50 protein-coding genes, 1 tRNA gene and 3 pseudogenes are annotated in these 57,671 nt (G+C 69.5%); 26 read left to right on the forward strand and 28 right to left on the reverse strand.

The annotated features are described in order from the left end of the window. Positions 1 to 144: 144 nt before the first annotated feature. From CLV40_RS35040 to CLV40_RS40970, 6 genes and pseudogenes are all read right to left on the reverse strand, one after another. Positions 145 to 1,854, reverse strand: a complete 1,710-nt coding sequence (locus tag CLV40_RS35040) for a HEAT repeat domain-containing protein (protein WP_245931777.1) — start codon at positions 1,852 to 1,854, stop codon at positions 145 to 147. Between the two features lie 130 nt (positions 1,855 to 1,984). Continuing rightward, complete coding sequence (locus tag CLV40_RS35045; RefSeq protein WP_146108392.1) at positions 1,985 to 3,325, reverse strand: immunity protein Imm33 domain-containing protein; 1,341 nt, start codon at positions 3,323 to 3,325, stop codon at positions 1,985 to 1,987. Between the two features lie 34 nt (positions 3,326 to 3,359). Beyond that, positions 3,360 to 3,731: a nuclear transport factor 2 family protein gene (locus CLV40_RS35050; RefSeq protein ID WP_104483338.1), complete on the reverse strand. Its 372-nt coding sequence runs from the start codon at positions 3,729 to 3,731 to the stop codon at positions 3,360 to 3,362. Between the two features lie 11 nt (positions 3,732 to 3,742). Continuing rightward, positions 3,743 to 4,045, reverse strand: coding sequence for an MFS transporter (locus CLV40_RS40080; protein ID WP_245931778.1), 303 nt, complete (start codon positions 4,043 to 4,045; stop codon positions 3,743 to 3,745). 272 nt (positions 4,046 to 4,317) lie between these two features. Next, on the reverse strand, positions 4,318 to 4,488 hold the full coding sequence (locus CLV40_RS40085; protein ID WP_245931779.1) for a hypothetical protein: 171 nt from the start codon (positions 4,486 to 4,488) through the stop codon (positions 4,318 to 4,320). A gap of 70 nt (positions 4,489 to 4,558) precedes the next feature. Then, a pseudogene (locus tag CLV40_RS40970) lies at positions 4,559 to 4,900 on the reverse strand (MFS transporter); the annotation flags it as partial. A gap of 83 nt (positions 4,901 to 4,983) precedes the next feature. Here CLV40_RS40970 and CLV40_RS35060 point away from each other — a divergent pair. Then, entirely contained in the window at positions 4,984 to 5,559 is a 576-nt protein-coding gene (locus CLV40_RS35060) for a TetR/AcrR family transcriptional regulator (protein WP_104483339.1), read from the forward strand. Positions 5,560 to 5,583: 24 nt separating this feature from the next. Continuing rightward, complete coding sequence (locus CLV40_RS35065; RefSeq protein WP_104483340.1) at positions 5,584 to 6,129, forward strand: YciI family protein; 546 nt, start codon at positions 5,584 to 5,586, stop codon at positions 6,127 to 6,129. 1,041 nt (positions 6,130 to 7,170) lie between these two features. Here the strand turns inward: CLV40_RS35065 and CLV40_RS40975 are convergent. The 3 genes and pseudogenes from CLV40_RS40975 to CLV40_RS38620 form a co-directional block, all read right to left on the reverse strand. Continuing rightward, positions 7,171 to 7,452, reverse strand: a pseudogene (locus tag CLV40_RS40975) (CHAP domain-containing protein); the annotation flags it as partial. 760 nt (positions 7,453 to 8,212) lie between these two features. After that, on the reverse strand, positions 8,213 to 8,587 hold the full coding sequence (locus tag CLV40_RS35080) for a hypothetical protein (protein WP_146108394.1): 375 nt from the start codon (positions 8,585 to 8,587) through the stop codon (positions 8,213 to 8,215). Further along, entirely contained in the window at positions 8,568 to 8,723 is a 156-nt protein-coding gene (locus CLV40_RS38620) for a hypothetical protein (protein ID WP_181043939.1), read from the reverse strand. The genes CLV40_RS35080 and CLV40_RS38620 overlap by 20 nt, the downstream gene beginning before the upstream one ends. Positions 8,724 to 9,023: 300 nt before the next feature. Here CLV40_RS38620 and CLV40_RS35085 point away from each other — a divergent pair, with 300 nt between their 5' ends. Beyond that, the gene (locus tag CLV40_RS35085; RefSeq protein WP_104483343.1) at positions 9,024 to 9,299 is read left to right on the forward strand and encodes a ribbon-helix-helix protein, CopG family; all 276 of its coding nucleotides are present in this window, start codon (positions 9,024 to 9,026) and stop codon (positions 9,297 to 9,299) included. A gap of 182 nt (positions 9,300 to 9,481) precedes the next feature. Here CLV40_RS35085 and CLV40_RS38625 read toward each other — a convergent pair whose 3' ends face one another. Then, entirely contained in the window at positions 9,482 to 9,634 is a 153-nt protein-coding gene (locus CLV40_RS38625) for a hypothetical protein (RefSeq protein ID WP_181043940.1), read from the reverse strand. A gap of 104 nt (positions 9,635 to 9,738) precedes the next feature. On the opposite strand from CLV40_RS38625, the gene CLV40_RS35090 reads away from it, so the two are divergent. Further along, positions 9,739 to 10,902: a serine hydrolase domain-containing protein gene (locus CLV40_RS35090; protein ID WP_245931781.1), complete on the forward strand. Its 1,164-nt coding sequence runs from the start codon at positions 9,739 to 9,741 to the stop codon at positions 10,900 to 10,902. 19 nt (positions 10,903 to 10,921) lie between these two features. Here the strand turns inward: CLV40_RS35090 and CLV40_RS35095 are convergent, their stop codons facing one another. Next, the gene (locus tag CLV40_RS35095) at positions 10,922 to 11,524 is read right to left on the reverse strand and encodes a DUF4291 domain-containing protein (protein ID WP_245931782.1); all 603 of its coding nucleotides are present in this window, start codon (positions 11,522 to 11,524) and stop codon (positions 10,922 to 10,924) included. Positions 11,525 to 11,566: 42 nt separating this feature from the next. After that, complete coding sequence (locus CLV40_RS35100; protein ID WP_181043941.1) at positions 11,567 to 11,821, reverse strand: hypothetical protein; 255 nt, start codon at positions 11,819 to 11,821, stop codon at positions 11,567 to 11,569. Positions 11,822 to 11,915: 94 nt separating this feature from the next. On the opposite strand from CLV40_RS35100, the gene dpgD reads away from it, so the two are divergent. The 6 genes from dpgD (at position 11,916) to CLV40_RS35130 (ending at position 19,231) form a co-directional block, all read left to right on the forward strand. Further along, positions 11,916 to 12,713: an enoyl-CoA-hydratase DpgD gene (dpgD, locus tag CLV40_RS35105; protein ID WP_104483346.1), complete on the forward strand. Its 798-nt coding sequence runs from the start codon at positions 11,916 to 11,918 to the stop codon at positions 12,711 to 12,713. A gap of 320 nt (positions 12,714 to 13,033) precedes the next feature. Next, positions 13,034 to 15,916 carry a DEAD/DEAH box helicase gene (locus CLV40_RS35110; protein WP_104483347.1) on the forward strand — a complete coding sequence of 961 codons (2,883 nt, stop codon included), beginning with the start codon at positions 13,034 to 13,036 and terminating at the stop codon, positions 15,914 to 15,916. Then, positions 15,916 to 17,100, forward strand: coding sequence for a hypothetical protein (locus CLV40_RS38630; RefSeq protein WP_181043942.1), 1,185 nt, complete (start codon positions 15,916 to 15,918; stop codon positions 17,098 to 17,100). Before CLV40_RS35110 ends, CLV40_RS38630 begins: the two co-directional genes overlap by 1 nt. Before the next feature lie 169 nt (positions 17,101 to 17,269). Beyond that, positions 17,270 to 17,917, forward strand: coding sequence for a response regulator (locus CLV40_RS35120; protein ID WP_104483373.1), 648 nt, complete (start codon positions 17,270 to 17,272; stop codon positions 17,915 to 17,917). An 18-nt stretch (positions 17,918 to 17,935) separates the two neighbouring features. Further along, positions 17,936 to 19,123, forward strand: a complete 1,188-nt coding sequence (locus CLV40_RS35125; RefSeq protein ID WP_104483348.1) for a sensor histidine kinase — start codon at positions 17,936 to 17,938, stop codon at positions 19,121 to 19,123. Positions 19,124 to 19,157: 34 nt separating this feature from the next. Beyond that, positions 19,158 to 19,231 (forward strand) — tRNA-Pro (locus CLV40_RS35130). A gap of 135 nt (positions 19,232 to 19,366) precedes the next feature. Here CLV40_RS35130 and CLV40_RS35135 read toward each other — a convergent pair. The 7 genes from CLV40_RS35135 to CLV40_RS35165 all read right to left on the reverse strand — a co-directional run bounded on the left by CLV40_RS35135 (position 19,367) and on the right by CLV40_RS35165 (position 25,746). Then, a complete protein-coding gene (locus CLV40_RS35135) occupies positions 19,367 to 20,566 on the reverse strand; it encodes a tyrosine-type recombinase/integrase (RefSeq protein WP_104483349.1) in 1,200 nt (399 codons plus the stop codon). Beyond that, positions 20,566 to 20,784, reverse strand: coding sequence for a helix-turn-helix transcriptional regulator (locus CLV40_RS35140; protein ID WP_374065930.1), 219 nt, complete (start codon positions 20,782 to 20,784; stop codon positions 20,566 to 20,568). The genes CLV40_RS35135 and CLV40_RS35140 overlap by 1 nt, the downstream gene beginning before the upstream one ends. A 12-nt stretch (positions 20,785 to 20,796) precedes the next feature. Beyond that, complete coding sequence (locus tag CLV40_RS35145) at positions 20,797 to 22,395, reverse strand: replication initiator (protein ID WP_104483351.1); 1,599 nt, start codon at positions 22,393 to 22,395, stop codon at positions 20,797 to 20,799. Beyond that, positions 22,392 to 23,777, reverse strand: a complete 1,386-nt coding sequence (locus CLV40_RS35150) for an FtsK/SpoIIIE domain-containing protein (protein WP_342752333.1) — start codon at positions 23,775 to 23,777, stop codon at positions 22,392 to 22,394. Before CLV40_RS35150 ends, CLV40_RS35145 begins: the two co-directional genes overlap by 4 nt. A gap of 670 nt (positions 23,778 to 24,447) precedes the next feature. Then, positions 24,448 to 24,909 (reverse strand): AMED_5909 family protein, encoded by a 462-nt coding sequence (locus tag CLV40_RS38635; protein WP_181043943.1) that lies wholly within the window; start codon positions 24,907 to 24,909, stop codon positions 24,448 to 24,450. Between the two features lie 6 nt (positions 24,910 to 24,915). Next, positions 24,916 to 25,284 carry a hypothetical protein gene (locus CLV40_RS35160; protein ID WP_104483352.1) on the reverse strand — a complete coding sequence of 123 codons (369 nt, stop codon included), beginning with the start codon at positions 25,282 to 25,284 and terminating at the stop codon, positions 24,916 to 24,918. A 3-nt stretch (positions 25,285 to 25,287) separates the two neighbouring features. Then, complete coding sequence (locus tag CLV40_RS35165) at positions 25,288 to 25,746, reverse strand: hypothetical protein (protein WP_104483353.1); 459 nt, start codon at positions 25,744 to 25,746, stop codon at positions 25,288 to 25,290. A gap of 177 nt (positions 25,747 to 25,923) precedes the next feature. Here CLV40_RS35165 and CLV40_RS40100 point away from each other — a divergent pair, with 177 nt between their 5' ends. Both CLV40_RS40100 and CLV40_RS35175 read left to right on the forward strand, forming a co-directional pair. Then, entirely contained in the window at positions 25,924 to 26,760 is an 837-nt protein-coding gene (locus CLV40_RS40100) for a hypothetical protein (RefSeq protein ID WP_245931783.1), read from the forward strand. Positions 26,761 to 26,762: 2 nt separating this feature from the next. Continuing rightward, complete coding sequence (locus CLV40_RS35175) at positions 26,763 to 27,239, forward strand: NUDIX hydrolase (protein ID WP_104483354.1); 477 nt, start codon at positions 26,763 to 26,765, stop codon at positions 27,237 to 27,239. Here CLV40_RS35175 and CLV40_RS35180 read toward each other — a convergent pair. Continuing rightward, on the reverse strand, positions 27,227 to 27,802 hold the full coding sequence (locus CLV40_RS35180) for an HD domain-containing protein (protein ID WP_342752334.1): 576 nt from the start codon (positions 27,800 to 27,802) through the stop codon (positions 27,227 to 27,229). The genes CLV40_RS35175 and CLV40_RS35180 overlap by 13 nt on opposite strands. A gap of 426 nt (positions 27,803 to 28,228) precedes the next feature. After that, on the reverse strand, positions 28,229 to 29,083 hold the full coding sequence (locus CLV40_RS35185; RefSeq protein ID WP_181043944.1) for a DUF4238 domain-containing protein: 855 nt from the start codon (positions 29,081 to 29,083) through the stop codon (positions 28,229 to 28,231). 79 nt (positions 29,084 to 29,162) lie between these two features. Between CLV40_RS35185 and CLV40_RS35190 the strand changes: the two genes are divergently transcribed. Further along, positions 29,163 to 30,023 (forward strand): IS5 family transposase, encoded by an 861-nt coding sequence (locus tag CLV40_RS35190; protein ID WP_245931784.1) that lies wholly within the window; start codon positions 29,163 to 29,165, stop codon positions 30,021 to 30,023. 732 nt (positions 30,024 to 30,755) lie between these two features. Continuing rightward, positions 30,756 to 35,135 (forward strand): NACHT domain-containing protein, encoded by a 4,380-nt coding sequence (locus CLV40_RS35195; protein ID WP_104483357.1) that lies wholly within the window; start codon positions 30,756 to 30,758, stop codon positions 35,133 to 35,135. Between the two features lie 36 nt (positions 35,136 to 35,171). Here CLV40_RS35195 and CLV40_RS35200 read toward each other — a convergent pair whose 3' ends face one another. From CLV40_RS35200 to CLV40_RS40110, 4 genes and pseudogenes are all read right to left on the reverse strand, one after another. Beyond that, positions 35,172 to 36,335 carry a tyrosine-type recombinase/integrase gene (locus CLV40_RS35200; protein WP_245931785.1) on the reverse strand — a complete coding sequence of 388 codons (1,164 nt, stop codon included), beginning with the start codon at positions 36,333 to 36,335 and terminating at the stop codon, positions 35,172 to 35,174. A gap of 150 nt (positions 36,336 to 36,485) precedes the next feature. Then, positions 36,486 to 36,746, reverse strand: a complete 261-nt coding sequence (locus tag CLV40_RS35205; RefSeq protein ID WP_245931786.1) for a helix-turn-helix domain-containing protein — start codon at positions 36,744 to 36,746, stop codon at positions 36,486 to 36,488. A 617-nt stretch (positions 36,747 to 37,363) separates the two neighbouring features. After that, a complete protein-coding gene (locus CLV40_RS40105) occupies positions 37,364 to 37,558 on the reverse strand; it encodes a hypothetical protein (protein WP_245931789.1) in 195 nt (64 codons plus the stop codon). A gap of 220 nt (positions 37,559 to 37,778) precedes the next feature. Beyond that, positions 37,779 to 38,297: pseudogene (locus tag CLV40_RS40110) on the reverse strand (DNA cytosine methyltransferase); the annotation flags it as partial. Between the two features lie 300 nt (positions 38,298 to 38,597). Here CLV40_RS40110 and CLV40_RS35215 point away from each other — a divergent pair. From CLV40_RS35215 to CLV40_RS35225, 3 genes are read left to right on the forward strand one after another with little or no spacing between them, the layout of a single operon-like run. After that, positions 38,598 to 39,656: a tyrosine-type recombinase/integrase gene (locus CLV40_RS35215; protein ID WP_245931787.1), complete on the forward strand. Its 1,059-nt coding sequence runs from the start codon at positions 38,598 to 38,600 to the stop codon at positions 39,654 to 39,656. After that, a complete protein-coding gene (locus CLV40_RS35220) occupies positions 39,657 to 39,986 on the forward strand; it encodes a helix-turn-helix domain-containing protein (protein ID WP_104483361.1) in 330 nt (109 codons plus the stop codon). A gap of 45 nt (positions 39,987 to 40,031) precedes the next feature. Continuing rightward, positions 40,032 to 41,678 (forward strand): site-specific integrase, encoded by a 1,647-nt coding sequence (locus CLV40_RS35225; RefSeq protein WP_219824201.1) that lies wholly within the window; start codon positions 40,032 to 40,034, stop codon positions 41,676 to 41,678. Here the strand turns inward: CLV40_RS35225 and CLV40_RS35230 are convergent. Beyond that, a complete protein-coding gene (locus tag CLV40_RS35230; protein WP_104483363.1) occupies positions 41,594 to 42,697 on the reverse strand; it encodes a TRM11 family SAM-dependent methyltransferase in 1,104 nt (367 codons plus the stop codon). The genes CLV40_RS35225 and CLV40_RS35230 overlap by 85 nt on opposite strands. A gap of 59 nt (positions 42,698 to 42,756) precedes the next feature. Then, entirely contained in the window at positions 42,757 to 43,821 is a 1,065-nt protein-coding gene (locus tag CLV40_RS35235; protein ID WP_104483364.1) for a hypothetical protein, read from the reverse strand. 536 nt (positions 43,822 to 44,357) lie between these two features. On the opposite strand from CLV40_RS35235, the gene CLV40_RS35240 reads away from it, so the two are divergent. From CLV40_RS35240 to CLV40_RS35275, 8 genes are all read left to right on the forward strand, one after another. Further along, positions 44,358 to 45,380: a hypothetical protein gene (locus tag CLV40_RS35240; RefSeq protein ID WP_104483365.1), complete on the forward strand. Its 1,023-nt coding sequence runs from the start codon at positions 44,358 to 44,360 to the stop codon at positions 45,378 to 45,380. Continuing rightward, entirely contained in the window at positions 45,371 to 45,838 is a 468-nt protein-coding gene (locus CLV40_RS40645) for a pilin (RefSeq protein ID WP_219824202.1), read from the forward strand. Before CLV40_RS35240 ends, CLV40_RS40645 begins: the two co-directional genes overlap by 10 nt. A 166-nt stretch (positions 45,839 to 46,004) precedes the next feature. Then, positions 46,005 to 48,197: a TrbL/VirB6 family protein gene (locus tag CLV40_RS35250; protein WP_181043945.1), complete on the forward strand. Its 2,193-nt coding sequence runs from the start codon at positions 46,005 to 46,007 to the stop codon at positions 48,195 to 48,197. Beyond that, a complete protein-coding gene (locus CLV40_RS35255) occupies positions 48,194 to 49,399 on the forward strand; it encodes a PrgI family protein (RefSeq protein ID WP_104483366.1) in 1,206 nt (401 codons plus the stop codon). Before CLV40_RS35250 ends, CLV40_RS35255 begins: the two co-directional genes overlap by 4 nt. Beyond that, positions 49,399 to 51,285, forward strand: a complete 1,887-nt coding sequence (locus CLV40_RS35260) for a VirB4 family type IV secretion system protein (RefSeq protein WP_104483367.1) — start codon at positions 49,399 to 49,401, stop codon at positions 51,283 to 51,285. The genes CLV40_RS35255 and CLV40_RS35260 overlap by 1 nt, the downstream gene beginning before the upstream one ends. A gap of 23 nt (positions 51,286 to 51,308) precedes the next feature. Further along, positions 51,309 to 53,891: a DUF8128 domain-containing protein gene (locus tag CLV40_RS35265; protein ID WP_104483378.1), complete on the forward strand. Its 2,583-nt coding sequence runs from the start codon at positions 51,309 to 51,311 to the stop codon at positions 53,889 to 53,891. Positions 53,892 to 53,984: 93 nt separating this feature from the next. Then, the gene (locus CLV40_RS35270) at positions 53,985 to 55,022 is read left to right on the forward strand and encodes a replication-relaxation family protein (RefSeq protein ID WP_104483368.1); all 1,038 of its coding nucleotides are present in this window, start codon (positions 53,985 to 53,987) and stop codon (positions 55,020 to 55,022) included. A 7-nt stretch (positions 55,023 to 55,029) separates the two neighbouring features. Further along, positions 55,030 to 56,010 carry a C40 family peptidase gene (locus tag CLV40_RS35275; RefSeq protein ID WP_104483379.1) on the forward strand — a complete coding sequence of 327 codons (981 nt, stop codon included), beginning with the start codon at positions 55,030 to 55,032 and terminating at the stop codon, positions 56,008 to 56,010. Positions 56,011 to 56,162: 152 nt separating this feature from the next. Here CLV40_RS35275 and CLV40_RS35280 read toward each other — a convergent pair whose 3' ends face one another. Beyond that, entirely contained in the window at positions 56,163 to 56,666 is a 504-nt protein-coding gene (locus tag CLV40_RS35280; RefSeq protein ID WP_104483369.1) for a YcxB family protein, read from the reverse strand. 160 nt (positions 56,667 to 56,826) lie between these two features. Here CLV40_RS35280 and CLV40_RS35285 point away from each other — a divergent pair, with 160 nt between their 5' ends. After that, the gene (locus CLV40_RS35285) at positions 56,827 to 57,558 is read left to right on the forward strand and encodes a P27 family phage terminase small subunit (RefSeq protein ID WP_219824203.1); all 732 of its coding nucleotides are present in this window, start codon (positions 56,827 to 56,829) and stop codon (positions 57,556 to 57,558) included. Positions 57,559 to 57,671: the final 113 nt, after the last annotated feature.

A 57,671-nucleotide genomic window follows, 5' to 3' on the forward strand; every position in this document is an offset into this window, starting at 1 on the left:
CCGCCAACACACCCAACGAGATCCGATCGGTCAACCGAACAACCGACGAATCAACGACACCACCACGAACCTGCACCACGCGAGCCACCCGAAAATAATAGCAGCTCCTTGCTTAAGTTAGTGGCATTGGGCCGGAGGCGTGCCCTACCCCACCAACCGCCCCGCGATCGCGCGCAGTTCCTCGTCCTCGGCGAACGTGCGCCACCCCCCGGAGCACGCCAGCCTGCGCGGGTTGTCCAGCACCGCACGCGCGACGTCACGCACCCGCTCCGCCCGCTCGCCCGCGTCCGCCAACACCCGCAAAGCCGTCACCCGGACAGGCAAGTACGCCCCCGCCCCCAACGGCTCGACAACCTCAGCCAGCACCGGCGCGACCTCCCCCGCGACCCGCCACAACGCCCCCGCCGCCCGAACCGCGAGCCACTCGTCGCCGGACCGCGTGAGCGCCCGCAGCGAACCGACCGCACCAGCCGCGGCGTCCCCCAGGTCGGCGACCAAATCCAACGACTCCCCACCGGCAACGCCGCGCAACAGCACCGCCACCCCCAGTTCCGGGTCCGCGCCGGTCCGGCACAACGCCCACGCCACCGCGGGCACGTCGGCCCGGTCCCGCAGTTCCAGTGCCGACTCCGCCGCACCGAGCGCGCCGATCGCCTTGGCCGCCCACGGCAGCACCCGCTCGTCCGCCGCTGCCGCCACCACAGCCGGCAAAGCCGCCGCACACCCCCAAGCCGCCACCACCGAACACAGGTTCACCGCGAGCGCGGGGTCGTCGCAGGTCGTGAGCCGCCCAGCGACCGCGTCGACCAGGTCATCCGCATACGCCCGCAACGGAACCAGCACCTCATGGATCCCAGGCTGCCCCAACATATCCACCGACCGATCAAAGTGGACAGAAGAACAGGAGAACCCGAGCCGATCACCCGAAAGTCGCTCAACCAGCCCCGGCACGCACCGCGCATCCCCGAACCGCGCCAAGGCCCACACCGCCGCGTCACCGACAGTAACTCTCCGATACCTCCCGTCGTCCTCCAGCGCCACCCGATCCGCATACCTCTCGGCCTCCCGCCCCAGGCAGGCGAGCAAAGCCGTCGCGCGGTACCGGACCTCCGGCAAACCATCGTCGAGATGGTCGACGAGCAACGGCAACAGCGACTCCCCCGCACTCCGCCAGTCCGCGAGCACCCGCCCCGCCCGCACAACAGTCGCCACTCGCTGGTCATCCGCGCCACCACGGCCGATCCCGATGGTGAACGCCACAGCCGCGACCTGGTCGTCCTCGACCAGCGCACCCGCCGTCCGCCAAGCATCCCCGAGCCACGCGGAGTCGCGCCACAGCCCAGCATCCGGGTCGAGCGCCGCCCGCACCAGCAGGTCGACGCGCCGCGCCGCCTCCGCACGCTCGGCCAGCGCGTACAGGGCCGCCAAGCGGACGTGGAGATCATCATCAGCCAGCAACACCGCCAGCTCGGCACTCGACCACCCCAGCGCCACGACCAGGTCCCACCGGGTCACCCGATCCGCCTCGACCAGCCACCGCGCACGCAGCGCCGCGACCGCCTCCGGATGACGAATCCCTTTCGCCACAACAACTATCGCCGCCCGGCGCACCCCCGGATCCGGATCCGCCAGCAGCGCGAGCAACCCCGCCCGCGCGGCGTCGAGCGCGGCCCACCACGCCGGGTCGACGAACTCCGGCTCCGCGACGTGGGCCTCGGCCGCGATGGTGGCGATCACCTCCACCACGTCCGCCCGGTGGTTCGCGGCACCGCGCGCGAGGTCGACCAGCGCGGGCAGCGCGGCTGGAGCCGCCGAACAAATCCAGCCACCCTGGTGGTACAGGAGGTTGGACACCTCCTCAAGCGCCGCCCCCGCCACATCGGAATCCAGGTCACCACACTGACTCAGCAGCCCCGGAATGTCCGACGCCGCACCATAGTTGTGTCGCAACGCGGACCAGTCGACGTCCCCCATGGCACCAACCCTACGACGACTCCGGAACAGGCACGAAGACACCACCGCGGCGTTCGAACTCAGCGGGGGCAGCGGCGTCGAACAGCGGCTCGAGATCCGGGTCGAGCTCGATCAGCTCACGCAACGGCATGAGCACCGCGTTGCTCAGGTCATCGAGGTACTCCCTCGATTCATCACCGGCGACGACCTGCCAGCCACTGTCCCGCTCGTCAATGGGCTCATCGCGGATCAACCGCCCCGCCGGAACCCCGTCCCGCGCCACACGAGCCGTGACGATCGCTTTCTTGGCCAGGTCACCGAACCACCAACGTTCCGCTTTCCGTTGCCGTGCAACGATTTCCGGCGTGCCGAGTTCCACCCGCACCCGTAGGAGCGTGCCGTCGGCCGCCAGGTCTCGGTAGAGGGGATACATCCCGTCGCCCCAGCTGGTGAACCACCCGGTCACCTTCGCGCCACCGACCTCGATCGTCCCCGACTCCGTGAGGTTGTGGTCGGCCTGCAGGCGAATGCGGTAGTCGTCATCGTGCGGCCGGACCACAGCGCGGAACCGCAGTCCACTCCGCTGCAGCTCACCCAGTTCCCGGTGCCGCTCAGCCGCCTCCCCGCCTGCCAGGTCGACCCACGCGTACGCACTTCGATCGTCCATTTCGGATGGTTTCGGCTCCACGAGTCGCTCGAACACCGCCGCCGCGTCACCACCCCAGAACTCGACGTCGTACAACCCGTCCTCGGACACGTTCTCCCGCCAAGCGTTGAGCGCCAAGGGGTCGGCGAACATCAGCCGGGACTCGTCGACCACCACGTATCCACACTCGACAGACCGAACCGGCTCACCCTCGGCGCACTCCACCCACACAGACCGCCACCGAGCCTCGAACTCGCCGTCGTCCATCCGCTCCCCGAGCACCCGCAACTCCCGCGCGGGCACCCCGCGAACCGCCACCGCCCAACCCCCGGTGTACGGGACCTCGACGCCACCCGGGTCGTCGTCCAGCAGCCGCCGCACCCGCTCGAGGTGCGCCACCCGCGCCACCCTCCGCACCGACGCGTCGAGCCCGCTCTCGCGGCACACCTCCCGCACCTTCGCCACCACGGACCCGCCGTCCGCGGGCAGGTCGAACGCGAACCGCCCCTTGACGTCCGCCAGGTCCAGCCGCCGCGCCACCGCCGCCGCGTCCGCGCCCACGATCTCGAAGTCGACCGCCGCGTTGGCCCGCGCCAACGCCTCCCCCTTCAGCAGCCCCTCCGCCAGCACGGGCGGACGGTCGCCGCACCAGTACCCGAGCAGCCCGAAGTCGACCAGCAGCAGGTCCCCGGTGGGGAAGGAGGCGGTCCCCAGCAATTCAGCCATGCCGCCATCCAACCCCATACCACCGACAACGCCGCTAGACGACCTCGCGACCACTCGCGGTCGCGTCCGGCACCGCCTCGCTGACGTCCCAGTGCTCGACGATCAGCCCTTCCGCGACGCGGAAGATGTCGACCACGGCCACACCACGCGCCCCCGGCTCCGGCGCGAAGTGGGAATGCGCGGCCACCAGGTCGGCTTCGGCGACGGTCCGCTCGACGGTGAAACGCATCCCGGGCAACTGCGCCCGGGTCCCGTCGATGAACTCGACCAGCGCGGCGCGGCCGTCCGGGGGGTTGGGGTTGTGCTGCGCGAGGTCTTCGGCGGGGTAGTCGGCGGCCAGGTCGGTGCGACCCCGGTTCCACACGGTCTCCAGGTACTCGGCGACCAGTTCGGTCTTGGTGCGCATGACTTTCCCTTTCACAGCGGGTGACTCGAGTTGATCCGCCGAGCGGAGACCAGGTGCGCGACACCCGCCACAGCGGCGGGAACCAGGCCGAACGCGGACAGGGCCTTGGGATCGAACGAAGACAGGAGCGCACTGCCGAGGAAACTCCCGAGGCTGATACCGGTGTGGAGACTGGAAGCGTTGAGCGCCAAGAGAATCACACGATACTCGGGTAACAGCGCCACCAGCCGGGCTTGCTGCGGGGCATGGTAGAGCTGACTGAAGAACGCCCAGAAGCCGAACAGCGCCAGGATGGTCGTCGTCGTACCGGGCAAGACAGACAAGAGTCCGAATGCGACAGCAAAGCCGCTGAGGGCGCCCCTACGGTCTTGGGGCCGCCAAACCTTTCGCACGAAGGCGCACCCGCCGCGTTGCCAACCACACCGAGCACGCCGAACGCGAACAGGACCAAGGCGACCGCCGCCGCGGATCCGGACCGGGCCGTCACATACGCACCCGCGACTCCATAGACGATGAACTGCGCCGTCATGAACAACATCGTCGTGACCACCATCGCAGCAGCACCGGGAGTGGTCACGACACGTCACTAGGCCACAATGGACGGCCGCGTTCCCCGGCCCGTGCGAGGCAGCAGCGCGCGCACCAACAGCAGTGCGACCGCTGCGGGCACCGCGACCCCGCCGAGCGCCGCCCGCCAACCGACCAGGGACCCCAGGTACGAGGCGAGCGGCACACCGAGGACGGCAGCGGCCGTCATGCCGGAGAACACCCACCGTGGCCAGCGCCCGAGCCCGGCGCTCCTCGGGGACGACCAGCGACGCGACCGCCGAGGAGTTGGGCGCGTAGACCGCTCCCCCGAGCGCAGCGACCACGCGAGCGCCGACGAGCAGGCCGTAGTTCGGGGCGCGCGCGGTGGCGACACCACCCGCGGTCAGCAGCGCGAGCCCCAGCACCAGCCCGGCGCGCCGGTCCAGACCGCCGAGCAGCGTCGGCGCGACCGGCGCGGCGACCGCGAAGGTCAGCGCGAACACGCTGACCAGCAGTCCGATGTCGGCCGGGTCGACGCGGAGTTCGGCGCTCATCGGCCCGCTCAGCCCGATGAGCGCCAGCGACATCGTGCCGAAGGCGAAGTACCCCAGGGCCGCCGCCACCAAGGCGGGTCGAGCCATGCCGTTCTTTTCAATATGAGACGTTGCGTATTGACAATTACCATACGGTACGTCGCGGATGTCAAGGAGCTACGCTCACGACCATGCCCGGACGCCCCCGCGACCCCGCCCTCGACGCGGCGATCCTGCGCGCGACCTTCGAGTTCGTCGAGGAGGAGGGCTACCGGCGGCTGAGCATCGAGGGCATCGCGGCGCGCAGCGGCGTGCACAAGCAGGCCATCTACCGGCGGTACCGGAGCAAGGGCGAGCTGGTCCTGGCCGCCCTGGGCCGCTTCGCCGCCGAGCGCCTGCCCACCCCGGACACCGGTTCGCTGCGCGACGACCTGGTGACCCTGCTGACCGCCACGTTCGCCGCCCAGCGGGGTGCGAGCGGCCAGCTCAACCGGGCGCTGGCGGTGGAGGCGCTGCAGGACGAGCGGTTCGCGGCGCGGCTGTGGACCGAGTTGATCGAACCGCGCCGCGCCGTCGTGCGGGCGATGATCGACCGCGCCGCCGAGCGCGGGGAGATCACCGGGGCGAACCCGGACTTCTTCGTGGACCTCGTCTACGGCCCCATGTGGTACCGACTGCTGTTCGACATCCCCGCCCTCGACGACTCCTACGCGGCCCGCCTCGCCGACACCGTCCTCGCCGCCGCCCGCGGCCCCCGCACCGCCTGACCCCGATGCGGCAGACTGCCGCGCATGGAGTTCTTCTGCTACCACCGCGACCGCGCGGGCTCACTGGCGCTTCGCGAAGAGTTGCTGGAAGCCCACTGGTCCTACATGGACGGATACGCGGCCGAGATGATCGCGCGCGGCCCGACCCTCGCCGACGACCTGGACACCCCGACCGGCAGCGTCCACATCCTCGACCTGCCCACCCCCACCGCCGCGCACGACTTCGCCATGAACGAGCCCAACTACCAGGCGGGCGCCTACCGGGACGTGATGCTGCGCCGCTGGCGGAACACCCTGGGCCGCACGATGTGGGACTTCCCCGGCGGGCGGGAGGGCGGCAACCGGTACCTGGTCCTCGGCCTTGGCGCGGGAGAGCCCGCCGACCTCACCCCGCCCGCCGACCACGACCTGATCGCCCACGGCCCCCTCCTGGCCGACGACGGCACCACCTGGCTGGGCACCGCCACCCTCCTCCGCGCCCCGGACGCGGCCACGGCGCGCACCGCCCTCACCGCCGACCGCTACGCGGGCGTCGAGGTCCACAACTGGTGCTTCGGCGGCCGGGTCTGACCGGCTAGATGAGGGCGATGGTCCGACAGCCGAGGAGCCGGTTCTGCCCCGGCGTACCGGGTGCGTTGATGCCGTAGGCGCAGACGTCGTAGGTACCGGGCACGATCCCGCCGCGGGTGACGGCGAAGCCGTGCGCACTCCCGCTGGCGGGTGCTCGGCAGCGACGTCCGGCCGGTCGAGGTCGGCGGTGGTCGCCACACCGTGGTTGGGCGTCACGTAGGCGTGCACCGCGATGGGCGAGCTCGTGTCCGGGTCGATCGCCCACCCGGTGAAGCGAACACCGGCGCCGTCCTGGCGGACTCCCTCGAGGTTGCCGATCGGGCTCTGCGTGAGGGTGACGCTCCGACACCCCAACAACACGTCCTGCCCGGGCGTGCCCGGCGCGTTGATCGCGTACGCGTTGTACGTGCCCTCGACGATCCCACTGCGCGTCACGTCGAATCCGTGACCGGCTCCGCTGATCGGGTTCTCGGCACCGACGTCCGGTCGATCGAGGCCCGCCACGGTCGGCACGCCGTGGTCGGGGGTGACGTACGCGTGGACCTCGATCGGCGCACTCGTGTCCGGGTCGATCGCCCACCCGCGGAACCGCACACCTGTGCCGTTCTGCGACGTTGCCTCAAAGTTGCCGATCGGGCTCTGCGTGAGAGTGATGCTCCGACACCCCAACTGCGTGTTCTGCCCCGGCGTCCCCGGCGCGTTGATCGCGTACGCGCACACGTTGTACGTGCCGCCGACGATCCCGCCGCGCGTCACGTCGAAGCCGTGCGCGCCAACGTCGCCGCGCTGGAGGTTCGCGGTGGTGGGGACGCCGTGGTCGGGGGTCACGTAGGCGTGGACGTCGACCGGCGCGTCCGTGTCGGGGTCGCGGGCCCAGCCGCGGAAGCGGACGCCGGTCCCGTTCTGCGAAGTCACCTCGAGGTTGCCGATCGGCGCTCCCGGCGCGGTGGTCTGGTCCTTGAAGTGCAGGAACGCGGTCGGGTAGTAGCCGCCGGGGGTGAGGCGCTTCCAGTGGAACTCGCCGCCGAAGTTGTCCTCGGAGATCACGACGTAGCCGCTGCCCACCTCCTCGACGTAGGCGACGTGCCCACTGGCCCCCGACCCGCCCGAGGTGGCTCCCCACCAGGCGATCGCGCCCACCGCGGGGGTGCCGTCCACCCGCACGCCGTGCGATTGGGCCTGCCGCCCCGGACAACGCGGCGGCAGCCGAGCAGGTCCGTCCTTCGCCCCACTAGGTACGCCATTGCGTTGCCACGCGGGTAGCCCGTGTCGGCGCCGCTGCGGATCAGCCGGTGCGCAGCAGACAAGACTGTTACTCGTCATGATCGTTCGATGACGATACGCGGTCGCGGGTGAATCACCCGCGACCGATTCGGTTGGCGCCTTGTCCGGCGACGGGAACGCGCACGGAATTCGGGAGTGATCGGTTCGCCGTGATCGTCTTCACCGGATGGGGGAATGCCATGCGGTGGGCGATCAACTACCTTTGGTAGCCGAGTAGCCCGAGCGGGCACCACCCTTACCGCCAACGACCGCGCGAATTCTCGGAGGGGACCACCACCCGTCGGAGCACGGAGTTCGAATGGAGGACATTTGCCGGTCTTCCTTTCACTCGGAAGGATGTATCGTTGCGGAGCGCGACGGTGGAGATCGGCGTGGGCCGCGCCGGTAACGGCCTCGCGCGGCGGAGCGACCTAGTGCGTGTCCTGCCACAGGACGAAGGACGGGTCGGCGGGAGGGGCAACTCCCACCGACCCGCGTGGCCCCGCACCCGGCGGTGGGGGACCGATCCCGCGCGTGCCACGACACGGGAACCGAGGAGCCGCGTCCCCGCGCCGGGGCGTGGCTTTTCCATCTTCCGTGATACCTGAGAGCCAACCCGGCTACCAGGCCAGGTGGCAAGTCCCTATTTCACCGTCGGGTTTCAGGTGATCGTGGATCACCATAACAGCGAGTAGCGTGATTCGGCGGTGCCCCCGGGTGGCGGGTTTCCCCGGGCGACGGCAGGAATGGACAATTCCTGGACAAACACGTGACGAAACCCCCGCGGCGCGCAGGCCGCGGGGGTTTCCCGGTTCTCCGGTCAGGGGCGAGAACCGCCTCCCCCGCGGAAGAACATGCCGGTGATGGTGAGGCCCGCGCCGAGCACCGTCGGGATGACCATGCGCATCAGCTCCTCGGCGACCCCCTGCGGCATCAGGTGCAACCAGAGCCCCAGCACCAGCGTCACGAGCGTGACCAGGAAGACCAGGCCGACGCCGAGCATGACCCGCACCTGCATGCGCATGAAGTGGCGCTGCCGCTCCAGCTCCGCGGCGCGCAGCTCCCGCTTCTCCTCGGCGGCGGTCCGCAGCTGGAACAGCTCGTGGGTGTCCACCACCGGACCGGCCCCGGCCTCCTCGGAGTCGGTCCACGTGTCCCGGTCCACCTGCTGGACGTCACCTTTCCTGTCGTCCATCACCGCTCTCCCGGTCGTCCAGCCGCACGACCGGGCTGTCGCGCACCGGCTCGGCGTCGGGATCGGGGCCGTCGGTCCAGGTGTCGTCCCAGGTGATCCAGTCCGTCCGCCGGTGCCGGTGGATGAGCTCGCGCATTCGCCGCCCCACCTTTCGCCAAGTGTCCGCCCGCGAAGCCCCGCAGGACTTCGCGCTACCAAGATACCAGGATCCGACCACGTTGCGTACACGCGTGATACAGCACAAGCGTGGGAGTAATGTGGTCAGATGACACCATCCAGATGGGCCACGCGTGTTGAAAAGCTACGGCTCCGGCGGTAGGCTGGACACGTAGTCGTCACCGCAACAGTGGGCGACCGTGGGGGCAACCGCGGTCGTCCGCGCCACCGACGCACGGGCCCAGGGTCGCCCGTGCGCGCCAGGGGAGCGTGCCACCGTATGAAATCTCCCGCGAACACCGGAGCCGAGGCCGAGTCCACTCCGGACGGCAAGGCCCAGCCCGCCCGCCAGGACCCCAAGCGCATCAACGTCGCCATCACCCCGGACATGGTGCGCGCCCTGGAGGCGGTGATCGAGCGCGAGGGCGTCAGCCTCACCGAGGCGCTGCGCCGCCTGGTCGGCTACGGGGACTTCGTCTACCGCAGCATCAAGGAGGAAGGCGCGAAGGTCCTCGTGCAAACCAACGACACCATGCGAGAGGTCGTACTGCTATGAGACCGAGCGTTGAGAAACCGCCGCGGCGCGGTCGGACGCGGCACGTCGAGCACCCGGCGCCGTTCGGGGCCTGAGCGGCACACCTCACGACGAGCCGAGACCACGCGACCCGGCCCGAAAAGCCTTGTGCGGTACTGAGTTCGGCCCCCGGAACACCAGGAACGGTTCCGGGGGCCGCTTTGTCACCCGTCCAGCTCAACGACCTCGATCAACGGGGTGTCCGCGGGCTCGGGCAGGTCGTAGGCGTCGATCCACGTCCCGTCCCGCCTGATCGAGTCGACCCTCCCCCGCATCCCCTGGTCCACCGCTTGCCCGGCTGTCCGCCGTTCGGCCATCTAAGAAGACCTCCGCCCCCGGATTCCCCTTGTCTGCCTATCGATCGGCGGACGCGCGGCGATACCGGAATCCGGCCCAGATCACCCGACCGGTGGAACGGGGAGTGATCCAGCTGAATCGAAGACGTGTCACCGCCATCACCTTGGCCATCGCCCTGACCGTGCCCGCAGCCGCGTCGTCCATCCCCTCCCCCAGGCACCAATCCCTCTACCGGGCCATGACAGCGCTGCTGAGAACCGGCGTCGCGGGCGTGCAACTACGCGCGCACAACAACGGCGGCGACTGGACGGCGAGCGTGGGCGTGGCCGAGTTGGGCGGGCCCGGGAGACCGCCGACCGGCGGCTTGTTCCGCGCGGGCAGCATCACCAAGACCTTCGTCGCCACGGTGGTGCTCCAGTTGGCGCGCGAAGGCAAGGTCGACCTCGACGCCCCGGTCCACCGCCACTTGCCGGAGCTGGCTCTCGACGACCGCGCCACGATCCGCACGCTGCTGCAACACACCAGCGGGATCTTCAACTTCACCGGCGAGTTCCTCCCGAACGGCACCGGCGAGCCCGGCATCCCCATCTTCGGCGCGGCATGGGAGACCGACCGCCTGCGCACCCGCGAACCGGAAGCGCTGGTCCGTTTCGCCCTGGCCAAGCCCGCCCGCTTCGAGCCGGGCACGGCGTGGTCGTACTCGAACACCAACTACCTCCTGTTGGGCATGCTCATCGAGCGGGTCACCGGGACCCCTTACGCCGCACAGGTCCGGCAGCGGATCCTCACCCCGCTGGGCATGGTCGACACGAGCCTGCCGGGCACCGACCTCGACATCCCCGGCCCGCACGCGCACGGATACCAGTCCTACGAGGACAATGGGACAACGATCACCACGGATGTCTCCCGGCAGAACCCCTCCCACTTCGGGGCAGCGGGCGAACTCATCTCCACGACCCGCGACCTCGACGCGTTCATCGCGGCCCTCCTCGGCGGCGCCCTGCTCCCGCCGGACCTGCTCGCCCAGATGCGGGACACCCGCCTCGCCCCGGGCTACGGCCTGGGCCTGGAGGTGAACCGACTGACCCCGCACTGCACCGCGATCGGCCACACCGGGGGCGTCCAGGGCTACCTGACGGACATGTTCGGCTCCCCCGAAGCCGGGACCCGGGTCGAGATCTCCACGACCCTGGGCGCCGTGGACCCCGGCGACCCCCTTGCCATGGGCCGGATCGAGCGCGCCGAGCGCGAACTCGTCACCACCGCCCTCTGCGGCGCGGCCGGGTGACCACCGCGCACGGCCCAGTTCACCGACTGGCGTTCACCCGGCTCGCCAGGTCCTCCGGCAGCGGGTACGGGCGCTCCTCCGGCAGCAACGCCGTCGCCTCCGCCACGCGCCCCGCCGCCGCGTGTTCCCCGACCGCGCGCATCGTCGCGGTCACGTCGGTCAGCCCCACGATCCACTCGTCCACGTACCGGCGCACGGCTTCCGCGCTCAACCCGATCTGGATGGACCGGTGCGCCAACGGCCCGTGGGCCAGGTTCCGCTCCGGGTCCCACTGGATCCGCACCGGGGACCGCTCCACCCCCGCCTGCCACTCATCGTGGTCGGCGTGGAAGCCCGCCCGGAAATGGCTCAGCGCGGCGTGTCCCAGCGCCCAGTGGAATCCGACCGGGGAAATGTCCACGGCCAGGACCCGTTCCTGGTCCACCTTCCGCGCGTACCCGCAGCGGTACGCCATCCACAGGAACGACGGCTTGATCCACGTCATCCGCTCGCGCTTGAACGGCGGCACGAACGTCCCCGCCGCCAGGGCCGCGTCCGCGATAGGCGCGGGATACGCCTGGTAGACCCGGATCCGTTCCGAGTCGTGGAAAGCGCGCACCTCGCGCTCCGGTCTCTTGTTCACGCACCGCATTGTGCTGAGCCGCCCGCAACCGGCTCAACGCAATTAGGCGTGGCGGATGTAGACCCGCGCGTGGAAGGTGCGCTCCACCAACTGGTCCTCGGTCAGGTGGTCGCCCGCCACCGGCTCCACGTGCCGGATCGCCCACTCCACCCGGTCCACCTCCCACCGGGCGCCGCTCACCAGGACGATCTCCCCCGGGCTCGGCTTGGCCGGGAAGTGGTAGGTGCCGAAGTTGTCGTCGTCCGAGCTGGTGACCAGTTCCGCGTCCATCATCGTCGCTCCCCGGGCCGGTTCCATTGCCGCCAACGTAAGGCGCCGCGCGCGAGCCGTGGCCAAGGATCACCCGGTCAGTTGACCCCTAGACTCGCCGGGACGGGACAGGGGGTGGCGGATGGAGCCGCGGGTGCGGTGCGTCAAGCAGGACCGCGTCGCGACGGTGACGCTGGATCGGCCCGAGGTGCTCAACGCGATGGACCTGCGGACGCACGCCGAGCTGGCCGACGTCTGGGACGACCTCGACGCCGACGACGACGTCTGGGTCGTCGTGCTGACCGGCGCGGGCGACCGCGCCTTCTCCGTCGGCCAGGACCTCAAGGAGCTCGACAGCCGCAACCGCGCGGGCAAGGCGGGCACGTCCAGCTTCGGCAGCCGCGGCAAACCGGGCTGGCCGCGGCTGACCGAGCGGTTCGACTTCGCCAAGCCCGTCATCGCGCGGGTCGACGGCTACGCGCTCGGCGGCGGCTTCGAGCTGGCCCTGGCCTGTGACCTGATCATCGCCAGCGACCGCGCCACCTTCGGGCTGCCCGAGGCCCGCCTGGGGCTGATGGCGGGTGCGGGCGGCGTCTTCCGCCTCACCCGCCAGATCCCGTCCCGGGTCGCGCTCGGCCACCTGATCACCGGTCGCCGAATGAGCGCCCAGCGCGCCTACGAGCTGGGCCTGGTCAACGAGGTCGTGCCCGCGGATCGGCTCGACGAGTGCGTGCGGACCTGGGTCGACGACGTCCTCGCCTGCGCCCCGCTCTCGGTCCGGGCCATGAAGCAGGCGGCCCGCGCGTCCGCGCACCTGCCCCTCGACGAGGCGTTCGCCGCCGACTACCCCTGGGAGCACCGCAGGCGGGACAGCACCGACGCCGTCGAGGGTCCGCGCGCGTTCGCGGAGAAGCGGTCCCCCCGCTGGGAAGGCCGGTAGCCACCCACCCGGTTCGAGGTACCCTGTCGGCGAGAACTCAACTACCCTGAGTGACACATATGACACAGCGCGACGGGGCTCGGACCTGGCCAGGCGACCAGGCCTCGAGCGGGCCCGGCTGCCACCAGGCGCACGGGCCCGACCTGCACGGGATGGGCGTCGGCCCGGTCATCCCGGGCTCCGCCGACGCCGCGGACCGGCGCACCGCGGACGACCAACGCAGACCCACCGAACGTGTGTCACTCACAGGCATGACCAAGCACGACACCCGGCACACCGACCACCCCCGGCCGCCCGCCGGTCGGCGCTGAGGGGGAACCGTGCCGATCCGCGTCGTCGACCTGCCCACACCGCTGCACCTGGCCCCGCACGACACCACCCTGCTGCGGCTGCGCCAGCTCGCCGAGGACCACCCGCGGCTGCCCGCCGGTCTCGACCAGATCGCCACCGACCTCGCCGCGCTCCGCGACGGCGTGCCCGCCACCGTGCACGAGCCCCGCTACCCCGGCCAAGACCCGGACGTCCGGCTCTACACCGGCGCCTACGTGCTGGTCCTGCACCCGGCGCGCAGCGGACGCGGCTTCCTCGTCGGCTCCGTGCAGCCCATCCGGCTCGACGACCACCACCGCCTGGTCCGCTCGTGCCTGCTCGTGCGGACCCCGCTGTGGCAGTTCGTCCCCGACGAGCGGCGCCTGCCCGTGGAGGCGATCTCGCACTGGGACGCGATCCGCGCGCACTGGCAGCGGCTCGGCGACGAGCGCGTCTCGGCGGCCCGGGAACCCGCTCAACCGCAGGCCAACGCGCACACCAGGTTCCTCGACGACCTCCACCACACCATCGACGCGGCCCAGCGCGTCACCACCGACGACGCGCGCCGCGCCGCCCCCTACCCGTACCGGTGCGCCCGCCCGGTCGACGAGCGCGGGCGGGTGTACGAGTTCGAGCTCGTCGGCGACCGCGGTCCGCGCGAGGACACCTACGTGCGGGTCCGCGGCGCGACCGAGCAGCGCGGCCAGGTGACCCGGGTGTGCGGCCGGTCGGTGGCGGTCCGCTTCGACGAGCCCGTCGCGGTCAACGGCACGGGCGCGCTGGAGGACTCGCTCGACTCGGCGGTGTTCAACCGGCAGCGCGGCGCCGTCAAGCTGCTGCGCGAGGGCCGCGCACACAACCCCCACCTGCTCCGCGTCTTGGTCGACCACCAGGTCGGACCGATGTCCCCGCCCCCGGACGCGCCCACCGCACCCCTCGACGACGACCAGCTCGATGCCTTCCGCCGCGCCTTGGCCGTGCCGGACGTGCTCCTGGTCCTGGGCCCGCCCGGTACCGGCAAGACCCGTGTGATCAGCCAGATCGCCCGGGCGGTGGCGCTCGGCGACGGCGCGGCGCGGCCGCCGGGCCGGGTGCTGGTCACCGCGCGCACCAACCGCGCGGTCGACAACATCCTGGGCAGGCTGCCCGACGACCTCACCGTCATCCGCGTCGGCAACGAGGGCGTGGTGACCGAGGCGGGCCGTCCGTACCTGCTGGAACGGCGGGCCGAGGAACTGCGCGCGAGTATTCTCGAGACCACCGAGCACACCCTGGCCAACTACGGCGACCCGAGCGCCCTCGACGGCTGGACGCGCGTAGTGGCCGACGCGACAGCCGCGCTGAGCCAGGCGATCGACGCCCACGGCCAGGCCGAGTCCGCCCTCGCGGAGACCCGGCGGACGGCGGGCGGTCCCCTGCAGGCCGTGGTGGACACCTGGCGCGCGACCTGCGAGACGGGCCGCCGCAAGCTCGACAGGTGGCAGAAGAAGATCGACAACCTGGTCGCGGGCGGCGGGTTCCCGCTGTTCCGCGCACGCAGGCTGGCGCGGCTCCAGTCGGCCGTCGACGACCTGCGCCGCGAGCACGACAAGGCGGTGGCCGAGTCGCGGCGGGCCGAGCACGAGCTGGAGGTCACCACCAAGGGCCTGCCGGTCGTGCTGGAGGCGATCGCGCGGGTCGAGGCCGGTGCGCACGGCATCGACCGGGCTCGCGCGCGGGCGCTGGAGGCCGCCGCGTCGGCCCGCGCGGCGGTCGGCGGCGTGCAGGTGCCGCCGGAGGTGCGCGGCGACGTCGACGACCAGGCCCTCGGCCGGGACCTGGGGCTGCTGCTGGCCTGGCTGCGGCGGCGCGGACCGGTGCTGCGCGCGCAGGCGGACCTGTTGGCGCGGTGGCGCGCGGAGGTGTCCGGGTCGACCGAGCGGCTGCACCCCGAGCTGGTGCGCTACGCCGACGTGATCGCCGCGACCACGGCCGGCACCGCGTCCAGGGTGGAGCTGTCCGATGTGGACTTCGAGCTGGCGGTGGTGGACGAGGCCGGGCAGATCGGCGTCGCCGACGCGCTGGTGCCGCTGGTCCGGGCCCGGCGGGCAGTGCTCGTCGGCGACCACCGGCAGCTGCCGCCGTACCCGGACGCCGAGGTGGCGCGGTGGGGTGAGCTGGTGCCGGACCCGGCGGTGCTGGACCTGTTGACGCACAGCGCGCTGGAGCGGCTCGTCGACCGGCTGCCCGCGTCCAACGTGGTACCGCTGACCTGGCAGCGGCGGATGCCGCCGGTCGTCGCCGAGTTCATCTCCGGCGCCTTCTACCGGGGCGCGCTGCGCACCGCGGCGGAGGTGCCGCACGAGGACACCGTGTTCCGCAGCGCGTTCGCCTTCGTCGACACCAGCGACCTGCCGCGGCGGTTCGAGCGGCGGTCGGGGGACGCGGCCGGGTACATCAACGCCGTGGAGGCCGAGGTGCTGTGCAGGCTGGCCGCGCACTACGCGCGGCTGGGGCGCGAGTGGGCGGTCATCGTGCCGTACGTCGCCCAGCTCAAGGCGGTGTCGGCGCGGCTGGTCGAGCTGATCGGCGACGAGCACGCGGTGCGGCGCAACGTCGGCTCGGTCGACTCCTTCCAGGGCGGCGAGCGGGACGTCATCCTCTACGGGTTCACCCGCAGCAACCCGCAGGGCGGGGTCGGGTCGTTGAGCGAGCTGCGGCACCTGAACGTCGCGCTGACCAGGGTGCGGCGGCAGCTCGTCATGGTCGGCGACCTGTCCACCCTGGTCGCCGCCGACGACCCCGGGTTCCGGCGGCTGGCGCTGGCGCTGCGCGAGCACCTGGCCGCGTGCGGCGACCACCTGACCTCGGACGACCTGCTCAACCACCGCGCGCTAGACGCCGGGATCGCGTGATGAAGCTCTTCGGCTACCCGGAGCAGCGGGCCCTGGAGGACGCCGCCTACGGCCAGGGCATGACGCCGACCCGGCTCATCGGCCTGATGCTGCCGGTCTGGTGCGTGACCATCTCGGCCACGGTCACCGTCGCGGAGGACTACGAGCTGATCGACCGGTTCCTCGAGCGCGGCATCGCCGAGGGCGGCCTCACCACCACCGCGGACCTGGCCGGGTTCTACGCGCTCGACGAGGTGCTGGTGGACCGCGCGCTGCGGTTCCTGGCGCTGATCAACCACGTGCGGCTGGTGGACGGGCACTGGGCGCTGACCGACCTGGGGAAGCGGTCGGTCGCCGACGGCAGGCGGTACGTGCGGCTGGTGGACGACCGCCGCAAGCTGTACTTCGACGCGTTCCGGTCCCGTCCGCTGACCCGCGCCTACTACGACGCGCGCAAGGTCTCGATGCTGCCCGCGCACAAAGAGCTGGAAGACGACGCGCGGTGGTTCCGGGTGCTGTTCTCGGTGCGCGGCTTCGACCCGGGTGCGCTGACGGCGCTGGCGGGCAACCCGCAGCGGGACCGGTTCAACCTCCCCGCGCGAATCGAGAACCCGCGGCTGCTGGGCCAAGAGCAGGTTCTGCTGCCGCTGCGCGTCGTGCGCGCGGTGGAAGCGGGTGGGCGGGTGCGGTACCTGGCGTACGGGCAGGCGTCGGCCGAGGTCGACTGGGACCTGACCGGCATCCTGGAGTCCACCCCGGACGTGCTGCTCGCGCTGGAGAACGAGGAGCGCGTCGTGGACACCCGCGGCGAGGAGGAGCGCACGCGCGCCTGGCTCGACGAGAAGGACGTCGGCCCGTACCACCTCACGCGGTCGGCGGCGGGGCTGATGACGGTGGCGGTGCCCGAGTCGGGCGTCGGCCAGGGTGGGTTCCCGCTGCACCGGCTGGGGTCGTTCGTGGTGCACGGGAGCTCGGTGTTCCGCCTGTGGTGCGCGGCCGAGCGGCCGCGCAGGCAGGCGCTGCTGGACCGGGTGGTCACGTACGTCATCGGCGCGGGGCGGGTGGACACCGCGCACCTGACGGCGCTGATAAGCCGCATCGGGCGGCAGTTGGAATTGGACATCTCGACGGTCGCGGACCTGGCCGCGCTGGCGGAGAAAGCGGGCGCTCGCGATCTGGCCGATCGTCTCCGCGACCTGGACTGACCTATCGAGTCGGGTATCCGCTGATCAGGTGACGGGAAATCGACAAAGCGCGTACTGGCACCGATTCGGTTCCCCCATACCGGGGATTGGCCACGGAAAGTTCCTTTCCGTCATGCACACGACCCGGTCAGGGCTAGGCTGAACGGCGCCCTGGACACGGGAGGTGAACATGGCCGTGCGCGTCGTCCTCGCCGACGATGAACCGCTCCTCCGCCACGGTTTGCGCGTCCTCCTGGAAACCGACGGCAGAGTCGAGGTGGTCGCCGAGGCGGGCGACGGGTCCACCGCGATCGAGGCCGTCCGCCGCCACCGCCCGGACGTGCTGCTGCTCGACGTCCAGATGCCCGGCTTGGACGGCCTCAGCGCCCTGCGGATGGTCAGCGCCCTGCCGTCACCCCCGGTGACAGCCGTCCTGACCACCTTCGACCTGGACGACTACGTCGCCAGGGCCCTGGAGTTCGGCGCGCAGGGGTTCCTGCTGAAGGACGCCGAGCCAGCCACCCTCGTGCACGCCGTCGTCGACCTGGCCGCGGGCGGGGCGGTGCTGGACCCGCGCATCACGGCCCGCCTGCTGCCGAAGCTGCGCGGCGTGAGCGCCGGTCTGGGGCGGGGGCGGGCGGTCGAGTCGCTGAGCGTGCGGGAGCGGCAGGTGCTGGAGCTGCTGGCGGACGGCCGCCCGAACGCGGGGATCGCCGAGGTCCTCGGCCTGACCGAGGCGACGGTGAAGAGCTACGTGTCGACGGTGTTGACGAAGCTGGGCGTGCAGAACCGCGTCCAGGCGGCCCTGCTCCTGCACGGCGTGGCGCCCTCCCCGTAAGCCCGAACGGAGGTCGATGTGGACGTCCAAGACGCGGCCCTCGCGCCACTGAGCCTCCCCGCTCCGCGCGCGGACACCGAGGCGCTCCCCCGGCCGCGGGCCCGAGCCCGCGTCATCGCCGTCGAGGCCGTCACGGTGGGCCTGTGCCTGGGCGCCGTACTGCTGTCCCACCCCACCGGCTACAGCTTCGCCTTCCCCGCCGCCGTAGTCGCCTGCCTGCTGCTGCCACTGCGCCTGAAATACCCCCGACTCACCCTGATCGCCTGCCTCCCCGCCGTCTCGGGCGGTTTGGGATGGCCCCCGACGGGCGTGGCCCTCTACCGGGTCGGCCGCACCTCGACCCGTGTCCGCCACGCCGTGGCCTGGGCAACGGTGGCCAACCTGTGCGCGGCCGCGCCCTTGCAACTGGCCACCTCCGACCCCATCGCCGATCGCGTGCTGAGCCTGGCCATCACCCTGGCCTTCGCGGGCGTCCCGGCCGCCATGGGCGTCCTCGTCCGCCTGCGCCGCGAACTCACCACCAGCCTCACCGAACTGGAACGGGCCCGCCGAGCCGAACTGGCCGCCCGCCTGGACCAGGCGCGGGCGGAGGAACGAACCCGCATAGCCCGAGAAATCCACGACGCCGTAGGCCACAACACGACCCTGATAGCCGTCCAAGCCGCCGCCCTGGCCGCCACATCAACGGATCCCACAACCGTCCAAACCGCCAACCACCTGCGCGAACTGGCCAAGCACTCGCTGGACGAGATGCGTGCGGCCCTGGGCCTGCTCAACCACGGCACCCCCACCGCGGAGGGCTTGGCGGACCTACCCACCCTCATCACCAGAGCCCGCGCCGCGGGCCTGGACGTACGAGCGGACACACCGTCAATCAGCACGACCCCGACCATCAGCCGAGCGATCTACCGGGTGATCCAGGAAGGCCTGACCAACGCCATCAAACACTCCCCGGGCGCCCCGGTGGAGATCACCCTGACCCCCACCAAAGACAAGATCACCGTCACCATCATCAACGGCCCCGCAACCCACCCGACAACACCCCAACCCGGAGGAGCAGGCCTCCCCGGCCTAACAGAAAGAACCCACAACGCAGGCGGAACCTGCCAAGCCACCCCAACCCCCGACGGCGGCTTCAAGCTGGAAGCCACCCTCCCCACCACGACAACAGCACCCCCACCAACCCCCCACCAACCCGTACGCTAAGCTTCCCGAGCACCTCGCGAGAGCGAGATGCGGCCGGGCTGTGGCGCAGTTTGGTAGCGCACTTGACTGGGGGTCAAGGGGTCGCAGGTTCGAATCCTGTCAGCCCGACGGTCGAAGCAACGCCCCTCACCAGCGAGTTTCCGCAGGTGAGGGGCGTTCTTCGTGTCCTCGATGTCGATCATGCTCAGATCCACTTCGGACGGTCTTGGGGACCATTTGGGGACCACTTCTCACGCCATCTCACTAGACCACCCTCAACCGAGGCGTCCGAGGCGCGTGCAGGTGCACCGACAGGAGATCACCCGCGTTCGTGATCGACTGCTTGTCCGGGTGGATGTACCGCTGAGTCGTGGTCAGCGACCCGTGCCCCGCGATCACCCGCAGGACGTGCACCGGGACACCGGCATCGGCCAACCACGTGATCCCCGTGTGGCGTAGGTCATGCCTACGCAAGTGCTCATAGCCAAGGTCGCTCACCACCTCATCCCAATGCGTGGCATCCCGCAGCACAGCAGTCGTGATCCGACCGCCCCGCGGACCTGTGAACAGCCTTGCTTCCGGATCGCGATCCAGCTCCGAAATCCGCCGCTCGATCATGTCCCGAATCTCGACAATGACCGGCACATCCCGCGCCCGCTTGCTCTTCGTGCCCCTATCCGCCAACCCACCAGGCCCCGGAGTCGTCTGCCGCCGCACATTCCAGATCCACGACTTCGTGTCGATGTCCTTCACCCGACACCCCGACGCCTCCCCGATACGCGCTGCCGTGCACCCCATGAACTTGATGACGTCGCCCCACCCCTCGAACTCACCGGCCGACTTCGCCACCAACGCATCCGCGAGCCGCGTCAACACATCCCAACTCGGCAACGCCAACGAACGCGGGTCGTCAAGCTCATCCTCCGCCTGGCGGAAGACCTGCTGCCACCCCCGCACCTGTGCCGGGTTCCGATCCACGATCCCGTCACGCTTCGCCTGCTCCATCACCCGCACCAGCACAGCCAACGAGTTCTTCACCGTGGACCGACTGCACTCATCCGCGATCCACCCCATCACCGCCCTGTCCGCCGCCCCATTCGTCACCATGGCAACCGGAATGTGCCCCAACGTCGGCACAACCCGCTTCCGCCACCCCGCCATGTACGGATCACGCGTCTTGAGTTCCAACCCCCGCAACGCAAGCTCCATGTTCGCGTCGCCATACTCCGCCAACGACACCACCGCTTGCTGTGGCGACAGGCCCCGCGCAGCAGCGTTGTCCATCGAGCTGATCCACGCCTTGGCCTCATCCTCCGTCGCGAAGGACTCCGAGACCGACTCTCGCTTCTTGGTTGCCGGGTTGATCCACCGCACCCGAGCCTTGAACGGACTCGCCCGCTCCGGCCGATGCTCGATGTTCCCCCTGACCGCAACCCCGATCGGCAGTTCCACCCGGTCAGCCATCAGGCCGCCACCTCCCCGGGATCGACCCGCCGAGTCCGCAACCACGCCTCGACGTCGTGCACCGAGTACATGACTACCCGGTCCGACACCCGCACGAACGCAGGCCCTTGGAACGGCCGCAACGTCCGCCACCTCCTCACCGTCGACGCGTCCACGTGCAGCAACTCCGCCAGTTGCTCCGTGGTGTACCAGCGCCCATCAATCAGTCGATCACTCACCATTCCCCCAGGTCACGCAGCCATCGAGTCAGTTGCTGAAATACCGGCGCCGCCAGGAGGCCCCTGGGCCACCAACAACGCCCGCTCATACTCAGCCCGCCATGTCACCCGTTCCGCGATGGCGCGCATGACGAGGTGATCCCGGGGCGGTGCACTGCGGTCGCCAGGCGCGAGCTTGCGCCACACCAACGCCGACTTATCCCGAGTCGGTTTGACGATGCCCACCGCAGCCAAGGTCTCCGCCACGAACGCCGCCCGGTCTGCCTTGTGTTGGGTGAGTGTCTTGCTGGACCACTTCCGCGAGACCAGGACGCGTCGACCGGGCAGGCCCAGGGTGGTGCGGCGGTGTGCCCGGCCCTTGCAGTGCCCGGGAGTGGTCCGGCTGGTCGCGCCCATGGGCTGCACCCCGTAGAGCAGCCACACCGCGCAGCGCGGCGAGCAGGGCGTCACCGACAGCTCTGCGTGGAGCCGGTCATGGTGGTCCCGCTGCGAGTTGGTGTCCGCCGAGATCACTTCCCCGGTGGACTTGGTGAGGTACTTGGTCAGGTACCCGATATGCCGCCCCGCTTCGTCCGAGCCGCCCAGGATGCCCTTGGAGTGCACCTGTGCCCCGAAGGTCGCGACGTGTGCGGGTGCGTCCACCAGGTCCACGGCGTCGGCCCAGGCCATGAGCGGCTGCCGGGTTTCCGGGTCGACGAATCGTTCCCCGTCCCACACCGGCATCCGGCCGTCGCCGTAGACCATCTCGTCGTGGGGAGGCCACCACACCTGTAGGTAGGTGGCTGCCGTGACCTGCCGGATCACTTCGTGTGGGATGGAACCGCGGACTGCGGTGTGCAGGTGCGGCGCTGCCCGGCGTTGGGGTTCGACGGTGGCGAAGTACTGGACGTCCCAGCCGACGACGCGGCGCAGGTTCTGCCACCACCGGTCGACCAGGGAGGCGAAGTGCACCGCGTCCCGTGCTGCCCGCCGGTAGTCGTAGCGGCCGGGGTCGACCGGGGACCCATCGGCCCGAACTGGCCCGTAGGTGTCGCAGGTCAGGGTCACGAACATGGACGGCCGAAACCGGCCCGCGAACTCACGTCCGAGGGTGCGTTTCTCCACCCGCCGCCGAGGCAGGTTCGGCGCGTCCTGCCGCCGCTTCGTCGACCGAACAGGAGGCCGCTTGGCAGGCCCGTCGGGGTTGGGCAGCCGTCCCCGGACGCCGAGGTCGTGTAGCTCTGCGTCGACGGAGCGGATCTCCTCCCGTAGGTCGTCCGCGTCCGCTCCCACCGCGTCCCGGTAGGCCGCCACCAGGTCCGCGCGCAGCTCCACCAGCGCGCGGTGATCCCGGGTCGGCTTGCTCGTAGCTGTGGCGGGTTCCTCGGTGAGGTGCCACCCTTCGCGGCACTGCACCATCCGCAGCGCCCGAGCCTTCCGCGCACACGGCAGACACACCGATTCCACTGTGGAACCACAGGGAACACCGATGTACTTCACCGCCCCGGTATCGGAGTCGGTGACCTCCATCGTGAACGGCCGGACACAGACCCCGTGCTGTTCGGCGGTCGCCCGCACGACGTCGGTCGAGAGGGGGCCTCGGGTGGGGAGTTGGGCAACGGTGTCGCTCATGCCGCCGCCCCCTCATGCGGTCCAGCATCGGGGAACGGGACGATGATCGCCGAACCCCCGGTGATGTAGTGCCGCAGCTCCACCAAGTTCGTGTCGGTGACGTGGAACGCCCGTGCCCGAACGGGATCGCGGTGTCCGTCCACTTTGATCCACGCAACGCCCGGGGTGGATTCGCTGATCTCATGCGCGTTCGCGCCCCGCGCCCGCAGTCCGTCCCCGAGGACCATGTCCACCTGCACCGCCTCATCCAGCCGCATCGCGACGCGGGTGGGGAACAGGTTCCGGAACGGCACGACCTCCTTACGCGGGTCCTGCACGAACGCCAGGACACCAAAGCCAGGCGCGCGACCCTGGGAGGTGATCGTCTGCAACGCGGCCTGAGCCCGCTCCCGCAAACGCTTGTCGGTCTGATACGCGATCAAATCGGCCAGCTCATCGACGACCAAGAGTGTGAACGGCTCTCCCGTCTCCCTGGCCCACAGCCGCCGCACACCCCGATACGTCGCAGCACGTTTCCGCACGTCAGCGGCTACCTCCTCCAGGAGGGTCACCGCGGCTTCGCCGTTGTCGTAGACGACCCGATCGAAGATCTCCGGTACCTGGCCCAGCTCCATACCGCCCTTGGGATCGATACCCACCAGACGCACCGCCCCCGCCTTCACCAGCGGCGCCAACGCCCAGACCACCGACCACAACAGCGAACCCTTACCCGCACCGGACACCCCCACGGTGAGCAGGTGATTGCCCAGCAGCCGCAGCCGCCACGGCTTACCGGTCTCGGTACGGCCCACGACCACCCGCCGCAGATCCACCGCGGATTCAGAGCCCATCGCAGGCAGCGCCACGGCGGAGGCCAGCGGGTTGGAGTGCACCAAGTCCAGCTCGATCACCCCGGGCCGGATCACCCGCACTCGACACGACTGCGACCCGAACGCGTGCGCCAGGCCGGAGGCACGTGCCTCCCACTGCTCCGGGGCCTGGCCCTTGACCATCCTGACCCGGACACGGTCCCGCCACCCCTCCGAGCGGGTCCGCCGCAACCGGGGCAGGTACTCGCGGCCCTTCGCCGACGCGGTCAGGCTCGACAGGCGTACGACGGTCCGCCACTGGTACGCGTACACCGCCACCCGCCGGAACTCCGTACGCGGCCAACGCAACCACACATCGAACGTGGTCTTGTCGCGCCACCACCACACGAACAAGACCACCGCAGCCGCTGCCACGACCGCCCCAAACACCCACGGCCCAGCCCACGCGCGCAGCAGCAGAGTGACCAGGCCAAGAGCCACCGAGACCGGGTAGAACCACACCACCCGCACGACCTTCGCCAACACCCACACCACCACCACAGCCAGCGCCAACGGCAGCAGAACCAGCTTCACCCAACGCGGGAGCATGGTCCACCACGGCAACCTAGGCCGCGCCACCTCCAGAGGGGCGGGATCAACCCACCTGCTGTTCCCCATCACCAACCACCCCGCACAACCGCATGAGTGGGATGATCAACGCTGCTGAACTCCAGTGCCAACACACCCATGCACGCTGCACAGTCGGTGTCACCGGGCAACAGCCGTGCAAACCGCTTGCATTTCTCGCACCGCATTCGGGTGAGCCCCCTTGCCGAGGCACCCGAGCACTGTTCTACCCTTGCCACGTCTACTCCCCGAGTGGACAGGCACAGAAGCGGAGAAGGCCGCCAAACCAGAATCCGCTTCTGTGACCTAAGTTTTCGTACATCTCAACGAACGCGCGCGCCATCGCCGCACGACCCCGCGCGGTTCATCTGTCCTATATGGACTTAGTTATCCAACTCCTCCGGCTCATAGATGCCGAACGTAAGCCGAGTCACCAGCCCACGAACCAGGTCCCGAGCACCCCTTACCCGGTCCCATCTCCGGCAATACCGCGAGTAGTCCGCATGATCCTCATCGGTCCACGTCTCCGGCGGGCTCATGAACCGGTCACGCGCACGGCGGTGATGGCCCCACCGCCGCCACCGCCGGTACACGCTCGCTCCCACGTACCCAGAGGCCCAAGCCACCAGAACCCTTCTCATGCTTTGGCCTCCCGCGCATCCCGCCGACTCTTGTCCGCGTAGTACCGGGCCTGGTGATGATTGAACCGATCGATCTCCGACACCACCGCGAACAGCTCCGCACACGCGAGGTGATAGGCCGCCGACCGCCCACCACGAGGCGGAAGCGTCCCGTCAAGGTCCTGACAGAGCGCGTCCAGGCTGTGCAGCCGAACCCGCCCCACAGGCCCCGAGTCCACGACATCGGTCGGGATCTTGTCCAACGGCCGCTGAGCCTTCTCGTGCTCCCGTTCAGCCCAGTACAGCGCCTCATTCGCGTGATCCGGGTCCGTCGCGGCAACCTCTCGGTACACCGTCGCACTCCGGTAGTAGTACGACCGCCAATCCAACGGCGGATCCGACACCACCGGCCGCACGGCCACCAACGCCACATGCGCGTCCCTCAGCGTTCGCACCGACAACCGCAGCCTGTCCGCCACCGCAGATCACCTGCTCCCACCACGACGCACCCGAGGAGCCCCGCGGCCCGCATCGACACCGGTGTTCGCCCGGGCCTGCCAGTCACGCGCCTGAAACTCGAACGACTGCGCAGCCGTGTCCAGACTTGCCACCAACCACCAGGGCAACCCCGACACCAACGCGATCTCCCGCCAGGCCTGAGCCACCGACCATGACGACTTCGCCATGTTCAGCGCTGCCCCAACGTGACCAGGAGGCTGCGAAGCCACCGCCGCCGAAGCCTGCCCGTAGTGGTGGTATGCGTTCTGCCACCGGTCGACCAGTCCTTGCGGGACGTGCATCGGGTTGCCCTTCCGGTTCAGCCCCTCGACCAAGGCCGCCGCCATCTCATCCACGGCCTACGCGGCCTTGCCCGACGACTCCCCAGCCGACTTCGCGCCCCCACGCGTGCCACCGACCGAAGCGACCTCCGCGAACCCCGTGGCCCGGTAGACGTACGACTGGTACTTGAACTCCCCGGTCCCGCTCACGCGAGGCTCAGCCGTCAGCCCGACCAACTCCACCCCGCGCATCCCCGGCAACGCCTCCTGAGTCGTCGGCACCGGCTGCACATCCGCCAGGAAGGTCACTTCGAACGACGCCCGCTTGGCGTTCGACTCACTCGGATCCGTGACCGTCGCCTTCCACTGCCGCTGCCCGGTCGTCTCGTCCACCCGCTGCCGCACCGGCCGCCCCGCCGCCCTGTCCTCCCGCGACTGATACTCCGTGTCCGGTGAGACCTCCCCGACCAGGACCAAGCCCAGCGGGAACGCGTCGGCGAACTGGACGGGGAACCGATGCCCCTTGCTGATACCCACTGACCCTCCACTGTGTCCGTGGCCCCTGCTAGGGCCGCTGACTACAGTTTCGGTCCATTAATTGTCCACTCTCGACGCCTTCCCGGTCTCGCTTCGCGCCGCTTCGACTCCATGAGTCTCGTTTTGTCTCGCGTCTGTGCTAGTGTCGTCTCGTTGGGGTTGTCGAGGAAGGCGACGATGGGTAACGCAGAGATTCTTTTGAAGGTCCTGCTAAGGCAGCGACGAGTACGCGGCTACACCGGCTTCTGCCGCGAGTACGACAAGGCCGCGGCCACGCTGGACGCCCACCTGGTCCGCCGCTACCCCAGCAAGGCCCAGTACTACCGCTGGGTCTCGGGCGAGCTGGCCAGCCTCCCCTACGGCGAGCATTGCCGTGTGCTGGAACAGATGTTCCCGAACTGGACCGCCGAACAGCTCTTCGAGCCCTACGGCGACACCATCAAGTTCGTCCCCGACCCCGCCGCCCAGACCACCAACGGCAGCACCCCAGCGGACGACGCCAACGAGCTGATCCGCCTCTACCCGTCCCGATCCTCCGTCCCGTACTCGCTCTGGACCGAGCTAATCCAGGGCGTCAGCCAGAGCATGGACGTTTTGGTGTACTCCGGCCAATTCCTGGTGGAGCAACACAACATCGTTCCGATTGTCCGAGCAAAGGTCAAAGACGGCGTCCGATTCCGATTCGTTGTCGGTGACGAGACATCAGACGCGGTCATCCAGCGCGCAGTGGAAGAGGGCACGACCGGTGGTCTTGAGGGCCGAGTGCAGATGATGCGCCGCTACCTCCGCGACGTCGCTGACCTGCCAGGTGTCGAGGTTCGCACCCATTCGACCATCCTCTACAACTCGATCTACCGCTTCGATGACCAAACCCTGGTCAACGGCCACGCCTACGGCTCCCTAGCCGGCCAGAACCCGGTGATCCACCTACGCCGCACACCAGAAAGCCCGATGTGGCGCCACTACATGGAGTCCTTTGACCGCGTCTGGGCAACATCAACAGAGGAGCGCTGACCATGGCACGAGTCGACTACTTCAACGACCCCACAGCCCCACCGGTGAACAGCGTCGTCCCCTCAGTGACCGTGGCCATCCGCGACGCCGAAGGCCGCATCCTGCTGATCCACAAGATCGACAACGACTTGTGGGCGTTGCCAGGCGGTGGGCACGACCCAGGCGAAAGCATCACCGACACCGCCGTCCGTGAGACCCGCGAAGAGACCGGCCTGGACGTCCGAGTCCTCCGCTTGGTCGGCACCTACACCAACCCCCACCACGTCATCGCCTACGACGACGGCGAGGTCCGCCAACAGTTCTCCCTGTGCTTCGAAGCCGAATGGACCGGCGGCACCCCACGCGAAGACAACACAGAGACCAAGGCCGTCCGCTGGGTCAACTCCGCCGACCTAGACACCCTCAACATCCACCCGTCCATGCGCCTGCGCATCGACCACGCCCTAGATCCCGACCGCACAGCGCCCTACCTAGGCTGACCGGCCCGCATCCTCTCCTCAGTCCGCGCCACCGCAGGCTCAAGGGCATCCCGAGCCATCAGCCAAGCCCGATGCACCGGGTCCCCTGCCGGGTACCGACTCATAATCTCGTCAATCCGCTGGGAATACGTGTACCGCTGACCATCCGGCCCCGTAGTCAAATCGGCCGTAATTAACGCATCCATCACGGGACTGTCTTCCAGCTCGAAAGCCGCCAGCTCAGCCGCCAACCCCCGCTCCGCGGCCTCAAACCGAGCCCCCGAGTGATGCGCCACCAACCCCACCACCCGCACCGGAAACCCAGCATCAGCCAGGTATCGCGCCCCATCCAGCGGGTGAAACCGAGTCACCGCGATCTCCGGCGCATACCCGACGTCATGCAGCCAGGCCGCAGCCACCAACACATCCCCATCCCCACCAACCGCAGGCCGCAACTCCTCCGCCCGCCGCCCCACAGCCTGAACATGCACCCACCGCCGCCCCAACGGCCCCACCAACCGCCGCGCGACTTCCCTAGCCGTCTCAACCAGCCCGCCGCGCTCGTCCATGTGGGTGTTGCTCATGCCCTCACCCTACGACCGCAGCCCCCGCCCTACCGTGCAACTACCTGCTGAACCCGCCTCTATGGGATCAAGGCCGCGCCGCCCACGCGGCGCGGCGCGAGCTGGCCCGCCCGGTCCACCAGTGGTCCACATCCATCGCGCCACGGCGCGGGCTCCCGCTCCGCTCCGCCCGCGCGGGCGCGCGGCGCAGCCTGGCACCGACCCGGGAACGCACCGCACCACGCAGCCGACGCGGCAACCCCAACGAGCACCAGGCCCAAACCGCGGTGGGGATGCTTCCTCTCGCCCCAATCGTCTAACGCTGGAAGGCCGCCATCAAGGGCGCCTACGGCGTCGCTCCGCGATGGAGCAAGCTCCACCCTTGACACCACCCTCCCAGCGCTAGAGATGGCCTGTGCGAGAAAGCGGCCAGGGAGGTCGCATACTTCAGCTTGGCGACTTCAGGGCGCCAGCGACAAACTTGCCCAACCCACTCTGGGGTCGGTAGTAGACATGCCGAAAAGCGATCCGCATCTGCGCATAGTTCAGCAAGTCGACAAAGAACGGCTCGACTTCTTGGTAGAGCGGCTCGTCGGCGACTACCGCGTAACAGTCTCGCGCAATCGGCATCGCAGCACCTTGCGAGTCGCCGATTGCCATCCACAATTCCAATTTGCCTTGTGACGTAAACCGGTAAGTAAACGCTGGCGAGTCTGCAATGACAAACTCGCGAAACGCCGGGACACGAAGGATTTGGAGATCCAGCCTACTAAAAGTGCCGCGTATCCGCTCAAAGGTTTCCTCAACACTCTGCCGCTCCAAAAGGCCACTGTCCATGTAGCCGCGCCAAGGAGCTATATACCTATCGACCACCATATCTAGCGCCTCCCCGCCAGCGGCGACAACCCCATGCGCGCGTCTGAATTCCCGCTGAAGCTCCGCTTGATATTGAGTTACCACCTCCTCTCGCACGTCGACCATCGCTTGCATCACACTCGAATTGTGAATCTTAAGAAATCGCGGAGAGCGGACAAGATGGAGAGCAATGCAGTCTTTGAGAACAGTCGTCAATCGGTGGTCACCGAGGATGCGGTTCTCACGCGCAGCCGATATCGCCTCAGGAAGGTGGTCCTCTACTGTAGTTTTCCAGTGTTCTTCAAGAGATTTAGAGGCATATCGGATGAAGTGAGGAATCTTGCCGCATCCACGGATTCCCCGAGCCTGCATCTCATGGGCAAGCTTCATGTCAAAAGGGACTAGCTGGTTATGCGCTTTACCAACCTTGGAAGCAAACCGTTTCAAGATGACCTTAGAGCGTGTTTGAGATCTTGGTCGGCGTGGCTGCTTGATCTTGTCCGGGTGGTCGGTCAGGGTGGGTGGGGTGGCGCGTGTGCAGCGGTATCCGTCGGATCTGTCCGATGCCGAGTGGGCGGTCGTGGAGCCGTTGTTACCGGCGCCGTCGGCGCATCCGCGTGGTGGTCGGCGCGAGAAGCATCCGCGTCGGGAGATCGTGGACGCGATCCTCTATGTGGTGCGCACGGGCTGTGCGTGGCGGGCGTTGCCCGTGGATTTCCCGCCGTGGGAGACGGTGTACTGGTACTTCACCAGGTGGGAACAGCAGAAGCTGACCTTCCGCATGGTCGACGCCCTGCGCGCGATGGTCCGCCAGGAAGCGGGTCGTGACCCGGAGCCGAGCGCGGGGTTGATGGACTCCCAATCGGTCAAGGGCTCCGACACCGTCGGTGTCGACACCCGCGGCTACGACGCGGGCAAGAAGGTCAACGGCCGCAAGCGGTTCATCGTGACCGACACCCTCGGCCTGCTGCTGGTGGCGCTGGTGCTGCCCGCGAGTGTGCAGGACCGCGACGGCGGCAGAAAGCTCATGCTGGAACTGCGCCACCGCCAGATCATGGCCAAGGCGACTCGTCGTGTCCGACACCTGTTCGCCGACGCCGGCTTCGCCGGCGCCTTCGTCGACTGGGCCCGCACACTGCGGACCACGATCGAGATCGTCCGCAAACCCGCAGATCAGAAAGGATTCGCGGTCATCCCCAGACGCTGGGCCGTCGAACGCACCTTCGCCTGGCTCACCGCACACCGACGCCTCGCCCGCGACCACGAACGCCACCCCGCCACCTCCGAGGCCATCATCCGCTGGGCCGCCATCACCACCATGACCCGCCGCATCACCCGCGGACACGCCGCCACCCGACCCGGACCACGCCCACTCGCCACCACCTAAAGATCTCAAACACGCTCTTAGACACGATATGTTGATCGGTGACCAAGTCATCCGCCAGTTGCGCCAAGCTCTGTCGGCGTCTCTCACTCTCCTCCGCAGAGGGCAGGGGCGGGAACTCCCATCGGGCCATGACCCAGTATGCGCCCCGAGAACGGGCGAGACCGACAGGTCAACGCGGTGTGTCATGGGGACCATTTGGGGACCGCACGTCATGCGCGGCCAGGCACGACAGGTGTTCACTTGACCGGTAGGTGTGGCCATAAACGGGGTCTGACCTGGACAAACAGGTCCCCGACGGCCCTGGGGGTCAAGGGGTCGCAGGTTCGAATCCTGTCAGCCCGACGGTCGAAGAAACACCCGCTGATCTGAGCATATCACCAGGTCAGCGGGTGTTTTTGCGTTTTGGTGTCGATCATGGGGTGACCGTCCACTGTGGTCCTAATAAAGATCGACAAGGCCCGACTGGAGAAAACCTGGAGCGGGCAGGCTCCGGTTTTGACGTAACCCCGTTACGGGGTCGGGTTGATCTTGCATCGCCACCGTGATGTGCGCCACATGCTTGAATCGACGTCGACCGCGGTCAACGTGCCGCCATCGGAGACGTTCGGTGGTGGCCGGTGGTGGGTGCGGTTGGGACCGGGTCGGGAGTCGGGTCGGCTGGTCGTGGTTCTAGGGTGCTGGGTCACGATGACGTGGTCGCTGCCGGGCCGTGGTCGGGGTGGGGAGGACGGGATGCCGCTGCCGGGCGGTGCTGCCGACAAGATGGGCAACCGATTCGAGCGGTGGTGGACTGTTCACCAGCTGATCGAGGTGTTGACGGGGCGAGCGCGGTCGTTGCAGATCGAGGTCCCCGGTCCGCCCGGTACGGGCGCGGAGTTCTGTCTGACCGTTGACGGTGTCCGGGTATGGCATCAGGTGAAGCGGCAGCGTGCGGGTGGGCCGTGGACGGTGGCGGCGTTGGTCGGCGAGGGTGTGGTCGCGCCGTGGTGGGACAAGATCCTCGATGGTGGACGGTGCGTGTTCGTATCCGCGACCAGTGCCGATGAATTGCGCGAGTTGGTCGAGCGCGCCTCCGCGGCCGAGTCGTGGGAGGTCTTCGACGCGGAGTTCCTCGACGCCCAACAACACCGCACGGTATTTCAGCGGCTGCGCGACGCCTGGAGCAAGCCGCCTTCATCGGATGCGTTCAAGGCACTCGAGCACATCGACGTCGCGACCATCGGCGAACCTGAACTGATCGCGCTGGTCGAAGCGCGCCTGGAGGTGCTGTTCGAGCACCCACAGCGTGTCGCGGACTCGTTGGGGCGACTGATCGACGAATCGGTCCATCACACCCTCACCGCCGAGCGGGTATGGACATGGCTGGCAGAACGGGGTGTGCATCGTCGGGACGTGGCGGACACGGCCGTGGTGGCCGACTGGGTGGCCACGGAAACCACCGCGTTCAAGGATCGCGTCGCCGTGCACCACATCGACGGCGAACGCATCCCCCGCACCGAGACGGTCGCCGCGATCGAGGCGCTGGCCGGCGGGGCCAGGCAGGTGTTGGTCGCGGGATCCGCCGGGAGTGGGAAGAGCGTGATCACCGGCGAGATCGTCGACTCCGCCCGCCGGCGTGGGTGGGCGGTCTTGGCCGTGGCCTTGGACGCCCGGCCCGATGCCGAAGCACCCGTCGCCCTCAGCGGTGAGGTGGTGAGACAGGTCCGCTCCCCGGTCGCGGCGCTGGCCGCCGCGGCACAGGACGGTGTGGGGCTGCTGGTGCTCGACCAAGCCGACGCCATCAGCGCCGTGTCCGGCAGGCTCACCGGACGTCGGGCGCTACTCACGGACTGGGTCATCGAGGCACGACGCCACCCCGCCGTGCGGATCGTGATCGCCTGCCGAGAGTTCGACCTCGACCATGACTCCGAGCTACGCGCCCTGGCCCAGGGACGCGGTACCAGGACCGTGACCGTGGACCGCCTGGACGCGGCGGTTGTCCGCGACGTTCTGTCCACGGTAGACGCAAGACGCGAAGCACCGCCGGACCTTGTCGACCTCTTGGCTCATCCTCTCGCGCTGACCGTCTACGTCGAACTGGTCCGAGCCGGCGACAGTGGCGCACGGGACGCCCGTGATCTGAACGATCTCTGGGAACGCTACTGGCGATTGAAGAAGAGAGTCTACGAAGCCAAGCGCGGTACCGAGGACTGGCAGTCGACCATCGAGTTCCTCGTGGATCACATGTCGCGCGCGCAGACTCTCGAAGTGCCCATCGGGCGACTCCTGGACCACGAGGACCAGATCGCACTGTTGGTGTCGGAAGGGATGTTGAGACGTGACACAGAACGGCACGTGTCGTTCTTCCACGAGACCCTCTTCGACTACTGCGCCGCCCGGGTTTTCGTCTCACGCGGAGGCACACTCCACAGACTGCTGATCGACGACGAGCAGCGCCTGTTCCGCAGGTTCCAAGTACGCGCCATCCTGACCTACCTACGCACCGCCGACCCCCGCGCCTACAGTCGCGAGTTGGCCTGGCTGCTCAGCTCAAGCAGAGTCAGAAACCACGTCAAGGCCATCGCGCTCGCCTTACCACAGGTAGTCCCGAACCCCCGTAGCGACGAGTGGGACCTACTCGCCCCGATCGCGACCGACGTCGAACACCCGCTCTGTCAACACGTCTGGCGGGCGGTGCGCGCCAACCCGGCCTGGTTCCCCGTCATCGACGCCGCCGGTACCTGGCGGGCCTGTCTGCGGTCACCCCATGCCGGACTGGTCGACCAGGCCATCTCGGCGATGAGCGGAATGACCACGGCGCACAACGACCAGGTCGCACGCCTGATCCAGTACCTCCCGTACGATGACCGCCGACCGGCCCGACTGCGGGTGCTGTTGAACTCCGCAGATATCCAGGAAGGTAGCCAACTCGAGAAGTTGGCGGTCGAAGCGACCATCACCGGGGTACACGACGGCCACGAATCCCAACAGTGGTTCCTGGTTCGACGGGTGATGCAAGAGTCGGCCGTATCGGCGATCCGACTCGTCGCCGCGATGTTTGCCTTCGAGCTCACGGCATCACAGGACCACCCACTCAACAGTTTAGGCCTCTTGAGCATCGACCACCGCACTTCCGGCGTCCGCGAGCTCCTTCGCTCCCTCGCCGTGACCGCATCACATCCGTTCGCCCAACAGTTCCTTCCCCATCTCGCACGAGCGATGACGCGCAACGATCACAGGAGCGAGTCCGACGCCATCCGAGGTCTACCCCGGACACGTCGCCTGCGGGGCCTGGGCATCTCCATGGCCGACAGTGTTCTGAACGCGACCTGCCTGGCTCTTCAGACCTTGGCTGGCATCGACCACCACGCTGTTCGCGATTTGGTCACGCCGCTACGTTCCTGCGATCATGGGATCGCCCAACTGTTGGTAGCGCACAGTTATATGGCCGCTCCGGAGCAGTTCGCCGACGAGGCCGCTGAGTGGATCATAGTCCAGCCGACGATCCTCGACCTGGGACCAAGCAGCGATGATTCCCGTCCTGTCGCACGGCGGTTGCTCGAAGCGATCAGCCCGTTCTGCTCACAATCGCGGTTCGAGCGACTGGCTGCCACCATCCTGGCCTACAAGGCTCCTGACGCCGTCGACGATGGTCGCGACCGCGTCCAGTTGGAGCTGTTGAATGCTCTCCCGCCCGACCGGATCTCCCCCGAGGTCGGGCAACGTCTGACTGGACTTCGTTGCGCGCTTGGGATCGAGGATTTCTCCTATCATCCGATGATGACCGTGTTGCCGGTCGTGTCACCGATCAGCGAGACCGACGCCCGCGCGATGACCGATCCTCAATGGATCGACGCGATCGAGAAGTACGACGGTGGAGGCCATCCGCACTACCTACACGCCGATGGAGCCGTCACCGGAGGTGCCGCAGAACTCGCCCAGGTACTGGAAACCATCACCCGCGAACAGCCGCAACGATTCGCCGAGTTCATGCTGTGCCTTCCCTTGAGCGTATCGAGTCTCTACGTCAACGCGATCGTGTCGGGCCTTGCCGACTCACACCTCGACCTCGACCTGCTCGAGGCGGTCTGCCAACGCGCCCGGGTCACAGACGATACCCGCACGCAGAGCAAGATCATCGCCTTGGTCGAAGCACAGTCCCACCGCCCGCTAACGGAGCCGATCCTGGCCCTCCTGCACACTTTCGCCAACAGCAAGGTCAGCGGTCCGACCACACGTGCCGAGGTCGCCGGAACCATGGCGACGATGATCCATCGCGACAACACCCTTCTCCCACGCCTCACAGGTCTGCTTACCTCGCTCAGCAACGACGAGAACCCAAATGTCAGCGAGATGGTCATCCACACCCTGGTCACTGTGCTCGACCACGCACCGGACCTCGCATTCGAACTATTTCGCAGCGTCACCGAAAAGCAGCTCGCAGCGCACCCGTCACTCGAACGGTTCCTGAACCGCGCCATCCAACTGGAACGGTACGACGACGTCGTACACCTGATCGAAACCCTCCATCGCCATAGCGAGCCGAAGGCACGCCTGATCGCTGTCCGTGCCACCACCTTCGCTTCCTACTGGCGGCCCGATCTTGATGCCTACGTGGACGCGCTACTCGGCGACGGTGATGTCGACACACGCGAGACCGTGACGCAAATAGCGGCCCACAACGTGACCACGACGCACCGGCAGGACCGCACGCAGACGATCCTGATCCGCGCATTCGAAGACCCGGCTCCCGAGGTACAGAACGCCGCCGCATACAGCCTGTTCAACCTGGAAAACGAACAACTCGGCGAGTACGACACCCTTCTGATCGCCTACAGTCAGAGCAAGGTGTTCGATCGGCACACGAACAGCACCGTCTTCCACATGTTCACCCAGGCGCGCCACTCGCTACCTCGCAGGGTGATCGACCTCTGCTACGAGTTCTTCAGGCGACACGAAGCAAAGTCTCTCGACACGCTTGACGCAGTCCACTATCTCTTTCCTCTGATACTGCGACTGCTTTTCGAACACCCCGAACCACCCCTGCAGACCAATTGCCTCGACTTGTTGGACAAACTGGTTCTGATCGACGTCTTCCAAGCCAACCAAGAACTCGACAAATCCACACGGTAGACCACGAACCCGACCACAAACCCGAAGCGCCAGACGCTACGCCGCCGCCAGTTGCAGGAGAGGGGTGTCAAGCGCTGTCTCGTGGGTGGCGAGTTCGGTGAGGGTGGCGAGGGCGGTGTCCCAGCGGTGTTGGAGGTTGGTGAGGAGTCTGGCTTCGACTTCGGGGGCGACGTGGCTGTAGATGTCTTGGATTTTGTCGGGGACGCGGTGGCCGAGGCGGCGGGCTTGGGCTACTTCGGGGATGCCGTCGGCGATCATCCAGGTTTTGTGGCTGTGGCGTAGGCCGTGGAAGGTGAGGCCGGGTTGGACCGGAGGCAGGTGGAGTCGGTGGCGTGGGCGGTCGAGGGTGCCGTCGGCGGCGGGTCTCATGACGCGGCGGGAGAAGTTGGAGCGGCGGGGGTGTTCGTGTTCGAGGCTGAGGAACACGAACGGGTCGCTGTGGGTGGCCAGTTGGTGGCCGAGCAGGGTGGTGAGGAACGGCGGCAGGGTGATGGTGCGGGCGGATTCGGCGGTTTTGGGTGGGCCGAGTTCGAACCGGCCGCCGAGTTCGAGGAGTGCGCCGGTGTCGGGGTCGATGGTGAGGGTGCCGCGTGCGAGGTCGAGGTTGGGGCGTCGCAGGCCGAGCAGTTCTCCCCAGCGGGCGCCGGTCCAGGCGCCGGTGATGATCAGTACGCCCGCCCACACGCCGCCGAGGGCGGCGGCGTGCAGGGCGACGCGGAGTGCTTTCTCCGGCGTGGTCCAGACGCGTTCGGGGGTGCGTTCGTGGCGGCGGCGTCCTCGGCGGTTGGGGCGGACGGGGTTGGCGATGATGAGGCGTTCGTCGGCGGCGTCGGCGAGCATCATGGTCAGGAGTTTCACCATGGTGGAGGTGGTGGATCGGGCGTAGCCCTCGGCGCGTTTCTTCTTCGCCCACGCGGTGACGGCGATCCCGGTGATCGCCGAGAGCGCGCTGGCTCCCCAGCGGGGTTCGATGTGGTTGCGCAACAGGCTCCGGTACTGGGCGGTGGTGTTGGGTGCGACGTCAAGCGCGTCGAACCACGGCACCGCCCACTCCGCGAGGGTGATGCGGCCCGCTGCCGGGTCGTGGAAGGTGCCGCGACGCTGGTCGGCGTTGATCTCCTCGGCCCGATCCCGCGCCGCGGTTTTGGTGGGGAATCCCGAGATCGACCCGAGTGTGCCGTCATCGGTGAAATACCGCACCCGCCACGAGTTATTTCCACATTTCTCCGCGTAGGCCATACTCCACCTTCTGCCGTGCCTGATGTTTGACGGACATATGGACGCTCCGTGCCCGTCAAATGTCAATCACGGTGTCCAAAGACATGTGTCGGTGTGCGCGAGGTCCGTGGATTACCTCGCGGGTTTTCCGGTCGCGGCCGCGGCGGTGATGGCGATGATGTCGTCACGGCTGAAGCGCAGGTGTTTGCCGACGTATCGGCACGGGATGGCGCGGGCGGCGGCTTTGCGGCGCAGCCAGGACGGGCGCACCTGGAGGATGGCCGCGGCCTGCTCGGCGGTGAACAGCAGTAAAGGGTCGACGGCCGGTTCGGGTGGCGGGTGTTCTGGCTGCCGGGTGCGGTGCGGCGTCGTCTGCGGGCGAGAGCGAGCCACGGACAGGCGGTGAGGGCGAGACACGACGACCTCCTGAGACATGAGGCGAACGGGAGCGCAACGTGGACGACGACCGGCGCGGTGGCGGGTGGACTTACGCCATACCCGCCACCGCGTCGTGTCCGTGCGGACGTTGTCCGGTGTGGAGCGCTAGGTTGCGGCATTGCCCGTTCGACGAGTTCCCGGACCTTGCCGTGGGCAACGGGAGCGGGGATCCGCCTGACGACCCGGTCGACATCCACCCGCAGAAGATCTACGAGTTCGACGTCGGCGCGTGGGAATGGTTGTCCACCGTGGGGGCGTGCCACAGCACAGGTTGGTGAAGTCGGCTAGCAACAGACTGACCGCGTGGGCGGCTTGGTGGGGGACGACGCCGTTGCCCAGCGCGCGCAGCTGTGCGGTGCGGGGCAACGGGAGATCGGTGACCCACCCCGCGGGCAGCCCCATCAGGTGTTCGACGAACACGGGCGCGAGCACCGGTTTGCCGTGACTGCCGGGTTGGGTGGGGTGCGGTGTCGGGCGGCCGAGCACCTGTTCCCATCGCCGGATCGCGGTGCCGTAAGCGCCCCAGTCCATCGCCCCGGGCGGGATGTCCGCGCGCGCCCCGGTCGCTGGGGCTAGGTGCCGGGGTCGGTGCTCTGGTTGTCCGGGGTGAGGAGCCGGATGATCGCCGAGGGCAGCATCAAGTCGCCTTTGGAACCGCGTTGGGCCGGGCAGCCCTTGGTGCCGTCCGTGGCACGAGGGGTCGGCAGGAACGTCTCCGGTGTCGCCGGCGGGAGTACCTGTTGGGACAGTGGCGGTCGGTATCCCATTCCCGCTCCGCGCCCGGCATTCCCGGTGTCCGAGGCTCGGGGTGTTGGCAGCAGCCGGGCCTCGTCGGACAGTGTGGGGCCGCCGGTCTGGGTGCGGTGGGTGCAACCCTTCGCGTCCGAAGCGGTCGGGGTCGGCAGCAACGTCTCCGGTGCCGCGTGGCCAGGCGAGCACGAACACCCTTTCGCGGCGGTGGGCGGCGCCGATGTCGGAGGCGCGGACGCTACGCCAGAGCGCGTCATACCCCGCTTCGGCCAGGTCGCCGAGTACACGGTGGAGTCCTCCGCCTGCCCAGCGAAGCGCGGCGACGTTCTCCACCAGGACGAGCGTGGGTCGTAGTAGGCGAACGGCCGCCATGATGTGGGTCCAGAGTCCACTGCGTGCTCCTTTCTCGATGCCCGCGCGTTTCCCGGCGGCGGAGATGTCCTGGCAGGGGAACCCGGCGGTGAGCACGTCCACCGGCTCCACGACCGACCAGTCCACCGAACGCACGTCGCCGAGATTCGGCACGTCCGGCATCCGGGCGGCAAGGATTCGGGTGACGTGCGGGTCGGGGTCGGCGACCCAGGCGAGCCGTCCGCCGAGCACGGCCAGCACTCCCAGGTCCAGGCCACCGGCACCGGTGCACAACGACCCGACGACAGGACCGACCTCGCCCCCGACCCGGGTCCTTGGCCCGGGTCGGGTGGGCGGGTTCGTTGCCGTGGTGGCGCGCTCCGAGCGGTTCACGCCGGTACTCATGCCCACCGGGACCGTGTGTCGGGCGTCGCCTTGGCAGCCGGGGTCGAGGGCGCCCGAACATCGTCGGGCGTGTCCGCCGCGGCGGTGTCGGCGGTGTTGGTGTGTGGGACATCCCCTGAGTTCGTTCGTCCGACGACGCTGCCCAGACAGGACTCTGTGGCCTGGACCTGCGCGATGCGGTGAGCCGAAGGGCCTGAAGGGCAAGTTGACGAGATTTCAGAATTCATGAAACGATTCCAATCCGAGTGAAGGTCCTTCGGGCAGGGTGAAGCCAAGGGGTGCGGGTTGGGCTTGTCAGCTGTGCGTGACCTGCGCGAGGCGCGAGCGCTGGCGAGTGCCGAGGAACTTGAGGACTTCGAGATCGACGCGTTGGCGGGGTTCGTGCTCACGAGGGCGTCGGCAGGGTTGGCCGACGGCACGATCCGCGGCGAGGTCAGCAACCTCGGACAGGTGCGTGACTGGTTCGGACGGCCGCTGTGGGAGATGGAGCCTGCCGACGCCGACGCGTATTTCGGACGGGTCTTGCGGCAGGCGGCCAAGGGGACACGGCACGCGCGGGCGGCGGCGTTGACGACGTACTTCGGGTTCCTCGAAGCCCGGCACGCGGTGCAGTTGCATGCGATGACCGGGCGGGTCGTGACGTGTCCGGTCGATGAGATGAACCGACCCAAGGGCCGCAAGGACGCACGGCTGCGGATACCGCCGCAGGCCGGGGAGATCGAAAAATTCTTCGGCGGATGGGCTGCGGAGTTGACCGTGTGCCGCAAGTTCGCGCCGACCGCCCGCAACTACGCGGCGGCCAGGCTGATGGCCGAGATCGGGTTGCGGGCAGGCGAGGTCCGTCAGCTGGACCTGGCCGACGTGCGGTGGGAATTGGGCCGGTTCGGCAAGATCCATGTGCGCCACGGCAAAGGCGCGCGGGGCTCCGGGCCGCGGGAGCGCATGGTCCCTCTGATCAACAGCGCGGGCCGGACGTTGAAGTGGTACATCGAAGACGTGTGGGGCCTGTTCGACGACGACCACGAACGACCGGGCGCGCCGCTGTTCCCCTCCGAACGCCGCGCCGGCGACTCCGGTGCCCGTCGCCTGGGCGCCGACACCCTGCGCGCCGCGGTGGGTGTCGCGACACGAGCTCACCTGCCAGGCTGGGAGGGCAGACTCACCCCGCACGTGTTGCGGCACTTCTGCGCATCGCAGCTGTACCTCAACGGGATGGACCTGATCGCGATCCAGGAGACCCTGGGCCACTCGTGGATCGCCACCACGATGCGCTACGTCCACGTACACCGCGAGCATGCCGAGCAGGCGTGGGAGACCGGCCAGCAGCGCGCGGCACGACGGGTGGAAGGACTGATCTGAGTGCGGTGGAACCTGCGCCTCGCGGCGGCCAACCGCGGTATCTGGAAGGCATCGGAACTGCAGCGCGGCTTGGCCGAGCACGGCCTGGTGATCTCTCTGGGCAAGATGTCGAATCTGTGGTCGGGCCAGCCGGTCTCGCTCAAACTCGACGATCTCGACGTCATCTGCGTCGTGCTGGGCTGCGAGATCGGTGATCTGCTCACGCCGGAACCGGACAAGGTCGCCCGCCCGCAGGACACCGGTGACCAGGACGTGGCGGAAGCCTCGGCGCCGCGCCCGATGAGGGTCGTTCCCCGCCGCCGCGACGGCCGTTCCCTGCCCCCGGCCTGATCGATGGTGCGTCGAGACGGGACCGGGCCCAGGATCGCCCGGTCGGTGACCGGCTGCGCCGAGTGCCTGGCGTGGGGCCTGACCCACGCGCGCGGGGTGTGCCTGGCCTGCTACAACTTCTCCGCGCCCGGATTCGGTCACCGCCTCGGAGACTGCGGCGCCTGCGCGCGTCGGGTCCCGTTGAAGGACGGGTACTGCCGGTTGTGCTGGTGCGAGGCACGCGAAGACCGTGTCGATGCCGCCGCCGACGCCCGCTCGGCGGTGGTGATCGCGCCGCACCTGCCCGGCGTCCGCTGTCACCAGTTGTTCCTGGCAGGCATGACCCGACGCCGCGCCGCGCCCCGCACGACCCCGCGTCGCCCTGGCGCGAAAGGCCGCCCGCTCAAGGCCCCGCCGACGCCGACGGCTCGACCCGACAGACGCTGGACACAACTGACGCTGTTCCCCGACACGGCCCTCGTCCGCGACTACACCGCCGCCGCTGTCGATCTGCGCCGCGGTCCCGCTCCGGACAACCCGTGGCTGGCATGGGCGCTGCACGTCGCCCACACCACGGCCGAGGCCCGTGGATGGGCGCCGGACACGAGACGGGGGATGCAGCGCACCCTGGTCACCCTGTTGGCCGGTCACCACGACAGCGACCGGATCCGCGCCACCGACGTGCGCATCGTCGCGTCGGGCCACAGCGTGAACGTCGACTACGCCGCCGAGATCCTCGATGTGATGGGCGTTCTCGCCGAGGATCGGCCGCACGTCTTCGACACCTGGCTCGCCGTCAAACTCGACGGGATGACGCTCGCCATCGGACGCGAGGTGGGCCGGTGGGCTCATGTCCTGCACGACGGCGGCCCGCGCACCCTGCCCCGCAAACCCGACACGATCCGCACCTATCTGCGGGTCATGCGCCCGGCCCTGTTGGACTGGTCGTCCCGCTACGACCATCTGCGCGAGGTGACCCGCGACGACGTCCTGGCCTACCTCCGCCGGTTGCGTGGAGAACCTCGCTCGAGTGCCGCGACCGCGCTGCGGTCGCTGTTCTCCTGGGCCAGGCGCAGTGGTGTCATCTTCCGCAATCCCGCGACCCGGATCACCACGGGCAGGCGAGAACACGTGCTCTGGCAACCACTGTCCAGCGAGGACATCACCGAAGCAGTCGCCATGGCCACCACACCGCAAGCCCGGGTGCTCATCGCGATGGCCGCCGTGCACGCCGCTCGACCGCATCAGATCCGAGCCATGCGACTGCACGACGTCGACCTCGCGGATCGGCATCTGACCATCGGCGGACGGCGACGGCCGCTCGACCACCTCACCCACACCGTCCTGCGTGACTGGCTGACCCACCGCGCGCAACGCTGGCCAGCCACCGCGAACCCGCACTTGTTGATCAGCAAGGAAAGCGCATTGCGGTACGGACCGGTCAGTGCCGTGTGGATGCGAGAGCTTCGTGGCCTGACCGCGAACCTCGAACGGCTGCGCATCGACCGGCAGCTCGAGGAAGCGATGACCACCGGACCCGATCCGCTGCACCTGGCCATGCTCTTCGGCATCTCCGAGACGACCGCGATCCGCTACGCCAACAACGCCCGGCAGCTCCTCGAGACTCCTCACGAAGCCACCGCCTCGACTTCACCCGGAACCCGAGCGTCCGTGTGGCATGCTGACCGCAACAGGCCCTTGGGTTCCCGCTGAGAACCCTTGAGTTCCCTGGAACGCAAGGGAAACAGGGCGGTGCGGAAGACGAGGACGTCCTCGTGAGCGATCAGGTGCAGCGGCAGTCCGGCTTCGCGTTGCTTGCGGATGAAGTCGCGTTGGAAGAACGAGCCGCGGGCGACGAAGTCGGTCTCGGCGGCGCGGGCGAGCAAGGCGACGTTGCGCTCGACGGGGATCAGTCCGGCGGCGTGTCCGCAGGCGAGGACCTGGGCGGGCAGGTCGATGAGCTCGGAGTGCTCACGCCACGGGCGGATGGTGATGGCGATGTGCCCGCCGGGCTTGAGGAAGGTGCGCAGTCCGAACAGGATCCGAGTGAACCCCGCCAGCAGCCGGTGGTGGCCGACGTTGGCCAGGTTCCCCCTGTCCAACTGGTTGCCGTAGCGGTGGTGGTACTTCTGCACCCCCTCGCCCGGGGCGACGGAGACCTGGCCGTGGGTGGAGGGCCCGTAGGGCGGGGAGGTCACCACCAGTGCCGCTTGTCCGACGTACTCGGGCGGCAGCAGCGTGACCAGTTGGCGGGCGTCGCCCTGGAAGACCCGCGCGTCGTGGGTGACGCCGTCGTCGCGCGCGCCGTCGAGATTCGCTTTCGCAACCTCGACCCAGTGGGGTTCGTACTCCACGCCGACGGCGCGGCGACCGAGGCGGACGGCTTCGACCAGGGTGGTGCCGATGCCGCACATCGGGTCGAGCACCAGGTCGCCGGGCCTCGTGTAGTGGGTGACGGCGTGGCGGACGACCTCCGGCAGCATCTTGGCCGGGTGCGCGGTCGAGGCGGGCGTGTACTTGTGTTTGCGTTGCGCGGCCGGGGACGCCTGCGCGGTGGTCCACACCGACACCGCCCTCGCCGCCTCCCGGGAGTCGGCTCGCGGGGAGCCGTCGGTGCCCGCGGCGGAGGTGTCGACGGCGGCGATGAGGTCGCCCGGGATGGGCTGGGTCGGCTCGTCGTCGAAGCCGGTGACCACGCCCGAGGACGGCGGGTCGGTGGGGGTGTGGGTCATGGGAGGGGTCTCCTGATGGCGGGGTCCGGGACGGGCGGGGTCGGCGTCGAACGTGGTCATCAGGCGGGACCTCCGTCCCTCGACGTGGTGCTCGTCGGGGGTGGCGTCGGTGTCCGGTGCTCGTGTGGCTGGGCGAAGACCAACAGGTCGGAGTGGACGCGCGCGTGCGGCGAGGGCAGGCCGCGGACTCGTGCCCGGTGCCCCTCGTCCACCTCTTCACCGGTGTCCTGTCGTCGGTCGGGGGTGGGGTCGGGGTGGAGGAAGCGACCGTCGCGGATGGGGGCGTGCAGGGCGACGATGTGCTGCAGGTAGAGCAGGTCGGCGGTCTGCCCGGCGGCCACCACCTCGCCGGTCGGGTCGGTCAACCGGCCGCTGCTCCAGTCACAGTGGGTGAGCACCACGAAGACGCCGCCGACGCGCAGCAGGCGGGCCGCGACCAGTGCGGCGACATCGGCGAGAGGAACGCCCAAGCGCCCCGGCGGCAGGCTGGCGATGACGAGATCCGCGGTGGCGAGTGCCACGTCGAGACCGTCCGGTGAGACCACCTCGGGCGGCGGCGGGATGGCCGCGGGGGTGGTGTCAGAGTCGGTGACGAGGTCAGCCCAGAACGGGCGGGACGCGCCCACGGACAACGAGCCGGCGAGCGGCAGCCGCTCGATCCGGGGAGTGCGCTCGAGGCGTTCGACCGCAGCGCGAGCTTCGGCCGACTCGGGCTCCGGGTCGGTGTCGGGGGCGTGGTCGATGACCCCGCCGGGCCCGATCCACGCGGGCCTCGGCTGCTGGGCGTGGACGGGTTCGGCCAGGAGCACGACGCGCGCGCCGGGGTCGCTGAACGAGGTGACGATCCGCTCCACGAGCGCGACCGGCCACCCGGTGTCGAGCGGGATCGGCGTGGCCCCGGCGGGCCACACGGTCGCCGGGGTTGGCGTCGAGGGCGCGTCGCCCGAGCGCGTACGGGTGGTGACCGCGGCGGGCTTGGCGGGGCTGACCCGGGTGGTTCCGGGCGCGGTGGGCCACGGGCGGCGGTCCCCGCCCCGGCGCCCGCCGGGACGGGTGTCGGCGGGGCGGGCGGCGTCCGCGCGTCGGCGCGGGGCGCGGCGGTCGGGGTGCTCGGAGTCGGTCACGGGTGTCCCTTCGGGAGGGTGGGGTGCGCCCGCCGGGGCGTGGCGCTTGAGGACACTCCTTAACTCCTGAAAACAGGCCCTCCGGGGACATCGATCCGCGAACTTTTTTCTCCGAGTTTTCGACCGCGACTTCCGGTGAACAAGGCTCGCGCCCGCGCGTACGCGAGAACAGGTATCCCCCGCCGATAGACGTGTGCTTCCGTTGCGCGCGAAGATCTTGCTCCATGCGATCGTCTACGCCTGTTGCCGAGAGCGATCGTGCCGTCACAGCTATTACCGGAGTGGTACGAAACTGGTACCGCCTCGCGGATGCCCAGCTAGGCCGACATGAACGATCGCCGTCGTCGATCTTGCCGTGGGGGCCGCGTGATCCACGCGCGCCCGCCAGGGCGATCTTGTGTCGCGCGTGGACGATCTTCGTAATACTTTGGTACTAGTTCGGTATGGGTTTCGTACCAGTGCGGTAAGAGTTTCGTACCACCCCGGGTGGCGTCCTGGGCGGGTCGTTGTTCCGACTCGCTTCAGGGACGATTCCCATGGCTTCTCATCAGTTCATTCCCCGCCCGGTGTTCGAGCGCGATCCGAACGCGTTGGACGCGGCGCGTTCGACGTTCGAGTGGTTGGTCACCGGGCCGCACCCGGTGTCGCTGGACGGCCGCTTGTTCCCCGGGTTCCCGGCACGATGGGTGCCGCTGGACGAGGTGTGCGATCTGCTGCTGCGCGCCGACTGCCGGCAGACGGTGCGCGACGCGGTGTGGACGCATCTGGTCCGCCTGGCCCGCACCGAAGGCGGTACCTGGACCATCGGCGCGGTCGGTGTCGCGCTGCCCGCGCTGACCTCCGTCTGCGCGAGGTTGTCGGCGCGGTTCGCCGGTGACCCGAGCGACATCCACGCCGCCGTGCTGACCGCGTTCGTCGCCGAACTCGCCACCATCGACCTCCACCGTCCGCGCGTCATGAACCGGCTGCGGTGGGTCGCCTACCGCGCCGGCTACGCCTGCGTCCGCGAGGCGTTGACCATGCCGCGGCCCTCCGGCCTCGGGTACGGGTCGATGACGCCACCGCCGCCGTCCGGGCACCCCGATTTCGTCCTCGCGGACGCGGTCGCCGCGGGCGTCATCACCGCGGCCGAGGCCGAGCTCATCGGCTCGACTCGCTTCGAGGACGTGTCGCTGGCCGATGCCGCGGCGCTGCGCGACCTGTCCCACCAGGCGGTGAAGAAGGCGCGCAGGAGGGCCGAGTTCCGGCTCGTCGACTACCTGCTCGCCGACACCCGCGACACCCCGACCACACAGGACACCACCCGCACCCCGGCGCCTGGGAACGCCGACGGCACCAGCCCCTCCGACGCGACCGCTCACCCGACCGCGACCGGCGCGCCGTCACGCACAGCCACCGCGGCCCGGGGAAAACGGGCGAAGAAAGTTCACGATCGCGTGTCCCCGGAAGGCTCCTTTTCCGGAGTTGAGAGGCGCGGAAGAAAACACACCCCCGCGGATCCCTCGCCCCAGCCTCAGCCGCTGTCGGGCACGACTCCGGGAGCGTCGCGATGCGCCTGAACCGAACCCACCCTTCCCTCTCCTGCGATCCCGAGACCGCGGTCGACCGTCCCGACACGACACCGACCACCGCGCCGACGACTCCTCGGCGGTGCACGAGCGACACCGCGCTCACCAGCCGTCGGCGACCGCGCCGCCGGGGCCCGGTGGTCCTCGGACTGGTCGTCCTGGCCGTGCTCGCCGGCGTCACGCCCGCGCACGCGGACACGATGGTGCTCGCGATCGCGGGCAGCGTCGACGAGGTCCTGACCAACATCCGCAACTGGATCATGGGCATCCTCGCGTTGCTGGCGACGGTGTTCCTCACCATCGGCGGCGTCCGCCGTGTGTTCGGCGCCGGGGATCCGGGCGAGCAGGAGAAGTCCAAAGAGGCGTTCAAGGCCGCCGGGATCGGCTACGCGCTGGCCGCTCTGGCCCCGCTGGTCGTGACGGTGCTCAAGGGCATCGTCGGGGGTTGAGCCGATGACCCCCACCGGCCCCACCACGCCGCCTCACACCACGGCAACCACTACGCGAGACTCCTCGATCGGCTCCCCGGATCTGCCCGTGCTCGCCCCGCCGACGACACGGACCCGACGGCGGACGCGGTTCGCGCGACCCACGCGGGCACGGGCCCTGGTTGCGTTGACGGTCAGCCTGCTCGTCCTCGTCGTCGCCGCGCTCGCCGCCGCGGGCACCGACCCCCACGGCGGCCCGCGGGTGTCGCTGGCCGCCGCCGTGCAGCCGCCTGTGCTGCCGATTCCCACGGTCGACCCGGACCCGTGCGGGTCGCTGCCGCTACCGGTCTGCGGCACCGTGCCCCCGACCGCCTCGACCACACCGTCGACGCCGCCGTGCACCGGGGAGGGCTGCATCCCCCAACCCGGGACCACCACCACGCCCGCGCCCGGCCCGGGCACCGGACAGCCGGGCCAGGGCGGTGAGGAGGAGGACGACTGCGGGATCACCGACCCCGTGGCGTGCGTGACCGAGGCCATCAACGCGCTCTTCCGGGGCATCGTCACCGAGGCGCTCAACCCGCTCCTCGATCTATTGGGGCGCACGTTGTTGACCACGCCGATGCCGGACTCACTGCCCCGCCTCGGCGAGCTGTGGGACAACTCGTGGCAGATCCTGCTGATCGCCTACGGGCTGCTGGTGCTCATCGCGGGTGTCATCGCGATGAGCTACCAGACCCTGCAAACACGACACTCGATCAAGGAACTCCTGCCTCGCCTTGTGGTCGGGTTCCTGTCCGGGGCGCTGTCGCTGTGGGTGGCCACCAAGGGCATCCAAATCGCCAACGCGCTCGTCGCGGCGATCATGGGCGGTGGGGTCGACGCCACCACCGCCGGGCAGACGCTGCGCAACCTCGTCATCGGGTCGCTCAACGGCGGGCTGTGGATCATCTTCATCGGCCTGTTCCTCGCCGGGATGCTCATCGCCCTGCTCATCACCTACGTCGTCCGCGTCGCCCTGACCCTGCTGCTGATCGGTGGCGCACCGCTGGCGTTGATGTTCCACGCCCTCCCCCAGACCGAGGGCATCGGCTACTGGTGGTGGAAAGCCTACGGCGGCTGCCTGGCCATCCAGATCGGACAATCCCTCACTCTGATCACCGGAGTGAAGGTCTTCCTCGCCCCGGGCGGTTTCACCGTCTTCGGACCGACCGTGTCCGGGCTGGTCAACCTCCTCGTGGCGTTGGCGTTGATGTACATCCTGTTCAAGATCCCGTTCTGGGTACTCGGATCCATCCGCGGCGGAGGCGGCGGCCGGTCCCTGATCGGCGGACTCGTCAAGGGCTTCCTCGCCTACAAGACCTTCGGCCTGCTCGGCGGCGGAGGTGGCGGTCGGCGAGGGCCCCGCCCGACCGGCACACCCAAGAACGGGGGCCGCCGCGACGGGGCCGGTGACGGCCGACTTGACCCGTACAAGTCCACGCGCGCCACCGCGGGCGGTCAGCTGATGCTGCCCCTGCCCGGTGTCCGCCGCACCCGCCCGACCACCGCGAAGAAGACGCCCACGCCGACAGCGACACCCACCACCTCGGGCAAAGGCCAGGGGCGTCAGTTGGCGCTGCCGTTGGGCGAGGACTGGCCGGAGAACAAGCCGGTCCTCGGCCGCGACGGCCAGTACCGACTGCCCCTGGACGTCCAACCCGCACCCGTCCCACCCGTCCCGCCCTCGGCCGCCGACCCGGGTGTTCCCCGCGCGCCGAGGAAGCGTGCGAGGCAGCCGGAGTTGCCGTTCGACCCGTACCAGGGCAACCGCCCGACCAGCAGCGGGCAGTACCCACTCCCGCTGGACGGCGTGCGGCGAGTACCCCGCCCACCCGCCCCGACACCGCCCCCACCGACTCCGCCCACTCGTCGGTCCCGCGCGACGCAGCCCGAACTGCCCTTCGACCCCTACAAGGGCATCCGTCCCACCAGCACCGGGCAGCACCCACTCCCGCTGGACGGCGTGCGGCGAGTGCCGCCTCCAGCACCCGGCCCGTCGCGAGCACCGGTTCCGCCGACGTCGCCGTCGCCTCGTCCTCGGGTCACGCAGCCGGAGCTGCCCTTCGACCCCTACAAGGGCATCCGTCCCACCAGCACTGGGCAGTACCCGCTCCCGCTGGACGGGGTGCGGCGCACTCCCGCCGCACCACCGGCACCGCCCACACCGACACCACCTGGACCGTCGCGCCCGGCGCCGCGCGCCGGGAAGCAGCTGCGGTTGCCGCTGGACCTGCCCAAGCCGCCGACCCCGCCGCGCTTCACCCCACCACCGCCGCAGCCGCCTGTTCCACCACCAGCCGCGCGGCCCACCACCCCGAAGCCTGGAGGTAAGCCATGACCGCGCCCGTGCGCATCCCGGCCGACGTGGACATGCACGACCGTGTCCTCGGCCCCCTGACCGCCCGCCAACTCGCGATCCTCACCGCCGCCGGAGCCGCGCTCTACCTGCTGTGGGCCGCGACCCGCGGCCTGGTGCCCTTGCCGGTGTTCCTGGCCGTGGCCGTCCCGGTCGGGGCAGGCGCGGCGATGCTCGCCCTCGGCCGCCGCGACGGGGTCCCGATGGACATCCTGCTCCTCGCCGCGATCCGCCAGCGCCTGGCCCCGCGCCACCGGGTCGCGGCGCCCGAGGGGGTACGGCCCGCACCCGCCTGGCTCACCACCACCCACTCCACCGCCGCGGACGCGAGCGCGGGGAAGCGCGCGGGCCGAGGGACACCGCCGCCAGATGAGCCGGTGTCACCCTCGGCGTTGCGGCTGCCCGCCGAGTCGGTCACCGAAACCGGAGTAGTCGACCTCGGCGCCGACGGCCTGGCGGTGGTCGCGGTCGCCAGCACGGTCAACTTCGCGCTGCGGACCGCAGCCGAGCAGGAGGCACTCGTGGCGAGTTTCGGGCGGTACCTGCACTCGCTGACCGCCCCGGTGCAGATCGTGGTGCGGACCGAGCGGCTGGACCTGTCCGCGCAGATCGCCGAGCTGCGCACGAGGTCCGGTGGGTTGCCGCACCCCGCGTTGGAGGCCGCGGCGATCGAGCACGCCGACTACCTCATGCGGCTCGGGCAGCAGTCCGACCTGCTCCGGCGGCAGGTGCTGCTCGTGCTGCGCGAACCCCTCGGCCCGACCAGGCCGACCGATGGGTTGGGTGGCCCCGGCCCGCTCGCCGTGCTCGCCGCGATGACCGGCAAGCGCCGCAAGACCACCGGGCAGGCCGACACCGGGGCCCGGCGGGCGGCGGAGACACGGCTGGTGCGTCGCCTCGGCGAGGCAGTCGAGCTGCTGTCCCCCGCCGGGATCGTGGTGACACCTCTGGACGCCGGGCAGGTGACCTCGGTGCTGGCCTCGGCGTGCAACCCGGACAGTCTGCTGCCCCCGTCGGCCGAGCTGGCAGGCGCCGACGAGGTCATCACCACCACCCCCACCGCGTGGTTCGTCGAGGACGACCACGACACCGCCCCCCAACACAACCCCCAGGCAGCTGCCCGCGACGAGGGCGGCGACTGGGACTACGACGAGGACTTCGAGGACGAGAGGGGGCGCTCCTGATGGGCACCCGCACACACCGCACCCGACGCCCCAACACCTCGACGACCGCCGCGCCCGGGGCCGCGGCGTTCACCCCCGACGCCCTCTCCGTCGCCGCCCGCCACCTGGAGGTCGGCGGCGAATGGGTCAGCTCGTTCGCCGTCGTCGGCTTCCCCCGCGAAGTGCACCCGGGATGGCTGGCGCCGCTGCTGACCTACCCAGGCCGCCTCGATGTGTCCGTCCACGTCGAACCGATCGACCCGGCCACCGCCACCGACCGACTGCGCAAGCAACTCGCCAAGTTGGAGGCCGGGCGCCGACACACCGCCGAGCACGGCCGCCTGTTCGACCCGCGGGTCGAGGCCGCCACCGAGGACGCCTACGACCTGTCCTCCCGCGTGGCCCGCGGCGAGGGACGGTTGTTCCGGGTCGGGCTGTACCTGACCATCCACGCCGCCACCGAGAAAACCCTCGCGGACGAGATCGCGGCGCTGCGGTCGCTGTGCGCGAGTTTGTTGTTGGACGCCAAACACACCACCTACCGGAGCCTGCAGGGCTGGGTCTCGACGTTACCCATGGGTCTGGACCTGATCGGGATGCGCCGCACCTTCGACACCGCCGCGCTGGCCGCCGCGTTCCCGTTCACCAGCCCCGACCTGCCCGCCCCCGACCCCACGTCGGTGGCCGCGCCCTCGGGAGTGCTCTACGGCTACAACATCGGCTCCCAGGGGCTGGTGCACTGGGATCGGTTCGGCGACGGGATGCACAACCACAACTCCGTGATCCTCGGTCGGAGTGGGTCCGGCAAGTCCTATCTGGTCAAGCTGGAACTGCTGCGGTCGCTGTATCGGGGGATCGAGATCGCCGTCATCGACCCCGAGGACGAATACGCACGCCTGGCCACCGCGGTCGGCGGGACCTACGTCCACCTCGGCGCTCCTGGTGTCCGGTTGAACCCGTTCGACCTGCCCATCCACACCCGTGCCGATGGTCGGCGGACCGCGCCCAAGGACGCCCTCACCCGACGCAGCCTGTTCCTGCACACGGTGATCGCCGTCCTCATCGGCCTGGAGTTGGAGGCGGGCGAGCGGGCGGCGCTGGACCGGGCGATCGCCGCGACCTACCAGTCCGTCGGCATCACCGCCGACCCCCGCACCTGGACCCGCCCCTCCCCAACCCTGCGCGACCTACGCGACCGGCTCGCCGAGGCCGGTGAGCGATCCGCGGCCGAGCTCGCCGCCCGCCTGCACCCCTACGTGGACGGGGCCTTCGCGCAGCTGTTCGACGGCCCCACCAGCACCAGCCCGGAGGGACACCTCACGGTGTTCAGCCTGCGCGACCTCCCGGACGAGCTGAAGGGCGCCGGCACGCTGCTGGTGTTGGACGCGGTGTGGCGGCGGGTATCCAACCCGGCCGTTCGACGGCCTCGGCTGGTCGTGGTGGACGAGGCGTGGCTGCTCATGCAACAGAAAGCCGGCGCGGAGTTCCTGTTCCGCATGTCCAAAGCCAGCCGCAAACACTGGGCCGGGGTCACCGTGGCCACCCAGGACACCCCGGACCTGCTCGCCAGCGAACTCGGCCAGGCGATCGTGGCCAACGCCGCCACACAGATCCTGTTACGCCAGGCGCCGCAGGCCATCGACGAGGTCGGCCGCGCGTTCGACCTCTCCGCCGGCGAACGGGCGTTCCTGCTCTCGGCCGATCGCGGTCAGGGCTTGCTGTCCAGCGGGACTCAACGGGTCGCGTTCCAGGCCATCGCCTCCCCGACCGAGCACTACCTGGTCACCAGCAACCCCGCCGAACTCGCCACCCACCCCGACACCCACCACGCCGAGGACATGTTCGTCGACCTCGACGACGAGGGGTACGACAGCGACGACACCCCGATCGACCTGGGCACCGCATGAGCCCGCACCCACCGTTCGAGACCATGATCATCGGCGCGCCGGCGCGCAGCTCCACCCCGCTCTCGACCACGGCGTCGGGGTGGGTGGAGGACTACCTGCGAGACCCGGGTGGCGCGTTCACCGCACTGCTGGGCCGACTCCGCGACCTCGCCATCACATGGGGGCCGATCGCGGTACCCGTGCTCGCGGCCCTGGTCACCGCGGTCGTGCTCGGGCGTCAGAGGTGGCAGCGACGCTGCCACGAGCAGCTGCTCGCCGATGCCCGCATGGTCACCGTGCTCGCCCCACCCACCGTGGACCCCGCCGGCGGCGCCGCGCTGTGGTCCAACCTCGTCGGCCTGCTGCGGCCCGGGTGGCGGCGGGCGTTCACCGGACAGCCGCACGTGGCGTGCGAGTACGTGTTCTCCGAGGCCGGAGTCGCGATCCGACTCTGGGTCCCCGGCGTCATCCCGCCCGGCCTGGTCGAGCGCGCAGTGGAGGCGGCGTGGCCCGGCGCGCACACCCGCGTCGGCCCCGCCGAACCGCCCCTGCCCGCACCCGGCGAGGGGCAGCGGCGACTGGTGGTCGGCGGCGAACTCCGCCTCGCCAGGGCGGAGGCACTGCCGATCCGGTCGGACTTCGACGCCGACCCCATCCGCGCCCTGCTCGGCGCGCCAGTCGGCCTCGGCCGCGACGACCACGCCTGCGTGCAGATCCTGGCGCGCCCGGTCACCGGCCGCCGCGTCCAACGCGCCCGCCGCGCCGCCCGCCACGTCCACACCGGCGGCTCGACCCGGGTGGTCGGTCGCCTGCTCGACCTGATCACCCCCGGCACCCGACACCGGTCGCGCCGCCCGGCCTCGGCACGCACAACCGCCGGGGCACTGCACTCCGACCCACAGACCTCCCTGGAGTACTCGGCGCAGAACAGGGCCATCGTCGCGAAACAGCGAGGAAGCCAGTTCGAGACGGTGGTCCGCTACGCCGTGGCGACCCTGCTACCCGCCGACACCGCCGACGACCAGCTGCGCCAGGCGCGCGATGTCGCCCGCGGACGCGCCCACGCCCTCGCCGCCTCGTTCGCCTCCTACACCGAACACAACCACTACACCCGCCGTCGCCTGCGCCACCCCGGCGCGGTGATCGACCACCGGCAGCTCGGGCGCGGCGACCTGCTGTCGGTGCCCGAACTGGCCGCGATCGCCCACCTCCCCACCGACGAGTCCATCCCCGGCATCCAACGCGCCGGGGCCCGCGCCGTCGCGCCCCCACCCGGGATCGTCACTCCGGGCCCGGACGCCAAACCCCTCGGCGTCACCGACGCCGGCCATCCACGCCCGGTCGCGCTGCGGGTGGCCGACGCCCGCCATCACCTCCATGTCCTCGGCGCGACTGGCTCGGGCAAGAGCACCCTGCTCGGGAACATGATCCTGTCGGATGCCGAGGCGGGTCGCGGGATCGTGCTCGTGGACCCCAAAGGCGACCTGGTCACCGACGTGCTCGCGCGTCTGCCCCGTTCGGTCGCCGACCGGGTCGTCGTGTTCGACGCCGACAGTCGCTACTCCCCGCCCTGTCTCAATCCCCTCGACGGTGGTCAGACGGACGTGACCGTGGACAACCTGGTCAGTGTCTTCCGCCGCGTCTACTCCGCCTTCTGGGGACCCCGCACCGACGACGTGATGCGCGCGGCCTGCCTGACCCTGCGCACCCAGGAAGGCGTCGCCACCCTCGCTGACCTGCCGAAGTTGTTGGCGGACAGCGCGTTCCGTGGACGGGTCACCGCAGGCGTCACCGACCCGGTGCTGCGGGGTTTCTGGTCCTGGTACGAGGAGCTGACCGACTCCACCCGATCCCAGGTCATCAGCCCGCTGATGAACAAACTCCGCGCATTCCTGTTGAGACCCTTCGTCCGCGACGCCATCGCGGGCGGACACTCCACCGTGGACATGGGCGAGATCCTCGACGGCGGCATCTGCCTCGTCCGCATCCCCAAAGGTTCCCTCGGCGAGGAGACCACCCGGCTGGTCGGGTCGCTGGTGGTGGCCCGCACCTGGCAGGCCGCCACCGCCCGCGCCCGCATACCCCAACGACTCCGCCGCGACGCGTCCCTGGTCATCGACGAGTTCCACAACTTCCTCAACTTGCCCTACCCCATCGAGGACATGCTCGCCGAGTCCCGGGGATACCGGCTGGCCATGGTCTACGCCAACCAACACCTCGCCCAACTCCACCGCGAACTGCGCGAGGGCATCTCCACCAACGCCCGCAACAAGATCATCCTCAACGCGGGCCCCGAGGACGCCCGCGAACTCGCCCGCCACACCGCACCACGCCTGACCGACCACGACCTCGCCCACCTCGGCGCCTACCACGCCGCCGCCCGCTTGGTCCTGCACGGCGAACAGACCCAACCCTTCACCCTGCTCACCCAACCCCTCCCACCCGCCATTCCCGGCCGCGCCCGCGAGATCCGGGCGGCGGCACGCCGCAACACCACCCGGACACACCAGACCACAGCCGCCGCAGACAATTCCGCGAACGACAGCGGCCGGCCTCCACGACGGCCCACCGGACCGTCCCACCCGGCCGACCGGACGCCGAGCAGCGACCCTCGCCGCGCCCGCTGACCGAGTCACCCCCACACCACTCCCACACCGCCCACTCGCCTGGCGCTCCCACGCCCGCGGGCGGCTTCACCGCGCCCACCAGGAGGTCGACTCATGATCACCAACACCCAGCAGCGCGCTCTGCGCGGCCACCAACCCACTCGCCCCACACCTCGCGCCGCCAACACCGCCGAGCACCGGGCGATGCTGGCGTGGCGGATGACCCCACGCGACAAGTGGATCGGCCGGATGCTGTGGGAACACCGCGTGTTGACCACCCACCAGCTGACCGAGTTGGCCTTCGCGGGACCGCGGACCGCGCGGATCCGGCTCCGCGAGTTGTTCCTGCTCGGCGTCACCGATCGTTTCCAGCCGTTCGTCACCACCGGCAGCTCACCGATGCACTACGTCCTCGCCCCCGCGGGCGCGGCCGTGCTCGCCGCCGAGGACGGCATGGAGGTCAAAGACCTCGGCTACCGCCACGACCGCGTCCTCGGCGTCGCCCACAGCCTGCGCCTGGCCCACACCACCGGCGTCAACAGCTGGCACACCGCCCTGGTCGCCCACGCCCGCCGCATCAGCGGCGACACGGCGTTGACGGCGTGGTGGTCGGAACGACGTTGTGCCCGCCACTTCGGGGACCTGGTCCGCCCCGACGGCTACGGCCGCTGGCAGCAGGCGGGTCGGGAGATCGAGTGGTTCCTGGAGTACGACACCGGCACCGAACCCTTGGGCAAGCTGGCCGGGAAACTCTCCGGCTACGCCGCCCTCGCCCAGGCCAGCGGAATCAGCACCCCGCTGCTGGTGTGGGTGCCCACCTCCCGGCGAGAGGCAGGTGCCCGCCGTGCCCTGGCCACGGCATGGCGCGGCCTCGACGACCCGGCCTCGGTGCCCGTCGCCACCGCCGCGGCAGAACTCCTCGACCCCGCCGCGGCGCACCCTGGTCCCGCCGACGAGGTCTGGCTGCCCCTCGACGCCACCGCGGGCGGCGTCCGACGCGGGCTGGCGGGGTTGACCGAGGCGTGGCCTCACCTTCCACCACCGGTCAGCCCGACCAGCGACACCGTCCTCGGCGTCGGTACGCCGGTCGCGATGGTGCCCGCGCCGCAGCCGATGCCGCCCGTGGTGCGTGGCCGTTCGGGACGGCGGTGAGACGCCGATGCCCACCAAGCTGGTCCTCACCGCCGCCGCGGTGCTGCTGCTCATCGTCGTCCTGCCCGGCGCCGGTGTCGCCGGGGTGCTCTCGGCCATCTTCGGCGGTTCGGACACCATCACCCTGGCCAAGTGCTCCACGCCGATCGCCGACATCCCACCCGACTACTGCCAGCTCTACGTCACCGCCGCCCCCGACTGCCCCGGCCTGCCCTGGACCGTGCTGGCCGCCATCGGCAAGGCCGAGACCGACCACGGCCGCTCCACCCTGCCCGGCGTCCGCGACGGCGAGAACTCCGCCGGCGCCGGTGGCCCGATGCAGTTCCTCGCCTCGACCTTCGCCAGCGTCGTCGCCGCGCACCCACTGCCCCCCGGAGGGGTCTCACCACCATCGCGGTACAACCCGAGCGACGCCATCCACGCCGCCGCGTTCCTGCTCTGCGACAACGGAGCCCGCCAGGGCGACCTCCGCGCCGCCGTGTTCGCCTACAACCACGACGACCGCTACGTCGACAAAGTCCTCGCCCAAGCCGCCCTCTACACCCAAGCCATCCTCGGTGGCACCGGCGAAACCGGCGCCGGTGACTGCGACGCCATCCAGGCCCCCAACCCCGCCGCGCTCGCCGCGATCAACTACGCCTGCGGACAACGAGGACTGCCCTACGAATGGGGCGGCAACGGCCCCTCCCGAGGCGACACGGGCTTCGACTGCTCCGGCCTGACCACCGCCGCCTACGCCGCCGCCGGAATCACCCTGCCCCGCACCGCGCACACCCAGTTCCACGCCGGACCACGAGTCCCCGACGGACAACCACTCCTGCCCGGCGACCTCGTCTTCTACGGCACACCCGCCAAAATCCACCACGTCGGCCTCTACCTCGGCGGCGGCCTCATGATCGACGCACCCGACTTCGGCCAGGTCGTCAAGAACGAACCCTACCGCTACAACGGCGACGACTACGCCGGAGCGACGCGCCCGGCCAGGTAACCATATATGTAGTTTCCGCTCGAATCTGAACACTTCCGGGTGTACTTGAGCACCGCGTGAGCATTTGTTCATGTTTCCCAGAAAGGAGGTCGCTACGGTGCACGCCTTCTGTCCCAACCCGAAGTCGAAGGAAGGCCGGTGGCCGGGCTATTTCACGCGCGCTGGGCCGGCGCACGCCGTAGCGGGACCACCGACGTCCGCGCGGCGGCGAGGGCGGCGAACTCGGCCTGCTGCTCCGGGGTCATGAGGTTCTTGGGCAGCGGGACTGCCTGCGACTTGGTGAACATCAGGTACCAGACGTCGGGCTTCTCCACGACCCGCGCCAGCGTCTCCCAGTGGCACCGCATCTGGGCCAGCGGGTACGCGATGCTCACCCACTGGTCGTCGATCACCAGGTTGAACGCGGCCCGAGTGGCGGACCAATGCGCCTCCAGCGCCTGGGCGGCCGTGACCCGCCCGATGCGGAACACCAGCAGGGGGCCGAGGATCACACAGACGACCCCCACCACCTTGTCGATCGTCGTCAGGGTCAGCATGGCGACGCCAAGCGCGACGAGCACCGCGCCCAGCACGTAGAGCCGGTTGAGCTGCGGACGGAGCAGGAACTGGGTCGTGCGCTTGAACAGGCGCTCGTCGTACGGCACCGCGATCGTCATGGACACCGGCACACCTTAATACGAATGACGTTCGCGGCTGCCAGGGCGAGCGCATCCCCGCCTGTACGGGTTCCAGCCCTCCGATCAGCTCGCCGACTGCCACGAGACGGGGCGGTCAGTGGGCAAGCGTGGACCCGCACCCAAGCCCACGTCGCTGCGCGTGCTGCACGGTGACCGCCCCGACCGGATCAACACCCGCGAGCCGGTCCCACCCGATGCCGAGGTCGAACCGCCGGACCGGCTGTCCGACTCGGCCCGCGCGATCCGGGACCGGCTCGCACCCGGACTGGTCGCCCGCAAGGTGCTGACCGTCTGGGACGCCGACGCCCTCGCCATCCTGTGCCAGGCGGTGGCCCGCTACCGCGAGGCCACCAGCCTGCTCAACAGCTCGGCCCTGCTCGTGCAGGGATCGGGCGGGCTGGTGAAGAACCCAACCACCACCCTCGGCACCGCCAACGACCTCGCCCTCCGACTACACGCCACAGGCGACCACCGGGCCGCGCGCGATCTCGACGAGGACACCCTGGCGCGCTACCGCCGCGTGCTGGGCGAGGACCACCCCGACACCCCGCGGACGGGACGCGATCTCGTCTCGGTTCTCCGCGACCTTGATCAGCACGACCAAGCCGACGCACTACAAACATGGATCGACCACACCGCCACATCACGACGATCATGGACCAATCGCAGACCGGCAAGCACCACAGAACCATCTTGTTCGCGTCATCACGAACATCCGGTCATGCCGCAGACCGTGCGCACTACACAGGGCAGAGAATGCTCAAGCAGCGCGGAAACCACCCACGGACGAGCCGCTCACATCGCACGGAAACACCAGGTCCAGCGATCAGATTTGCTCATGTTCGTCCGGAACGTACACCTATCTAACTAGTGCAAAATGCCTAGAAGGGTGACGTTTCCAAGTTCTCGCCGTCCTTACCGTAAGGGCCCCAGTTGTAAATTTCGCACTGCATTTCGCACCCGGGACCAATCTGATACATTCGC

Source organism: Actinokineospora auranticolor, from assembly GCF_002934265.1.
Taxonomy (GTDB): domain Bacteria; phylum Actinomycetota; class Actinomycetes; order Mycobacteriales; family Pseudonocardiaceae; genus Actinokineospora; species Actinokineospora auranticolor.

Coding starts and splice junctions, on each gene's coding strand:
- CLV40_RS35050 (WP_104483338.1), bottom strand. CDS start 3,731: ATGCGCACCAAGACCGAACTGGTCGCCGAGTACCTGGAGACCGTGTGG.
- CLV40_RS35265 (WP_104483378.1), top strand. CDS start 51,309: ATGATCATCGGCGCGCCGGCGCGCAGCTCCACCCCGCTCTCGACCACG.
- CLV40_RS35135 (WP_104483349.1), bottom strand. CDS start 20,566: ATGGCTGACCGGGTGGAACTGCCGATCGGGGTTGCGGTCAGGGGGAAC.
- CLV40_RS35100 (WP_181043941.1), bottom strand. CDS start 11,821: ATGGAACCGGCCCGGGGAGCGACGATGATGGACGCGGAACTGGTCACC.
- CLV40_RS35270 (WP_104483368.1), top strand. CDS start 53,985: ATGATCACCAACACCCAGCAGCGCGCTCTGCGCGGCCACCAACCCACT.
- CLV40_RS35060 (WP_104483339.1), top strand. CDS start 4,984: ATGCCCGGACGCCCCCGCGACCCCGCCCTCGACGCGGCGATCCTGCGC.
- CLV40_RS35275 (WP_104483379.1), top strand. CDS start 55,030: ATGCCCACCAAGCTGGTCCTCACCGCCGCCGCGGTGCTGCTGCTCATC.
- dpgD (WP_104483346.1), top strand. CDS start 11,916: ATGGAGCCGCGGGTGCGGTGCGTCAAGCAGGACCGCGTCGCGACGGTG.
- CLV40_RS35085 (WP_104483343.1), top strand. CDS start 9,024: ATGAAATCTCCCGCGAACACCGGAGCCGAGGCCGAGTCCACTCCGGAC.
- CLV40_RS40645 (WP_219824202.1), top strand. CDS start 45,371: ATGCGCCTGAACCGAACCCACCCTTCCCTCTCCTGCGATCCCGAGACC.
- CLV40_RS35145 (WP_104483351.1), bottom strand. CDS start 22,395: ATGAGCGACACCGTTGCCCAACTCCCCACCCGAGGCCCCCTCTCGACC.
- CLV40_RS35280 (WP_104483369.1), bottom strand. CDS start 56,666: ATGACGATCGCGGTGCCGTACGACGAGCGCCTGTTCAAGCGCACGACC.
- CLV40_RS40085 (WP_245931779.1), bottom strand. CDS start 4,488: ATGACGGCCGCTGCCGTCCTCGGTGTGCCGCTCGCCTCGTACCTGGGG.
- CLV40_RS35065 (WP_104483340.1), top strand. CDS start 5,584: ATGGAGTTCTTCTGCTACCACCGCGACCGCGCGGGCTCACTGGCGCTT.
- CLV40_RS35120 (WP_104483373.1), top strand. CDS start 17,270: ATGGCCGTGCGCGTCGTCCTCGCCGACGATGAACCGCTCCTCCGCCAC.
- CLV40_RS40100 (WP_245931783.1), top strand. CDS start 25,924: ATGGGTAACGCAGAGATTCTTTTGAAGGTCCTGCTAAGGCAGCGACGA.
- CLV40_RS35240 (WP_104483365.1), top strand. CDS start 44,358: ATGGCTTCTCATCAGTTCATTCCCCGCCCGGTGTTCGAGCGCGATCCG.
- CLV40_RS35180 (WP_342752334.1), bottom strand. CDS start 27,802: ATGAGCAACACCCACATGGACGAGCGCGGCGGGCTGGTTGAGACGGCT.
- CLV40_RS40105 (WP_245931789.1), bottom strand. CDS start 37,558: ATGGGATACCGACCGCCACTGTCCCAACAGGTACTCCCGCCGGCGACA.
- CLV40_RS35195 (WP_104483357.1), top strand. CDS start 30,756: ATGCCGCTGCCGGGCGGTGCTGCCGACAAGATGGGCAACCGATTCGAG.
- CLV40_RS35045 (WP_146108392.1), bottom strand. CDS start 3,325: ATGGCTGAATTGCTGGGGACCGCCTCCTTCCCCACCGGGGACCTGCTG.
- CLV40_RS38620 (WP_181043939.1), bottom strand. CDS start 8,723: ATGCGCGAGCTCATCCACCGGCACCGGCGGACGGACTGGATCACCTGG.
- CLV40_RS35260 (WP_104483367.1), top strand. CDS start 49,399: ATGGGCACCCGCACACACCGCACCCGACGCCCCAACACCTCGACGACC.
- CLV40_RS35080 (WP_146108394.1), bottom strand. CDS start 8,587: ATGGACGACAGGAAAGGTGACGTCCAGCAGGTGGACCGGGACACGTGG.
- CLV40_RS35255 (WP_104483366.1), top strand. CDS start 48,194: ATGACCGCGCCCGTGCGCATCCCGGCCGACGTGGACATGCACGACCGT.
- CLV40_RS38625 (WP_181043940.1), bottom strand. CDS start 9,634: ATGGCCGAACGGCGGACAGCCGGGCAAGCGGTGGACCAGGGGATGCGG.
- CLV40_RS38630 (WP_181043942.1), top strand. CDS start 15,916: ATGAAGCTCTTCGGCTACCCGGAGCAGCGGGCCCTGGAGGACGCCGCC.
- CLV40_RS35230 (WP_104483363.1), bottom strand. CDS start 42,697: ATGACCCACACCCCCACCGACCCGCCGTCCTCGGGCGTGGTCACCGGC.
- CLV40_RS35175 (WP_104483354.1), top strand. CDS start 26,763: ATGGCACGAGTCGACTACTTCAACGACCCCACAGCCCCACCGGTGAAC.